This is a genomic window from Desulforamulus putei DSM 12395 (assembly GCF_900129195.1).
Classification (GTDB): Bacteria; Bacillota; Desulfotomaculia; order Desulfotomaculales; family Desulfotomaculaceae; genus Desulfotomaculum; species Desulfotomaculum putei.
Map to the genome: position 1 here is coordinate 67582 of NZ_FQUY01000004.1, position 57671 is coordinate 125252.

At 47.5% G+C, this 57671-nt stretch carries 53 protein-coding genes, 5 pseudogenes and 3 riboswitches (1 of these 61 running past the window's edge); of the genes and pseudogenes, 8 read left to right on the forward strand and 50 right to left on the reverse strand.

Annotation, left to right across the window (positions count from 1 at the left end; genetic code table 11):
* On the forward strand, positions 1-348 hold a 348-nt coding region (locus BUB67_RS04385; protein WP_159431803.1), incomplete at its 5' end, for a hypothetical protein.
* A gap of 46 nt (positions 349-394) precedes the next feature.
* Here the strand turns inward: BUB67_RS04385 and BUB67_RS04390 are convergent.
* The 12 genes and pseudogenes from BUB67_RS04390 to BUB67_RS04430 all read right to left on the reverse strand — a co-directional run bounded on the left by BUB67_RS04390 (position 395) and on the right by BUB67_RS04430 (position 13211).
* Positions 395-964, reverse strand: coding sequence for a hypothetical protein (locus tag BUB67_RS04390; protein ID WP_073236364.1), 570 nt, complete (start codon positions 962-964; stop codon positions 395-397).
* Between the two features lie 254 nt (positions 965-1218).
* Positions 1219-2280, reverse strand: a complete 1062-nt coding sequence (locus tag BUB67_RS04395; RefSeq protein WP_073236367.1) for a hypothetical protein — start codon at positions 2278-2280, stop codon at positions 1219-1221.
* A complete protein-coding gene (locus BUB67_RS04400) occupies positions 2270-3715 on the reverse strand; it encodes a phosphodiester glycosidase family protein (RefSeq protein WP_073236370.1) in 1446 nt (481 codons plus the stop codon). Before BUB67_RS04400 ends, BUB67_RS04395 begins: the two co-directional genes overlap by 11 nt.
* A gap of 113 nt (positions 3716-3828) precedes the next feature.
* Positions 3829-4965: a polysaccharide pyruvyl transferase CsaB gene (csaB, locus tag BUB67_RS04405; RefSeq protein ID WP_073236372.1), complete on the reverse strand. Its 1137-nt coding sequence runs from the start codon at positions 4963-4965 to the stop codon at positions 3829-3831.
* Positions 4958-6889: a DUF5693 family protein gene (locus BUB67_RS04410; protein WP_238456950.1), complete on the reverse strand. Its 1932-nt coding sequence runs from the start codon at positions 6887-6889 to the stop codon at positions 4958-4960. The genes csaB and BUB67_RS04410 overlap by 8 nt, the downstream gene beginning before the upstream one ends.
* Positions 6890-7089: 200 nt before the next feature.
* Complete coding sequence (locus BUB67_RS16330) at positions 7090-7236, reverse strand: hypothetical protein (protein ID WP_159431804.1); 147 nt, start codon at positions 7234-7236, stop codon at positions 7090-7092.
* Positions 7237-7295: 59 nt separating this feature from the next.
* Positions 7296-7415 carry a J domain-containing protein gene (locus BUB67_RS17515; RefSeq protein ID WP_464287312.1) on the reverse strand — a complete coding sequence of 40 codons (120 nt, stop codon included), beginning with the start codon at positions 7413-7415 and terminating at the stop codon, positions 7296-7298.
* Positions 7416-7427: 12 nt separating this feature from the next.
* Positions 7428-8389: pseudogene (locus BUB67_RS16560) on the reverse strand (Hsp70 family protein).
* A gap of 30 nt (positions 8390-8419) precedes the next feature.
* Positions 8420-8863 (reverse strand): Hsp70 family protein, encoded by a 444-nt coding sequence (locus BUB67_RS16565; protein ID WP_200798121.1) that lies wholly within the window; start codon positions 8861-8863, stop codon positions 8420-8422.
* A 264-nt stretch (positions 8864-9127) separates the two neighbouring features.
* Positions 9128-11149 (reverse strand): FAD-dependent oxidoreductase, encoded by a 2022-nt coding sequence (locus BUB67_RS04420; RefSeq protein WP_073236376.1) that lies wholly within the window; start codon positions 11147-11149, stop codon positions 9128-9130.
* A gap of 83 nt (positions 11150-11232) precedes the next feature.
* On the reverse strand, positions 11233-12060 hold the full coding sequence (locus BUB67_RS04425; RefSeq protein WP_073236379.1) for a polysaccharide deacetylase family protein: 828 nt from the start codon (positions 12058-12060) through the stop codon (positions 11233-11235).
* Between the two features lie 62 nt (positions 12061-12122).
* A complete protein-coding gene (locus BUB67_RS04430; RefSeq protein WP_073236383.1) occupies positions 12123-13211 on the reverse strand; it encodes an acyltransferase in 1089 nt (362 codons plus the stop codon).
* A gap of 143 nt (positions 13212-13354) precedes the next feature.
* Between BUB67_RS04430 and BUB67_RS16130 the strand changes: the two are divergent.
* Positions 13355-13523: pseudogene (locus tag BUB67_RS16130) on the forward strand (IS4 family transposase); the annotation flags it as partial.
* A gap of 215 nt (positions 13524-13738) precedes the next feature.
* Here BUB67_RS16130 and BUB67_RS16335 read toward each other — a convergent pair.
* The 20 genes from BUB67_RS16335 to BUB67_RS04530 all read right to left on the reverse strand — a co-directional run bounded on the left by BUB67_RS16335 (position 13739) and on the right by BUB67_RS04530 (position 35371).
* Entirely contained in the window at positions 13739-13903 is a 165-nt protein-coding gene (locus BUB67_RS16335; RefSeq protein WP_159431805.1) for a hypothetical protein, read from the reverse strand.
* Positions 13904-13985: 82 nt separating this feature from the next.
* Entirely contained in the window at positions 13986-14225 is a 240-nt protein-coding gene (locus BUB67_RS04435) for a hypothetical protein (RefSeq protein WP_073236386.1), read from the reverse strand.
* A gap of 46 nt (positions 14226-14271) precedes the next feature.
* On the reverse strand, positions 14272-15486 hold the full coding sequence (locus tag BUB67_RS04440; protein WP_073236389.1) for a Ger(x)C family spore germination protein: 1215 nt from the start codon (positions 15484-15486) through the stop codon (positions 14272-14274).
* Positions 15483-17132, reverse strand: a complete 1650-nt coding sequence (locus tag BUB67_RS04445; RefSeq protein WP_238456951.1) for a spore germination protein — start codon at positions 17130-17132, stop codon at positions 15483-15485. The genes BUB67_RS04440 and BUB67_RS04445 overlap by 4 nt, the downstream gene beginning before the upstream one ends.
* 41 nt (positions 17133-17173) lie before the next feature.
* Positions 17174-18277 (reverse strand): GerAB/ArcD/ProY family transporter, encoded by a 1104-nt coding sequence (locus BUB67_RS04450; protein ID WP_073236395.1) that lies wholly within the window; start codon positions 18275-18277, stop codon positions 17174-17176.
* A 363-nt stretch (positions 18278-18640) separates the two neighbouring features.
* On the reverse strand, positions 18641-19996 hold the full coding sequence (gene bioA / locus BUB67_RS04455; RefSeq protein ID WP_073236398.1) for an adenosylmethionine--8-amino-7-oxononanoate transaminase: 1356 nt from the start codon (positions 19994-19996) through the stop codon (positions 18641-18643).
* Positions 19997-20006: 10 nt separating this feature from the next.
* Positions 20007-20843 carry a malonyl-ACP O-methyltransferase BioC gene (gene bioC / locus BUB67_RS04460; RefSeq protein WP_073236401.1) on the reverse strand — a complete coding sequence of 279 codons (837 nt, stop codon included), beginning with the start codon at positions 20841-20843 and terminating at the stop codon, positions 20007-20009.
* Positions 20840-21589, reverse strand: coding sequence for an alpha/beta fold hydrolase (locus BUB67_RS04465; RefSeq protein ID WP_073236404.1), 750 nt, complete (start codon positions 21587-21589; stop codon positions 20840-20842). Before BUB67_RS04465 ends, bioC begins: the two co-directional genes overlap by 4 nt.
* A 28-nt stretch (positions 21590-21617) precedes the next feature.
* Entirely contained in the window at positions 21618-22781 is a 1164-nt protein-coding gene (bioF, locus tag BUB67_RS04470) for an 8-amino-7-oxononanoate synthase (RefSeq protein WP_073236407.1), read from the reverse strand.
* Positions 22748-23506 (reverse strand): dethiobiotin synthase, encoded by a 759-nt coding sequence (gene bioD / locus BUB67_RS04475; RefSeq protein ID WP_073236409.1) that lies wholly within the window; start codon positions 23504-23506, stop codon positions 22748-22750. Before bioD ends, bioF begins: the two co-directional genes overlap by 34 nt.
* 2 nt (positions 23507-23508) lie before the next feature.
* Complete coding sequence (gene bioB / locus BUB67_RS04480; protein WP_073236413.1) at positions 23509-24474, reverse strand: biotin synthase BioB; 966 nt, start codon at positions 24472-24474, stop codon at positions 23509-23511.
* Positions 24475-24613: 139 nt separating this feature from the next.
* Positions 24614-26875: a GGDEF and EAL domain-containing protein gene (locus BUB67_RS04485; RefSeq protein WP_200798122.1), complete on the reverse strand. Its 2262-nt coding sequence runs from the start codon at positions 26873-26875 to the stop codon at positions 24614-24616.
* 126 nt (positions 26876-27001) lie between these two features.
* Complete coding sequence (locus BUB67_RS04490; RefSeq protein ID WP_200798123.1) at positions 27002-28777, reverse strand: DUF342 domain-containing protein; 1776 nt, start codon at positions 28775-28777, stop codon at positions 27002-27004.
* 712 nt (positions 28778-29489) lie between these two features.
* A riboswitch (cyclic di-GMP riboswitch) is annotated at positions 29490-29577 on the reverse strand.
* Positions 29578-29826: 249 nt separating this feature from the next.
* A complete protein-coding gene (locus BUB67_RS04500) occupies positions 29827-30780 on the reverse strand; it encodes a permease (RefSeq protein ID WP_073236422.1) in 954 nt (317 codons plus the stop codon).
* Between the two features lie 232 nt (positions 30781-31012).
* Positions 31013-31564: a permease gene (locus BUB67_RS04505; protein ID WP_238456952.1), complete on the reverse strand. Its 552-nt coding sequence runs from the start codon at positions 31562-31564 to the stop codon at positions 31013-31015.
* Positions 31561-32037, reverse strand: coding sequence for a permease (locus BUB67_RS04510; protein ID WP_073236425.1), 477 nt, complete (start codon positions 32035-32037; stop codon positions 31561-31563). Before BUB67_RS04510 ends, BUB67_RS04505 begins: the two co-directional genes overlap by 4 nt.
* An 81-nt stretch (positions 32038-32118) precedes the next feature.
* On the reverse strand, positions 32119-32580 hold the full coding sequence (locus BUB67_RS04515; RefSeq protein WP_073236428.1) for an ArsR/SmtB family transcription factor: 462 nt from the start codon (positions 32578-32580) through the stop codon (positions 32119-32121).
* A 275-nt stretch (positions 32581-32855) separates the two neighbouring features.
* Positions 32856-33827 (reverse strand): sulfite exporter TauE/SafE family protein, encoded by a 972-nt coding sequence (locus BUB67_RS04520; RefSeq protein ID WP_073236431.1) that lies wholly within the window; start codon positions 33825-33827, stop codon positions 32856-32858.
* Between the two features lie 288 nt (positions 33828-34115).
* Entirely contained in the window at positions 34116-34820 is a 705-nt protein-coding gene (locus BUB67_RS04525) for an RNA-guided endonuclease InsQ/TnpB family protein (RefSeq protein ID WP_159431806.1), read from the reverse strand.
* A gap of 68 nt (positions 34821-34888) precedes the next feature.
* On the reverse strand, positions 34889-35371 hold the full coding sequence (locus BUB67_RS04530; protein WP_073236437.1) for a Chromate resistance protein ChrB: 483 nt from the start codon (positions 35369-35371) through the stop codon (positions 34889-34891).
* 286 nt (positions 35372-35657) lie between these two features.
* Between BUB67_RS04530 and BUB67_RS04535 the strand changes: the two genes are divergently transcribed.
* From BUB67_RS04535 to hisE, 3 genes are read left to right on the forward strand one after another with little or no spacing between them, the layout of a single operon-like run.
* Entirely contained in the window at positions 35658-36398 is a 741-nt protein-coding gene (locus tag BUB67_RS04535; protein WP_073236440.1) for a COG4280 domain-containing protein, read from the forward strand.
* Positions 36398-36640, forward strand: coding sequence for a hypothetical protein (locus BUB67_RS04540; RefSeq protein ID WP_073236443.1), 243 nt, complete (start codon positions 36398-36400; stop codon positions 36638-36640). The genes BUB67_RS04535 and BUB67_RS04540 overlap by 1 nt, the downstream gene beginning before the upstream one ends.
* Positions 36627-36962 (forward strand): phosphoribosyl-ATP diphosphatase, encoded by a 336-nt coding sequence (gene hisE / locus BUB67_RS04545; RefSeq protein ID WP_084127638.1) that lies wholly within the window; start codon positions 36627-36629, stop codon positions 36960-36962. Before BUB67_RS04540 ends, hisE begins: the two co-directional genes overlap by 14 nt.
* A gap of 83 nt (positions 36963-37045) precedes the next feature.
* Here the strand turns inward: hisE and BUB67_RS04550 are convergent, their stop codons facing one another.
* The 5 genes and pseudogenes from BUB67_RS04550 to eno form a co-directional block, all read right to left on the reverse strand.
* A complete protein-coding gene (locus BUB67_RS04550; RefSeq protein ID WP_073236446.1) occupies positions 37046-37744 on the reverse strand; it encodes a phosphatase PAP2 family protein in 699 nt (232 codons plus the stop codon).
* 66 nt (positions 37745-37810) lie between these two features.
* A pseudogene (locus BUB67_RS16810) lies at positions 37811-37908 on the reverse strand (ABC transporter permease); the annotation flags it as partial.
* Positions 37883-37994, reverse strand: a riboswitch (molybdenum cofactor riboswitch). Its footprint overlaps the pseudogene before it by 26 nt.
* Positions 37995-38007: 13 nt before the next feature.
* A complete protein-coding gene (locus BUB67_RS04555; protein ID WP_073236449.1) occupies positions 38008-39189 on the reverse strand; it encodes an SAM-dependent methyltransferase in 1182 nt (393 codons plus the stop codon).
* Between the two features lie 303 nt (positions 39190-39492).
* Positions 39493-40659: an MFS transporter gene (locus BUB67_RS04560; protein ID WP_073236452.1), complete on the reverse strand. Its 1167-nt coding sequence runs from the start codon at positions 40657-40659 to the stop codon at positions 39493-39495.
* A gap of 37 nt (positions 40660-40696) precedes the next feature.
* A pseudogene (gene eno / locus BUB67_RS04565) lies at positions 40697-41086 on the reverse strand (phosphopyruvate hydratase); the annotation flags it as partial.
* 35 nt (positions 41087-41121) lie between these two features.
* Positions 41122-41179, reverse strand: a riboswitch (Fluoride riboswitch).
* Positions 41180-41322: 143 nt separating this feature from the next.
* On the opposite strand from eno, the gene BUB67_RS16815 reads away from it, so the two are divergent.
* A complete protein-coding gene (locus BUB67_RS16815) occupies positions 41323-41460 on the forward strand; it encodes a hypothetical protein (RefSeq protein WP_238456953.1) in 138 nt (45 codons plus the stop codon).
* A gap of 196 nt (positions 41461-41656) precedes the next feature.
* On the opposite strand, the gene BUB67_RS04570 is transcribed toward BUB67_RS16815, so the two are convergent.
* The 3 genes from BUB67_RS04570 to BUB67_RS04580 form a co-directional block, all read right to left on the reverse strand.
* Positions 41657-42256, reverse strand: coding sequence for a copper amine oxidase N-terminal domain-containing protein (locus tag BUB67_RS04570; protein WP_073236455.1), 600 nt, complete (start codon positions 42254-42256; stop codon positions 41657-41659).
* A gap of 111 nt (positions 42257-42367) precedes the next feature.
* Positions 42368-43663, reverse strand: a complete 1296-nt coding sequence (locus BUB67_RS04575; protein WP_073236458.1) for an LCP family protein — start codon at positions 43661-43663, stop codon at positions 42368-42370.
* 269 nt (positions 43664-43932) lie between these two features.
* Positions 43933-44661, reverse strand: coding sequence for a WecB/TagA/CpsF family glycosyltransferase (locus BUB67_RS04580; protein ID WP_073236461.1), 729 nt, complete (start codon positions 44659-44661; stop codon positions 43933-43935).
* Between the two features lie 182 nt (positions 44662-44843).
* On the opposite strand from BUB67_RS04580, the gene BUB67_RS04585 reads away from it, so the two are divergent.
* Complete coding sequence (locus BUB67_RS04585) at positions 44844-45182, forward strand: hypothetical protein (RefSeq protein WP_073236465.1); 339 nt, start codon at positions 44844-44846, stop codon at positions 45180-45182.
* 129 nt (positions 45183-45311) lie between these two features.
* On the opposite strand, the gene BUB67_RS04590 is transcribed toward BUB67_RS04585, so the two are convergent.
* A complete protein-coding gene (locus BUB67_RS04590) occupies positions 45312-46211 on the reverse strand; it encodes an RpnC/YadD family protein (protein WP_073236468.1) in 900 nt (299 codons plus the stop codon).
* A 780-nt stretch (positions 46212-46991) separates the two neighbouring features.
* Here BUB67_RS04590 and BUB67_RS16820 point away from each other — a divergent pair.
* Positions 46992-47222 (forward strand): annotated as a pseudogene (locus tag BUB67_RS16820) (integrase core domain-containing protein); the annotation flags it as partial.
* A gap of 566 nt (positions 47223-47788) precedes the next feature.
* Here the strand turns inward: BUB67_RS16820 and BUB67_RS04605 are convergent.
* The 9 genes from BUB67_RS04605 to BUB67_RS04645 form a co-directional block, all read right to left on the reverse strand.
* A complete protein-coding gene (locus BUB67_RS04605; protein ID WP_073236474.1) occupies positions 47789-49072 on the reverse strand; it encodes a UDP-glucose dehydrogenase family protein in 1284 nt (427 codons plus the stop codon).
* A gap of 17 nt (positions 49073-49089) precedes the next feature.
* Positions 49090-50028, reverse strand: a complete 939-nt coding sequence (locus tag BUB67_RS04610) for a lysylphosphatidylglycerol synthase domain-containing protein (protein WP_073236476.1) — start codon at positions 50026-50028, stop codon at positions 49090-49092.
* A 2-nt stretch (positions 50029-50030) separates the two neighbouring features.
* On the reverse strand, positions 50031-50648 hold the full coding sequence (locus tag BUB67_RS04615; RefSeq protein WP_073236479.1) for a class I SAM-dependent methyltransferase: 618 nt from the start codon (positions 50646-50648) through the stop codon (positions 50031-50033).
* 31 nt (positions 50649-50679) lie between these two features.
* Positions 50680-51666: a glycosyltransferase family 2 protein gene (locus tag BUB67_RS04620; RefSeq protein ID WP_073236482.1), complete on the reverse strand. Its 987-nt coding sequence runs from the start codon at positions 51664-51666 to the stop codon at positions 50680-50682.
* Positions 51667-51750: 84 nt separating this feature from the next.
* Entirely contained in the window at positions 51751-51915 is a 165-nt protein-coding gene (locus tag BUB67_RS16345; RefSeq protein WP_159431807.1) for a hypothetical protein, read from the reverse strand.
* Positions 51916-52637: 722 nt separating this feature from the next.
* Entirely contained in the window at positions 52638-53921 is a 1284-nt protein-coding gene (locus BUB67_RS04630) for an IS110 family RNA-guided transposase (protein ID WP_073236488.1), read from the reverse strand.
* An 84-nt stretch (positions 53922-54005) separates the two neighbouring features.
* Positions 54006-55973, reverse strand: coding sequence for an ArnT family glycosyltransferase (locus BUB67_RS04635; protein ID WP_073236490.1), 1968 nt, complete (start codon positions 55971-55973; stop codon positions 54006-54008).
* Positions 55974-56268: 295 nt separating this feature from the next.
* On the reverse strand, positions 56269-57369 hold the full coding sequence (locus tag BUB67_RS04640) for a glycosyltransferase family protein (protein ID WP_073236493.1): 1101 nt from the start codon (positions 57367-57369) through the stop codon (positions 56269-56271).
* Between the two features lie 237 nt (positions 57370-57606).
* Positions 57607-57671, reverse strand: the 3' portion of a protein-coding gene (locus tag BUB67_RS04645; protein ID WP_084127639.1) for a glycosyltransferase. 2968 nt of this gene lie beyond the right edge of the window; the window shows 65 of its 3033 coding nt (coding positions 2969-3033); its start codon lies beyond the right edge, outside the window; its stop codon occupies positions 57607-57609.

The following is a 57671-nucleotide window of genomic DNA, read 5'->3' on the forward strand; positions in this document are numbered from 1 at the left end:
CTGGAGGCCCGTCAGGAGGCCCTCGAAAAGGGGCAGAAGGCCTTGGAAAGTGGGCAGAAGGAATTGTATGCTTTGACCAAAGCTTTGGAACATCGTACGGAAGAGAATACCGCCCAGTTGATATCGTTAAATGAAAAAATGAACTATTTCGAGGGTTCCGTTAACTCACTTAAAAATTCTCTCAGCTCGTTAGAAAATAGATTTGATGACTTTGTTAAGGAACAAAGGGCCTTTAATGAGCATATTCTAAGCAAACTGGCCGACATGGAAGATAATGTTCTATATGCTGTAAAAATGGTGGACTACCATAACAAAGACATCGTCCTGCTAAAAGCAAAGGGCAGATAATCTATAGCAAAAGCCAGGCGGGGTTACACCTGCCTGGCTTTCAATACTATTTTTTTCCCTTCTCCAGGGCAGCCTCCAGCTTGGTCCTGTACTCATCATATTTCTCCACCATGTAATTCTTATACAAATCCTTGATTTGATCATCAGTCAGCTTTTTCAGCTTGTTGGTCTGGGCATCCATGATGCCCTCGGTGGCCATGAAGATAAAATTATTCACGGTTGTCCTGAGTTTATCCCCATAGGCCAATCCATCTTTATAAATATCTTCGTTTTTCTTATCCTCCGGGAAGTAATTAACTTCCATGTGTAAATCGTATTCCTTGATTAAACCTCTAACGGCAGCTTTGGATGTAGATAACTGCTTCAGAAATTCTTCTTTGGTCGCTTTACCCTGCTCCCAGGCCGTAAAGGATCGGCTAATTTCTCCGCGCACTGCATCAAGACGACCCAGCCATTCCTTTTCTTTGATGGCCAGGTTTTGTACGGGATCCCCTTCCATCCTGGCTGCCTCTTCAGGGGTTTTGACCTCTATTTTCGTTTTTGATTGGCTGCACCCCATGACCAGCAAGCCAATAGACATAACTAAAGCCAGCAATAGCAATATTCTTTTCCTCAAGAGACATTCCCTCCCTAGGTTGTACATGCTAAGGATTCAACATATTCCCTGATAATCCTTCAAGAAGATACTTTCAACCCTGGTAGCATTTGGTATCAACACAACCGAAACCGGGGAAAATCCCCGGTCCAGACTGTTGATAAAGGGCCTTGAATGTACAAGGTTGGTTCTATTATCCTTATTGGGCGGCTTGCTACAGCGCCGGTAACAGCACTTGATGAGCTCAAAACGTTAACAACTTAAGTGCCTGGTACCTAACTATCACTCTTCTCCCATACAACTTTCATACTGTCGCCAATAATCTCGGCCGCCCGGGTGCGTCCGGTGACCATGGTGGCGGAGATGAGGACGTTGCCGTCTTCCCCGGGCTCGGCAAACCAGAGGTCGGTGACCGGGGCGGTTTTATACAACCCTGCCCAGGTCCTGGCCTGCAGCGCCTGTCCCCGGGCATCCACCAGGAAGACCATGTCCTGCTTCTTATCGGTCACCAGAGTAGACCCGTCCGCCAGCCGTAAGGCATCCAGCGGCTCCACCAAGCCCGGCGGTTTCTGTTCCTGGCTGCCGGTGGAAGTGACAGAAGATGTTTCAGTAGCAGCAAACTGCCAGACCACTTTTTTACCCGGGGTCACTTCCAGTACCCGCCCATTCCCGGCATAACCCCTGTCCACAATCAAGGTATTGCCATTGGCCAGGCGGTGCGCCCGTGACGGGCGGGCCAGGTAATCGGGAGTGCCGGGCTTAGCGGGCTTGCCCGGGCCGTACTGCCAGACCACCTTCTTTTGAGGGGTCACTTCCCGTACCTCAAAGGGAAGCACCACCAGGGTGTTGCCGCTGGGCAGCCGCTCTGCATAACGGGGCGCATAGGCCAGGGAAGGCAGCGTATATTCCCAGGCTTTTTTACCGTCCCGGGTCAGTTCCACCACCCTAGGTACATAGGGCGCACCGGGAGCCCCGGCATCCGCAATCAACGTGTTGCCATTGGCCAGCCGCTGGGCGCTGTTGGCCTGAATGCCGTAATAATTCCATACCTCATTCCCCTGCCGGTCCACCTCGACGATGCCGGGCATCCAGGCGCCCACCCGGCAGAGCAGCAAATTGCCGTTGGGCAGTTTCTGAACGTACCGCACCAGGTTATGGGTAATATCGGCGATATAATCTACAGACAGCCGGGGCGGCAGTTCGGTAATCACCTGCCGGGTCTGGTCGTTCATCATTTGTTCCAGTTCAGGAGGCGTCACCGGTTCCGCCCAGGCAGGCAGAGCCGTCAAGGTAAAGCAAAGCAGGGTCACCACCAAGACTCTAAGCTTATCTCGCATTGCCGGACCCTCCCTCCGCGCTCTCGATATAAACGGCCTGCATGGGGCTGGTAACGTAATTCACCTTTGCCCCCAGGGTTTCTCCCACAAAACGCATGGGTACCAAGGTACGTCCGTTGATCACCTTAGCCGGCACATCCAACTTAACTTTCTTACCATTTACCAGCACAGTGGTCTTTCCTGCAGTAAGTTTGATTTCCAGATCCCCTTTAACCGCTGTCACTGTCTTTGTCCCTTCATCCCAGCCGATCTCCGCGCCCAATCGCTCAAAGATCTTCCGCATGGGCACCAGGGTCCGGCCTTGATCAATGACCGGGGCCACGTCTAAATACAGCCGCTGGTGGTCAATGTACACGGGCATCTGCTGGATAATCATCAACCCGTTGCCCAGGGGTCGCTCCTTCTTGTCGGAGGGGTTGTTAACAATTTTGCCCTTTACCCACATCTCACTGGAACCGCCGCCGTCCAGGGCCACCGCCCGTACCGCGCCCAGATCCATCATGAGATAGGACAACTCTTCCAGAGTGAGACCGGCGCTGCCGTCCTGTCGTCCGTCCACCACCACCAGCAGCACTTTCCCCTGGGCGGTGACGCCCAGGGCGGTCCTAGGCGCCGGTTTTAATACTGTGCCCCACAGCCCTTCATTCACCGCCTGGTCCACCGGCAGACCCCCTTCTACCAACAAAGGCCCGGCCGATAAAACATGGCGCAGGTTGCTCCAATCCTGGGGCAGTTCGGTGATCACCTTCACCCTGGCGCCGGTCGGAAGCGACATCAACTGGTTAATTGAGTTACCCCAGCCGCTCAAAATATAGCCTCCGGCGGGAATCTGAGCGCTGCCGGAAACAGGCTCCACCTGAAAAGCGCCACCCTCGGCCGGCTTTAACAAAAGTTGCGTTCCTGCCGGCACAGCCTTGCCCCAGGCCCGGGAGTACAATACCAACCCGTCGCTGACCGCCGGTATATTGATCCCCTTAACCGCCAGCTGGCCCACGCCGGGCGCCTCCATCTTTATTTTAGGGGCCAGGTAGCCGATCTTGACGTCGCCGCCGTAGGTAAAGCCAAAGGAGGTTCTCAAAATATCGGAAACATACTCGGCTTTGCCGTCGATAAAAACATTGCCCACCGGCATGCCGGTAACGGTGTCAAAAAAACCGCCGTTGACGGCAGCCACTGCCCCGGTGCGCTCCGCCATACTGCTGAGGGTTTCCTTGCTGCCGAGGATTTCATTCCCCATCACCGCACGGATCTCTGTATTCTTCTGCTTGGGATCCACCTCCAGCACATAACCCTTGATGGCCTTCCCTTCCCAATTGGTCCTCTCAAAGGACCACTGACGGACCCCCGGAGCAACCTGCTCCGCCGCCCAGGCGGGAAAGACCCAAAGAATACTTAGACAGAAACACAATAAAAGGGGCCACTTTCCTAACTTCATGATCAACCTCCATTCTATTGAGGGGGTCAGACCCCTTTTGGGACTTTCTGGAATTCAAGCGAAGAACCGTCCCCAACTTGAATTCGACAATTTTTTGGGGGGTCAGACCCCTTTTACAAGTATTTGGCAGTTTGGGGGGCTTTGGATAGGGTGCGGTCCAGGAGTTCCAGGGCCAGGGAGGCAGTCAGTTGGGCTCTCTGGCGGAGGGGTTCTACTTCCTGGATGAGTTCCTCCCGGGCCAGCCAGGGCTCGCAGAGGATTTCTTCCACGGCGCACCAGAGGTCGTCAAAATTGGGGTTGTCCGCCGGGGTGGCGGCGGTTCGACCCAGCAGGCCCATGAAGCGGTCAATCTTGGGGTCGTAGGAAACGGCCACCGGCGGCACGTGCATGACCGCTGCCAGGATAAGGGCGTGCAGCCGCATGCCGATGAGCAGGTCCATATTAGCAATGAGACTGGCCATTTCCACCACGGAATACCGCTCGGACAGCGCCGCGGCGGGCTGTTCCATCAACCCCACCACTTCTTGCGATGTCTTTAAATCATCGGGGTAGTGCATGGGCAGGAACACCACCTGGTAACCCAACCTGGTCAGCTTGTCACAAACTTCCGCCACCACTTTTTTGTAATCCGTCAGGCCCTGCCACTCCCGGACAGACACGCCCACCAGTTTCCTTTCGATGGATAAATCCAGTCCTGCCTCCTCCAAAATGGCGCGGCCGATGGTTTTATCCACAAATTTTTCTTCCAGGCCCAGCACCGGGTCCGCCGTAACCTGAATACAGGGCCGGTTGATGCCCATCTCCTCCAAATCCCGGCGGGAGGATTCATCCCTTACCGTAATAAAGTTAACCTTGTTTACCACCAGCCGCATGGCCAGCCTGCCCAGCCAGGACCTTACCGGCCCGATGCCCTGGGCATAAAAGAAGACAGGCTTGCCCAGCCGCCGGGCCAACCAGATAACCCCCAGGTAATACAGCAGACTCTTGATGCCGGTAACGTCCTGCAGCAGGCTGCCCCCGCCGCTGATTAACAAATCGGAATCCTTCAGGGCCCGGTAGACATCCCCCAATTTCCAACGGTTGGAGGCGGTTACTTTGTAAATCTCCGCCGTTTTCGCCGGGGCATTGGACAGCACCTCAATCCGCAACCCAATGCGGAGTTCCCGCAGGGTTTTCAAAATACTGAAAAGAACCGCCTCGTCCCCCAGGTTATCAAAGCCGTAATAACCGGATATCACCACTTTAGCCATTGAGAACCCCTCTTCCGTAACGGTAGACCAGCTTGCTGAAGAAATACACAGCCAGTCCCAGCAAAATTCCCAACCAGATCCCGTGGCAGGCCCGTATCAGGGACACCAGGAGGGGTGTGTGAATATGGGCAAAGGTATTGACCAGGGAGGCCTGTCCGATGGCCCCCAGCAGCAGTAACGGTAAAAAGCGGTTGTCCCGGTAACCGTACAGCAAGACCAGCAGCAAAGCCGGGTGCCCCAGCAGGAATTCCTTGGTGCGGGGCCGCACTCCTAAAATTTGATCCAGCAGGCTGCGGAACTGCAGTTCCAGACCGCTTACCTCCAAACCCGCATCGTTGCCGGTCCTGGCCACATAAATGAGCACTGCCAACGCCATAAATGCCCCGGCCAGGGCCACCCCCAGCAGCACCGGCTGCCCCAACAGACCCTTTACCTTCTCCGCCATATTGACGCCCCTGGCCGCATGGAGTGAGAAATAGGCCAGCACAATCAACAGGGGCGCCAGGTGGGCCAGCTTAACGCCGGCAAACTGATCCAGCTTGAGCATAAACCCTGCATCTGCCAGCAACCCCACCATGAACAGCGCCCCCAGCAGGGAAAACAGGGAAATGCGGATAAAGTTCCATACCGCCGCCCCCGGCGTAAGCCCTTCCTTTTTCACAAACAGCAGCAGGGACAGGGTGGGGAAAACAATCACCGCGGCCAGGGCCATGAACTTGCGGGCCGTCACAAAGTCAACATAAAGCAGGGCCGCCCAGAGAAGCACAGCCACCGGACCCAGAGCCGCCTTTAACCGGCCCAGCCCCAGGCGTTCCAGCAGCAACAGGCCCCCGGCAATAACACCCAGCCCGATTAAGAAGGCCAAACTGCGATAAACGGGAACCGGCGGCAGGAGACCGGCCGCCCCCACCTGCAGTCCTTCCCTCTCCAGCCGGTCCCTGATTTTATCGATAAAATGTAAGTTTTCCTGCATCAGGTCGCCGCTTATGATAACAGGACGATAATACAGGATGCGGTGATTGCGTTCTGCCGCGGCCAGGGTATAGCGATCCAATACCTGGGAGGGCGTTAAATTCTTCAGCTCACTCTGTGGTACGGTATGCAGGCGCAGGACCCTTTTGTCCACCAGGATACCCAGCTTATTGATGCCAGGCTGCACTAAAAATTCAACCTGCACCAGGGGCACATCCAATTGCCGGATTTGCTCCGCCAGCTCCGGGAGCATGGATGGATACCCGGGAATGTCATCATTAAACATGACGGCAGAAACGTTGGAAATGTTACGGTAAGATTGAAAAACTTTGGCGATACTTTCCCGGGTGGCCTTGTCCCAGTCCCGGATCTGCAGAATGGCCCGCATGCCCGCATTCTGCACATCTGCCAGGGCTGTGCCGGAAAATCCCACCCCCAGCCCCTTTATGGATAGATACGATCCCAGGGTTTCAATTACATAGGTACCGTCCGCAATTTGATAGGACTTCACACCCGCCAGTTTGGCCGCCAGCTGGTAAGATACCTGGTTAAACAAATCCCGGTTGTAGATCACCAAGTAGGTCTTGTCCGGCGCGACGGAAGTTTTGGCCGCCAGGCCCGCCAGCCAGCCTGGCGCGTCCTTCTTACCTTGCTGGCTCAATAATCTTTGCCCGGGGTATCTCTCCACATCCCCGTTGACCACCAGGTCGTCCAGGGTTGGTTCCCGCAAAACCACCGCAGTAACTGCATGTTTTTTAAATTCCTTTAAACCTTCAAGGGACGTCAGCCCTGCCTCGCCGGCCAGAGCGCTGATTTCATCATAATTGACCGCCAGCTCCACCTGACGGTAGTCTCTTTCTACCATATAACGCTGCCAGAAGGCCAGATGGGCCGCCGTTAACACCGCCGCTGCCAGCATGGTCCAGAGACCGTACCTCCACCACTTGTTCAAAACTCTCTCCTCCCATGATAAAATCCTCCATATATTATACCTTGCCCGGCTAATGGGCACAAATAAAGCCGCACCCGGGCGCGGCAATATTTTCAGTTTGATGTAATATACTTCACGAAGTTCACAAGCGACAGTCAGAACCCGGCGCCGTATCTTTTTTGCCTTACCAGAGGCTTAATTGCTCAGTTTGCTCAGTTTGTTCAGTACGGGCGCCCAATTTGTCCCAACGGTCCTAATCGCTTGTAAATAAGGGGATATTTCTGGCGGAGTTTCACAATGCTGCCAGCCAACTCATCCTTCATTTTTTCCATAGCCTTCAGCAGCGAGGGGGGGATGCGTTCCCGCAAAAAATCAAGTCCTGCGGGTATATAATCCTCGTAAAACCAGTCAAAGGCGTAAACACTGATTAAATGTATTTTGCTTTAATGGTCTGCGGGCTTGCATTGGATCGGGTGCCCAGAATTTTGTAGTAATTTTCCACCTTCGGCTTGGATGCCCTGCGGCCGGACGGTTTTCTGGTTGCCAAAGCAATCCCTCCTTAAATCTCCAGATCAATCAGTGCATCCGTTGCCTCGTCAAGAACAGACCGCAGCCGTTCAATATCATCCGCCGCCACGGCCTCGTCCAGCCGGCGGATCATCTCTTCCACCTTTGACCGGTCCGCCCCGCTGAGGGTCGCCAGCAATTTCTCGGCGCGGCGCCGCAAAGAGGAGGCCTCCTCATGTAATACTGCGGCCGAAAACTCTTCATCATCACCCACACCGTCGTCATCTTCCTGATCCGGCCCTTCGTCAAAGAGTTCCCAGCCCTCATCGAACAGTTCGTCTGCCGATTCATCCCCGGCGGCGCCGACAAAAAGTGCCTCCAACCTCTTTACACTTTCCTGAAAGGCCTCCTGTGAATGGCGCTCCAAAGCATCCTGCACCGTAACCGTCATTTCTTTGCCGGTTGACACACACCTGGCCGTCACTTCAAGAATGCCGTTTAAATTGTAGCGGTACGTCACTTCAACAGCTTCCGCCCCTGCTTTGTTGGGGGGAATGCCGTCCAACAGAAATTTGCCCAGCCGGTGATTGTGTTTTACCCACTCATGCTCTCCCTGGTAAATTTCAATGGAGGCGGCTGTTTGCCCGTCTGCCGTGGTGTAAAATTGTTCTGTTCGGGTCACCGGTATGGTGGTGTTGCGCGGAATAATGGCATGGAAGCCGCCCGGCCGCATGGCCACGCCCTTCCATTCCTTTAAGACTGCAATGCCCATGGAAAAAGGAGCCACATCGGTGGCCACCATGCCGCTGTCGGATAACGCGCCGGACTTAAGGCCCGCCTGGACAGCAGCGCCCAGCGCCACTGCTCGTCGGGATGCACATCCGTGCGGGGTTCCTTCCCGAAAAAATCTCGGTTTAACTGGCGCACCCGGGGAATCCTTGTCGATCCTCCCACCAACAGGATTTCATCGATGTCCTGCGGTTTAAGGGCTGCATCCTCCAACACCCGCTGCACAGGCCATTGTTTCAAGCAAGAAACTGTCTATCAGGTCAACCAACTGGCGGCGGTGGGTTCATTAATGATCCGTTCCACCACAAAACCTGCCAGTTCCCCTGCTTGTTTGGTGGCACGGCGCTGTTCGTCGGTAAAATAAGCCGGCACTGTGATAACCGCCTCTTTTTCCCCCTCGCCAAACCTGGCGTCAACATAACTTTTCAGTTCCTTTAAAATCAAGGCGGATATTTCCTGGGGCAGTAAAGCTTGCCCTCCAATGGGGATGGGTTCCTGGGAACCCATTTTCCTCTTCACGGCCGCAACCGTGCGGTCAGGCATGGCAATCAAGGCAGCCCGGGCCTCTTCCCCCACAACAACCTTGCCTGCCGGATCGAGTAGCACAACTGACGGAATAATGCGCTTGCCCTGCGGGGACGGAATGATCTCAGGCTTACCGCGGTGTATGCAGGCCACCGCCGAATTGGTTGTCCCCAAATCGATCCCGACAACCGGGCGAAAGATTGCCGGTCAGCGTCATTTTTCCTGTTACTCATCTCAAATATCCTCCTGATATGTAACCGAGCCTTGTTATTTGTTCGCGCAATTGCTCCAGAAGGGCCTCATTGTTTTCCTTTTTCTCTTTTACCCAAAACTTCCAATTTCATCCCGGTCTCTCCCTTGACAAACCCTTTTCCCGCAAAAAACTGAGTTTGCATATATTGTAACACATATTTTTCAGGACAGCGCCCTACCCGCCGGTTACCGCTTTTCTGCCGGGGGACGGGCCGCCAGCCAGCGGGTGAAATCCTTTAACAGCATGTAACCCGCCCCAACGGTCACAACCCCCCTGTTTTCTCTTACATGCTCCACCACCCTGGGGTCCCAGAAGCCCAGCTTCGCAAAGTGATCATAGGCCTGCTTCTTGTTGTAGTCATAGCCTGCGTAACGGGCAAACATGTACGCCACATCCTCCAGGGTCAGCTGGTTTCCCTCGGCATAGAGAACCGGCCGCTCCTTCACCTCCAGGCCGGCCAGTTTCAGTACATTGAACCCGTTGATGAATTGGGCTTCCGGCATGTCTTCATCCAACCGATAGTTGTTGCTGTAACCGCCGGCAGCCAGGCCGTAGCGGCGCATAAATTTCAGTCCCTCATAGGCCCAGTGACGGGTTTCGGGGGGAGGCGGCACACGGATAGGCTGCAAGTCAACCCCCTGGCCCGCCAGCCGCCGCTGCAGTTGCCCCATCAACCCGGCATCCTGCGCCATGGCACGGAAAGACGTGCCGGTCTCCAGACTCAGGGCCGCTGCCACGCCGGCGGCCTGCCCGGTGGCCATCCCCACGGGAATCACCCTGGCGCTGCCGTGGGCCAGGGAATCAAAACCGGCGGAACGCCCCACCACCAGCAGGTTTTCCACCCGCTGGGGCACGATGCACCTGAAGGGGACGGCATACTGGGCAGGCGCACCGACGACGGTTCCTCTGAAATGAGGGTCGGTGGCCTGGATATCAATGGGATAGGAGCCGAAGGCAATGCGGTCGGGAAAATCCCTGTTTTCCAGAACATCATCCACCGTTAACCGGTACAGCCCCTGCATATGCCGGGTTTCCCGCACGTACAGCTCCGGCGCGGCGCCGGCCAACCTGGCGTTGCGGAACCCCGGGACATGTTCTTTGATATACCGGACGATATGCGGCAACTCCTGCCGGGCCAGTTCCGCGGCCTGCCGCCTGTCTTGATATTTCAGCCCGTCAATGCCGTAGACCTGCAGGGCATTAATTAAAACACTGTCGTCCCGCTGCCGCCCCACATTGAGTCCCCGCATGGCCACTTGCGGGATGCGGGATTTATAATCCTTCATGATATAGTCAAAACCCCAGGCGCTGCGCCAATTGGCGCCGCTGTGGCGTTCCCCGCTGTCCCCGGAGCCAACCGCTGCCTTCAGCCGGTTAACATTCAAGTAAAGCATCATCTTCGCCCAGTCGGCTTTGCTGATGCCTTCCAACTTGAAAACCAGCGTGACGGCCATCACCCGGCCCCGGTTGCCGAAATCTTCCTGCCCGTAGGTAAAAGGCACCCCGGCAGCCGCCGCGATGTCCGCATCCTGGGTGGCATCGATGACCCGTCCGGCCAAAATATTTCTTACGCCCTGTCCTTGCAGGACCACCTGAACGCCGTTGACGGCGGGTTGACGGATTCCCTTTCCGGTATCTCTTTCTTGTTTCACCGTAACCGGTTTTTGGTCCGGCGGCATTATATAATCCCCGGCCATTTCATCTGTAACCGCCGACTGGCCCGGCTGTATCAAGGGTTTCACAGTGCCGTTGACAATGGGAAAAACAGCTTCAACAGAAGATAAGACATCTAAATCCTCTTCTTGATTGACCATACGGTGGAATACATTGGCGGCGGTTGCCACATCAAAGGAATCTCCTTCAATTTCCTGAAAAAACTCCTGGAATATTCCCTTGTTCAGAATTTCTTTCCCCGGCCCGTAGTTCATGTCAATACTATTCAGCCAGCCCCGGGTCATCAATCCCCCGAGGACCGGGCGGGTGTCCACCAGCAGGGTTTTTTGGCCGCTGCGGGCGGCGGCAACAGCCGCCGCAATTCCCTCGGGATCTCCCCCCACCACCACGATGTCGTAAGCGTCCTTTAACTTGCTTTGTTTAAGGGGGACCGGCTTGTCAGTTGTTTTAACGCTGTCCGGAAGAAATAACCAGAAAAGTCCTGCCAGAAGAATAGCGGCGCCTAACCAACAGTAGCGCTTAAACCGAATCATGGAGTATTAACACACCCTCTTTTAGGCAGCAAAATAATCACTCACCCTGAACCTGAGAGACTCAAGAGAACCGTCCCCCTGATTCACTGGGCCAAATAACGGAGCAGCGTTTTCTCAAATTCCGCCACAGTGAACTTCTCATCGCCCACCGCCACCCTGGGGAGCTGCATCGGGTTCATCCCCTTTTGCACCGCGCCCTGGTTCAGGGTAAACCCTAATTTAAAGCCCTCCTGCCTGGCAATATGAATGAGAGAAGGGTTATAGTGGCCAAAGGGGTACGCAATGGCATCCACAAAACGCCCGGTGTGAAAGGACAGCACATCCCGGGACATGTGTAAATCCTTTTGTACCTTCTGGGGATGTTCCGCAATCAAAGCGGATTTTTTACCCACCAGGTAGTGCATGTCATAGGTATGGGATTGAAAATCCACCAGACCCGTGGCCGCCAGTTCCTTCACCTGCTGCCAGGTCAATTTGGGAATCTCGTTGGGAGAATTGCTCACCTTGCCCACGATGGTAAACATGGTGGAAGGAAAGCCGTATTCCTTCAGTACCGGGTAGGCATACTCGTAAAAGGAGGCATACCCGTCGTCAAAGGTAATGACCACCGCCCGGTCCGGCAAGGCGATGTTTCCATGATGCCCGTTTCCCGCTCCTTTTGTCCGGGGAGCCAGCAAATAATTTTTTAACTGCTGCAGGCTGATCACATGGTAGCCGTGATCCTTTAAATACTTCATGTGCTCCGCAAACAAGCGGGGTGAAATGGTGGAACTGGTTCTGGGATTGGGGTCCAGGTGGTGGTAGTTAAGAATCAGCGCCTTGTTTGCCGCTTCCGCCAGGGTGGCGGGCATACTGACCAGCCAGAAAAATAATACCAAGGCGGTCATTTTCTTGAGGATAACACTTTTCATGCTCTCTGACTCCTGTTCTGTTTTTGAGTTTCAAACAAACCTGCTCATGCATCATTATACAACTATTTTTTAGGAGTTACACCAAAAAGCGGTCTGGCCAGAACAGTCCTCTCCAAAAGGTACGTTGTTAAACAGGAGAGCCCCAGGATGATGAAAAAGCCTCCCCAGACCGACAGGTGCATGGCCGTTGTGCTTTCCGCAACAAAAATCTTCTGCCACACCAGCAGGAAAAAGGGGTGGATTAAATAAATGCCATAGGAGAACTGCCCGGTTTTCAAAAAGAATCCCGCTAGCAAAGCGCCCGGCGAACCCTGTCTGGCCGCCAGCCACCTGGCCAGGAAAATCACGCAAATTCCCAGCGCGGTGACATAAAGGGTCCAGGCCATTTGGAAGTAAAAGGTGCTGATCTTGATCTTGTCCAGGATGGCAAAATGACGGTTAAGATAAAATATACCCGCTGCCGCCGCCAAGGCAACAAAAACGGTCCTATATTTCTTCCACCAGGGAACCCAGTACCCGGTGTTGTATCCCATCCACAGCCCGATGCCAATGGGAAAAATATAGCTGAAAACGAGAGAACCAGTGTAATTGAAGTGCTGATATATGTACAGCCGGTTCACCCAGTAAAAGGCCGCCTGGGCGGTCCCGAAGAGCAAAACAGCCGTTATAAAACCAGGCCGGCAGATCCTCCACCACTTGTGAATCACCGGGAACAGCAGGTAAAACTGTATGACCACCGATAAAAAATACAGGTGGAAGAAGCCCTTGCCAAACCCGTACCACAACAACCCCTGCTTCAGGGAGATATAAGGGATATCATGGAGGATCAAGAAACGCAGGGCCAGGTAAAGGGTGGTCCAGACAAGAAAGGGGACTACCGCCCGCCGCCACCGCTTGCGGTAAAACTCAGGCAGGTTGATCTCTGCCGCCAAACCGGTGCGGTAGGCCAGCACCAGCGCGCTGATCATCAGGAACAAAGGCACGGCAAACTGCATGCCCCGGTTTACCAACGTATAAAATATGTAGGAAGATATCCCCGGTTCCAGCGCCCGCACCGGCAGCCCGGTAATATGGATGAACAGAACGGCAAGAATGGCCATTCCCCGGGTGATCTCTATTTCTTCCAGTGATTGCTTGTTGACAGCGCTCATTATTGTTTCTCCGGCTTAAAATTTCATTAATTCAAGGAGTAAGACGAAACCCGGCCAATTTTGTGACAATACTGCCGAACATTGATAAATCATCTATAAATGAGCAAAAACGCTTACAGTTTATACCAAGTTAAATAAACACTGGTTTAAGCCAACAGGCTGTGGAAAACCAATTGTTGATAGCACTGATTACCTACTGTTTGATGATGTTGCTTAGAAATAAAAACAGGTTATGAAGGCCCATTACTAAAAATTAAAATGTTGCTTCACACATGTCTTTATGTAGAATTCACCGAGTTTGTACGAAAACTCCAGCCTTTTCCCGAAGCTCATACAACCTGCGCTCTTTCTGGTTCACATTATACCAGATTCTCAATCATTACTTAATATCCTACCCGATACAGGCATGCACAAAGCCCCGGAAAGAGATTATTTTCTTCCGAGGCTTCTAAGGTATCTAATATTATTATATTTTCTTACGGCAGCGTTTGTTTCGGTTTTTGTCTCCACTGTACGGCAACTGGCGATCAGGGCAGTTCTGCGCCCTGCAGCCTAATTCGTAGCGGTAGCAACTGGCCGCAGAATTTAGATTCTTCAGCGAGTTCCGGGAGGGTGACTATGCCGGAATCCCTGCCGCCGCTGATTTCTTGATAGGGCCAGAGTAATGCCGATTCGTGGAGCGCAAGACTCAAGAGAACCGTCCCCTTGATTCCCGTGGAGCGCAAGACTCAAGAGAACCGTCCCCTTGATTCCAAGAGAACCGTCCCCTTGATTCTAAGGCGAAAGAATTCTTTCTATAGTCTTAAATATTGGGCGGGTAACGGTTTCAATGCCCTTTGTAACATTCGGTATGGGCAGTTGCAAAACTTGACCCAGACTTAAAGTGATTCCAAGGGCAATCAAAACAAAGAAAATTACCATTTCGCGGTAAATTTTTTGTTTAATTAACCTGGGTAGCTCTATGGCGACGATAACCGCAAAGCCGGTTAAAATCAGCAAAACATTTAACAGCATACTCAACCATCCTGTCTCAAAGGGTTTGAGTTTTAATTGCAATTATTTAATGAACCAAAAGCGGTGGTGGGCCGATCATCCCGATGCGTCGAATGTGGGCAGCTACCTGGACGCGTACCTTAATGCCCGGAAAAATTTCCGGCCAATCTTTCTTAATTTTCTTCCATTCCCGGGGGAATTTACGTCGGAACGCTTCTCCGAAACCAAAGGCGTCGGAGCCCAATTCCTGTGCTTTATACACGGCAGCCATTACTTCATTGCCGATAGCTGCAGCGTGCAAACGGTCCAGTTCTTTAATTACCTCCGGTTTAGAGACATCAAGGGGTCCTTCCACTTCAACAAGGTTACCTTCTTCCCGGATTTTTACCGTCATAATAATTCCATCTTCTGTAATTTCCGGTTCAATCTTAGCATTGGCATGCATAATTTCTACGGTAACCTTTTTCCCCTCCTGGCCGGGGCAAGGGAAAACAATTTGCCCTCCTCTCACCTCGTTGAGTACCCATAAAAGTCCGCGAGTTTCGGTTTCATCAAGAAACCCCGCCATACGGTCATTGCGGAAGAGGGCGGCCCCGGTAAGCCGGATGGTTGAGGACGGTTCGGGAGCTGCCTTTTCACCCTCCTTGACTTGTGCCGTAGGGTTAGAAACCACTTCAATTACACCTGCATAAGGTTCCTGTCCTTCCATGCTCAAAGCTTCCAAAAACCGGGATAGAGGAACAGGTGCAAACCTGGAAGTTTGTCCCCGCCAGCGCACGATGTCATCTATACGGAGCGCCGGTAAAATATCATGGGGGTTAGGAGTATCGAGTATTTTGGCCGGTTCTCCGCGGGCAACGAAGACCATTGTTAAACCACGCCGGATCTCTACACTGCGTTTTAAAAAGTCCAGTACATCATTTATACCTTTTTCAGCCATTGCTTCACTGAAGATAAGGGTACGATTCTGGGCAAAAAACAGCCGCCGGGATGATTCATGGGAAATCTCCCGCAGCGCGTCAAAAACGGTGGGGCCGGTTCCCTCATAGTTGCGGTAAGGCTTGGCAGCAATACTGGCCCCGGGTGTAACTCCTCCCCGCTCTCCACCTCCGAGCACACGCGGATTGGGCACCTGAGCAATGATCCGAATTTGCTCCTGAGGATCCCTATCGATGGCCATAGCCATAACATAACCGAGAACCTCTACTTCCCGCATGTCCCAGCAGCCGGCGATTAAGCAAATAAGTAAAACCAGTATAATCAACCTGATGCGGCGTTTCAAGATCTTCCCCCCTGAGGGCGCCGGTCTGGCGGTTCCGGCTTTAGACCGGGCGCCTGCCGTTTCCGGTTGCTTTTGGAAAGTTCTGCGGGACGCCTGCGCATCATCCATATCGGCGCTCTGATAAAAACATCTTTCCAGTCGTCAGAGTAAAAAGGGGTTAATCCGGCCAGGTACGGCACTCCAAAGGAACGCATACCGGCGAGATGGATCAAGATGGCAAGCACTCCTGCAGCCACGCCGAAAAGGCCCAGCAAACCGGCCAGGATCATCATTGTAAAGCGCAAAATGCGGATGGAAATGGCCAGATCAAAGGAAGGTGAGAGAAAGGAGGAAATCCCCGTTAAGGCCACCACAATTACCATCAGCGGCGATACTACACCTGCCATTACCGCTGCTTCACCGATTACCAGCGCCCCGACAATGCTTACTGCTTGACCTACCGTCCGGGGCAGACGCACACCGGCCTCCCTTAAAATCTCGAAGGCAATTTCCATTAATAATGCTTCCACCACGGCAGGGAAAGGTACTCCCTCACGTGCGGCAACGATGCTTAAAAGAAGCCTGGTGGGAATCATTTCCTGATGGAAGGTGGTCACAGCCACATAAATGGACGGGAGGAGAAGGGAAACTGCGAAAGCGCTCCAGCGCAAAAGGCGAATGAAAACGCCCAAGACAAAGTGGTGGTAAAAATCCTCCGGGCTCTGCATGTGGGCTACAAATTCACCTGGTAAAATGAGGGCATGAGGTGTGTTTTCAGTGAGTATGGCTACCCGTCCTTCAAGCAGGTTGGCTGCCACCCGGTCCGGCCGTTCGGTAGTAATGGCCTGCGGGAAAAAGGAAAGTGGATGATCCCGCAGCATTTCCTCCAGGTAGTTTGATTCGAGAATACCGTCGATATCGATACGCTGAAGCCTCTCCCTGACTTCGGCAACCAGTTCCGGCGCAGCCAGGCCCCTAACGTATCCCACCACAACCTGCGTGTGGCTGATCCGGCCGAGGACCATTCTTTCCAGTACCAGGTTTGGCGTCTTGAGCCGCCGTCGCAGAAGGGTAATATTGATATGTAAAGCTTCGGTAAATCCCTCCCGGGCCCCCCGTACCACCGCTTCTGTTATCGGTTCTTCCGGAGCACGGGTTTTAAACCCGGCGGCCTCCAGCGCCAGGCCCCTTGGTTCGCCGTCCACCAAAAGAACAACAGAGCCTTCCATAACATGATCGATTACGTCGTGCAGGTTAACGCACTTTCTGACCACGTCCACGGGAAGGACCACACGTAAAATTTGCTCCAGGAAGGAACCCTGCACCGGTTTAAGTGGCCTGTAATGGATCATTAACGGTTTGAGCAGGTTTTCGCTTAAAAGTACCCGTTCTACCATACCCTCCAGGAAAATTACCGCCGCTTTCGTGATGCCGCCTCCTATTTCAAACTGTCGGATAATGAAATCCGGACAAACACCGTATATTCCCTTCAGACGCTTAATATTGGCCGCCAGGTCCGCCTCGATGGGAATACGCTCCAGATCGTACTTTTCCACAGTAGTTTGCTGAACCCAGTCCATGTCATCCGGGCAGATGTTTTTTCCTGCGGTCTTACATGCATAATTCCGGATCAAATGGTGCAGCTTTTTTACAATACGCTTTCGCACAGAAAGAACACCTTCCTTTTTTATAGCGCCGCAAGTAATGGTCATGTATTCCCGGTGGAAATATTGCGAATACCGGCGATGATTAAAAGAAAACCGGTAATTATAAAATTGACAAAAATAATGGTTAAGGGGAATACTTCTCCGGAAAAAGCAAATAACTCGGTAATATTCTTCCAGGCCTGTACCGCCAGCGCTATCATTATGGCCATGGAGGGTAAAATTAACGGGCGATAGTCTTTGACGTTGAGCCACTGCGACAGGGCAAGCACCCCGGCAAAAAAGAAAGTGGTTAACTTAATCAGCATAGCCGCCACCCAGACCATCATGAAAAAAGCATCCAGCCGTTCCAAAAACGGCAGCGCCTCTAATTTAATTCGACGGGCCATATTGAAGGTGGGAAAAAGAAAAGAGGCTGTTTCCGTCGGGCCGAGTAATCCAATTGCTCCGGTAACTACCACCTCCATGGTTATAAAAAGGATTAGGATGGCCAGGAAGCTGGTCTTAACCACTTTTTCTTTATTATTTATAAACGGGTAGAGCATCAGGATCACGGCGGTTTCTCCAAACCATCCGCCGGGCGAAATTGCTCCCAGCAATACTGGGTTAAACCCGTTCTCCAGAACAGGTAGGAAGCGCCATATTTTAATGTCTTTGACAATTAAGGCAGCTGTTAATACCAGCGTTGCCACTACAACCGTCAAAACAATAGAGCTCGTCCGGCAGATCACCTCAAGCCCGCCATAAGCCGCGTAAGCAGCAAGCAGAGAAAGAACAAGCATAAAAACAACAGAAGGCGTACGCAGCATATAGGAGGAGCACATCAGGGCGGCAAATTCCTGCAATATGAAATAACCAACGTAGAAGAAATAGAAGAGATAAACAAATCCCACCACCTTGCCCGGCACCTTACCGAGAATGAGTGGTGCATACTGCACAACCGACGCATTCGGGAAGCGCCGGGCCAGGCTGACGGCTGTACAAACCTGAAGACAGCCAAAAATACAGGCAATGATTACGGATAGCCAGGCATCCTGCTTTGCATGCTTTGTTGTAATAGCCGGGACGAATAAGATGGCTGTGGCCAAAACAATGCTCACTTGATAAACCATAGCCTGGTAGGCCGAAATTTTTCCTTCCTCCCGCATTGGTTCCACTTCCCCTGAGCCTGACCTGGATTTTCTTCAGCCACCATTATGCCGGCTGCGAATATCCAGCGGATTTTAGAAAACCGCCTTTACAGAGAGCAGCGGCGATAATGTATCTGGTCTAAAAGTTTCGTATCGCCTTTGCTGAATATTTATTCTTACTCTTATACTGCCATTTATGCATGCCGGAGCAAAAAAGTATATGGGCATGCTGAAGGGCCGGTAAACAAGAACCGGCCCTTCAGGATATTTAAGGAATGATTCTACTGTAAAAACCACCGACTTCTGAAAACCTAACCCCAAATTGAGGTTAATTCACTGCAGTCAGCCTATGATCCAGACGCAGCCTAAAAAAATAACACCTTAATCTATTCCGAAATATTTGTTAATTGCTTTAAAAGCCGTTGTCACCATCCATTCAATATCTTTTTCTTCGACAATATAAGGAGGCATAAAGTATAAAACATTGCCTAAGGGTCTTAAAAGCAAACCCTCTTTTAAAGCTAATTTGTAGATATTGTACCCCACCCGTTTTTCCCAAGCAAAGGCTTGCTTGGTGGCTTTATTTTCAACAAGCTCCAAAGCGCCTATCATACCTATCTGTCTGAACTCTCCGATATATGGATGTTTGTTCGCCAAGCTTTTTGTTATCTTGTTAATTTTTTCAGCCTTTGATTTATTTCGCTCTAAAACATTGTCTTCTTTGAAAATGTTTAAAGATTCCAGAGCCGCAGAACATGCCAAAGGGTTTCCGGTATAGCTGTGGCTGTGCAGAAAGGCTTTTTGTTCCGTGTACTCACTATAAAAGGCATTATAAATATTATCAGTTACAACCACCAGCGAAAGGGGAAGGTAGCCTGCTGTAAGTCCTTTTGACAGGCAGATGATGTCAGGAGAAATGTTTGCATGCTCACAGGCAAACATCTTTCCGGTTCGGCCGAACCCCACAGCGATTTCATCCGCGATAAGATGGATATTATATTGAGAACAGATTTCTCTCAATTTTGTCAGGTATTGTGCAGGGTACATTTTCATTCCTGCTGCCGCCTGTACCATTGGCTCAATAATTACTGCACAGACCTCATCATGCTTTTTCTCGATAACATTTTCCATCTGATTAAAACATTCGGTCTGGCAGTATTGACGTTCTTTGCCATAGATACAACGGTAACAGTCGGGACCGGGTACTTTGATTGTATCCAATAGCAAGGGCTTATATATTTTGCTGTAAAGGTCTATGTCTCCAACAGATAAAGCTCCGAGCGTTTCACCATGGTAGGCGTCTGAAACAGCAATAAATCTTTTCTTTTGGCAGCTTCCTGTTTGCTGGTGGTATTGGAAACTCAGCTTTAAGGCAACTTCAACCGCCGAAGAACCGTTATCGGCAAAAAATACTTTGTTCAATCCATCGGGAGTTATTTCAACAATTTTCTCCGCAAGTTCGATGGCCGGTCTGTGGGAAAAATTCGCAAATATAACGTGCTCCAATTGATCAAGCTGCTTTTTGACGGCATTGTTAATCCTGTTATTACAATGGCCGAAGAGATTTACCCACCATGAAGAAATTGCGTCCAGATATCGGTTACCTGAAACATCAAAGAGATAGGCACCCTCTCCTCTCTCCACAACAATGGGCGGCAAATCTTCATAGTCTTTCATCTGGGAACATGGGTGCCAGATGTAGTTTAAATCTTTCTTTTGCAAATCATGTAAATTCATTGGCTTCTCCTTATACCGGAGTTGTTTTCCGTTTTTCTACCTTCAAAAAAATGCAATGGTAAGTCACTTTAATCCTGTTGCCCTCTGTAAATGCGGTTTCGTATATCTTTATCATTTCTTTTATCAGCGCTGGATTGGTTCTACGGTCACAGTTGCTGTTGTTTGCGCCGATTTTTTTGACAGATATTAAAAAATCCCTTACTGTATCGAAGTATTCATATTCGTGTTTTTCTAAACTGGCAACCTTATACGACGAAGGGCTTGTGTCTACCAGGTTCTTCCGGCAAATACCCAAAAGTTCTTCGCAGCTAAGAAATTTCTGTACCGGCAATGGCCCGGTCTCAAAATTTAGTTTGTCTCCGGCCATTTTATAGGATCGGTGCAGCTCACAAAAGGTCATAGGTCCGAAGGTTGAGAAGGCAAGCATTCCATTGTTCTTCAACATAGCGTCAAGCTTTATGATGGTCTGTTCCAATTGGTTGAACCATTGAAAAGTGGCATTGGAAACAATCAGGTCATATTTCCTGTTCATTTCTGCTTCTTCAATATCAGCGCATAAAAATTCAATTTTTTTACTTTTAAACTTTTTCCTGGCGTATTCAATCATCCCCGGTGCAATATCCACAGCCGTTATGTTGGCATTTGGATAGCAACGTACCAGTTGTTCTGTGAAGTATCCTGTACCACATCCAATATCCAGAATGTCAATGCTGTCATGAATGTCCTTGCGTTCAAGAGAAATTGTCTTTAACAACTCATGGGCCATCTTCCTTTGAACGGTTGCGTATGTGTCATAGTTGACAGCATTCCTGCTGAAGTTTTTTTTAAGGATGTTCTTGTCTATCATGTTTTTCCTCTTGTAATAAACCCCTTTAAAAGACCATTAAATTCTTCCATTCCCGTATGGAAAGGAATATGTCCAACCCCTTTCATGATCTTGAGGAAGACATCCCCCTTCAATTGGGACGAAATATATTCTGATGCGGAAACAGGACAGATGGTGTCTTTTTCGCCATGGATCATCAGCACAGGCGCTTCGATTTCATTCAGCTTTTCCCTGTAGTCAGCTTGAATTAAAAAATCCAGCCCTGCCAACAGTTCCTGTGTTTCATACGTTCCTCTGTTCCGGTCAGGTTTTCCCGCGAACGTCTCAGGCCACCCCTGTTGTATTTCTTCTTCTGAAAACATGGAAACACAGAAGGAATCGAGTGTTTTTTGTTGATCATGGAGCAGCGCAGATTTCATCTTTTCAACAACATTCTGCGGCCAACCGCACCTATAGCCGCTTTTTTTATCCCTGGTAAACCGGCTGGTTCCACTGACCAGTATTAACTGATTTATCCTATCCTTGTACAGGCAGGCGGCTTCAATGGCCAATAGACTGCCTAAAGACCACCCAAGCAGTGAAAAACACCCGTCAACGTTTTTATCGATTACACTGGAAACCCGCGCGTTATACTCTTCAACTGACTTCACCCGGTACCAGTCACAATAAATAAGAACAAAATATTCCGATAAAACCTCTGTGACCGGGCTCCACACCTTTGCATCCATACCCCATCCGGGTAGCAGGATTAATTTTTGTTTTTCCAATTTTATAGTCTACTCCCACGCTAAAAATTCAAATCAAACCCAGTTCTTTTCCAATAACGATACTCTTTTGGAGTGCCATCGCCAAATCCTCATCGGTATGAGTCGCCATGATGGAAAAACGCAGCCGGCTGGATCCATTGGGAACCGTCGGCGGCCTGATCGCAGGAACATAGACTCCCTCATCATATAGGATCCTGCTGAATGTAACCGCCTTGTCTGCTTCTCCAACCATTAACGGTATAATCGGTGTGTTGTTCATTGGTACATCAAAACCATTTTTAACCAATTCGCCTCTGAACCAGCGAGATTTCTCGAGCAGGCTTTTTCTTCTTTCAGGCTCTTTTTGAATGAGCTCCAGTGCTTTTAACGAAACGGCTATATTATGCGGCGCCAGGGCCGTCGAGTAGATAAAACTTTTTGCCTTGTGTCTCAGGTAGTCTATCAAGATCTGCTTCCCGGCGATATATCCTCCTTCGCTTGCGAAAGCCTTGCTCAAGGTACCCATTTGAATATCTACTTCGTCTTCTAAGCCAAAATAATCGACGGTGCCTCCCCCGTTCGGTCCTAAAACACCTGTAGCGTGGGCATCGTCAACCATGGTCATTAGCGAGTATTTTTTCGCCAGTTTTACAATTTCAGCAAGGGGCGCTATATCTCCGTCCATGCTGAACACCCCGTCGCTCACGATCAAGCCTTTACCTGTGTGATACCTTTTAATCTTATTCTCAAGATCGCTCATGTCACAATGCTTGTATATTACAAGCTTTGCTCCGCTTAAGCGGCAGCCGTCAATGATGCTTGCATGGTTCAGCCGGTCGCAAAAGACGACCCATTCCTTGTCCGTAAGACCCGCAATTGTTCCTAAATTTGCTGCATATCCAGTGCTGAAAACCAGACAGGCTTCCGTTCCCTTAAATCGGGCAAGCCTTTCTTCCAGTTCTCTATGCAGCTTGTAGCTTCCTGTGGTAAGTCTTGAGCCGCCCGCTCCCACTCCGAACTCTCTTATGGTTGCAATGGCCGCTTCCTTAAGCCGATCATCGTTACATAAACCCAAATAGTTGTTCGATGACAGCAGAAGCATCTTTTTGCCATCAACCAGCGTATGCGGTCCCTGCGCAGCATCAAGATAAAACATTTCTCGATAAAGACCTTTTTTCTTTATCGATTCCAAAGCTTCCGCAAAATTGTACATTTGCTTTCAATCCTCGTTCCGGCAATTAAATCCTCAATACATGTTGATTCCTCAAAAGCAGCTTTCAAATTGCCTGTTTGCAGGTTTTCAACATTAATTCCTACTATTCTGGGTATGACGCCGAGGACAGGAATATCCGCCAGCTTCCCTATTGTTTTGATATTGTCGTCCTCCATGCGGCTTCCATTGTAGCCGTTAAAAAGTATGCCTTCGATCTTTATGCCAATGTTTTCAGCAAACTTCAGTGTCAAAAGTGTATGGTTGATGGTGCCCAGAGTCGTCTTCGAAACCAAAACACACCCCAGGCCAAGCTCCTTGATCAGCTGGTACTGCATGTATCCTTCATCTGTCAAGGGGACGGCAAGCCCTCCACATCCTTCTACCAGGATGAAATCGTATTTCTTTTTTAATTCTTTGTACGTATCCAATATTACGTTGATGTTTATTTTCTTGTTTTCAAGAGATGACGCCAGGTGAGGTGAAACCGGCGTTTTAAATCGAAAAGGATTTATCCTGTCTTCCACTTCATGGAATCCCGAAACGTTTTTGACAAAGGATACATCATAGGAATAGAAGTCTCTCCCAATGTCTGCTCCACCACTGGAAACAGGCTTGAAATAGCAGGCCTTATACCCTTTTAACAGAAGCCTGTACATAATGCCTGCCGATATCACGGTCTTGCCGACATCTGTATCTGTCCCTAGTACAAATATTTCCCTTGCCAAGGCTATACCTCCAAACCAATTTCCTGTATCATTTTCACGTCATCTGCAATTGTATTCCCTACCGTTGTCAGGTAGTTCCCAACCATCACCGCATTGATGCCGGCCATAAAACCCTTTTGCTGGAGTTCTCCCAATGCGTTTCTCCCACCGGCATACCTGATGGAAGCATAGGGTATAATTAACCGGAACATTGAAATAGTCTTTATTATTTCCAGCGGTTCAATTTTCTCGACCTGTTCCAGGGGTGTCCCTTTAATGGGATTCAGGATATTGATGGGAATCGATGTAATACCCAGCTCCCTGATTTCAAAGGCCATTTTGATCCTTTGTTCCATACTTTCGCCCATTCCGATGATACCGCCGCAGCACACTTCAAGCCCTGCCTTTTTTGCATTTTTAATGGTATGTATTCTGTCATCATAGGTATGGGTGTCGCAGATGTTTGCATAGTATTCCTTGCAGGTTTCAATATTGTGGTGGTATAATGAAAGACCTGCTTCTTTTAGACGTAATGCCCGGTCAAAGGAGATACTGCCAAGAGACGCACACAGCTTTAAAGTTGTCTCCGCCCGCAAGGCTTCAATCATTTCTAGAACTTTTTCAAAATCATTGTTGGTCAGGCTTCCTCCACTGGTTACAATTGAAAACCTGTGAACGCCGTTTTTTTCGTTCTCTTTTGCTAAGGCCAACACTTCCTGGATATCGATGAGCGGATAACTGGGAACCCCGGTGTTGTAATGCCCGGACTGGGCACAGTATTTGCAGTTCTCAGAACATTTTCCCGACTTTGCATTGATGATGGAGCACAGGTCAACCTTATTCCCCATATATTTTTTGCATATCTCATCTGCCAGGTTAAATAATTCCTCATTTTCAAGCCTATCCTCAGACAGTTCCAGCGCTTCTTCAAAGTCAATCAACTTCCCATTTAGCAGTTTATTCTTGATATGTTGCAAAATTTTGCTCATATACCCTTCCCTTTTTTTGTCGATCTTAATTAACTATAATATCCACAGAAAAAAATATTGTCAACCTTTTTAGTTAATCAGGTTTACATTGCAGGAGCTATGAGGCCATGCCTATAAGGCACAACCAATAATGAAAGGGTCAGACCGATTTCTGAACCATTCGAATAGCTTCGTCCGGAGGCAACGGTTTGCTGAAATAATAACCTTGAACTTTATCGCACCCACACTTTACAAGACAATCAAGCTGCTCTTTTGTTTCCACACCTTCAGCAGTTACGCCGAGTTCCATCCTGTGTCCCAATAAAATAATCGCATCAACAATAGCCTTATTTACATCTACCTTTATCTCACTCACAAACGACTTGTCAATTTTTAAACCATCAAAGTTAAATTTTTGCATGTATCTGAAAGAACTGTTTTCCGTTCCGAAATCATCTATTATTATTTTGACCCCAATTTCCTTCAAGTGATAAAGATTTCTAACCACCGTGTCCATTGCTTTTATAAGGACGGTTTCAGTAATCTCCAGTTCCAGGTGTCTCGGGTCAAGTTCAATTTCGTTTAGTATTTCACACACAACCTTCGCGAAATCAGGTTGCTGCAGCTGATGCACTGAAACATTCACCGAAACACTGAAACCAGAATACCCCATATTAAGCCATTCTTTCTTTTGCCTGCAAGCTGTCCTTAACACCCATTCACCTATAGATATTATCTGTCGTGTCTCTTCAGCAATAGGAATAAAGTGAAAAGGGCTAATTATCCCTTTTTTAGGATGCTGCCACCTCAATAGTGCCTCCATGCTCGCTACTTTACCAGTCCTTACATCAACAAGAGGCTGATAGCACAGAAAAAACTGATTTTTTTCCAAAGCCAACCCTAAATCTCTTTTTATTGTGTTGGCAAATTCTACCTCGCTCCTCATAATGCTGTCAAAATATTGAAAACCATTTTTCCCCTTTCCTTTGGCCTTGTACATAGCTATATCCGCATTTTTGAGTATAGCTCTCTCACTTTTTCCATGATCAGGATATAGGGCAATACCTATGCTACCGGTGACATACAATTCATAATTATTGATCTTTATTGGTTGGTTGAACAGTTCCAATATTCTGTTTGCAACCTTATCCGTATCGTCAATACTAATTATGTCAGACAGTAAAATGACAAACTCATCACCGCCCACTCTGGATACCGTATCTGATTCACGCAGACACGCTGTCAGCTTCCTGGCAATCTTCTTCAACAGCTTGTCACCCGTATGATGTCCTAAGGAGTCATTGATAGTTTTGAAATTATCAAGGTCGACAAAAAGCACTGCAAGTTTCTTCCCATTCCTTCTTGCATCTGCCATGGCAGCTTTGAACCTATCCATAAAAACATCCCGACGCGGCAGGTTGGTTAAAGGGTCATAGAAGGCCATGTATTTTAACTTGCTTTCCATTTGCTTCCGTCCGGTAATATCCGTGTGCGACCCTGCTATTCTTATGGCTCTGCCCTCTTCATCCCATAATGCCTTCCCCCTGCTTAAAATCCATATATATCTACCGTCCTTTGTTTTGATCCTGTATTCGCATAAGTAAAATGGTGTCTTTTTCTCAAGATGACTATGTAGATTATTGATAACTGTTTTAACATCCCTGGGATGGATAAATTCAGTCCATGTTTCACAGTAGTTATTTACTACTTCTTTATCAAAACCAATGACATCCTTCCATCTCTCGGATATGTATGCCGTATCCGTTATCAAATCCCAGTCCCATAGTCCATCGCTTGCTCCTTCAACTACCAGTCTGTAGCGTTCTTCACTTCTTTTCAATGCATCCTGCTGCCTTTGTATTTCAATTAAGTTCTGTCTCAACTGTTCTTCTTGGGCCATAAGTTCTTCATTCATTTCAGATAGCTCTTCCTGTTGAACCATCAATTCCTCGTTTAAAGCAAGAAGGTTACTATTTGCTTCTTCAAGCCTCCTTTCGGCATTCTTCAGGTCTGTAATGTCTATACCAGTGGAAACAACATACTTGTTCCCTTCATCATCGCACATATTACTGTTATACCACATAATATAAATTTGTCTGCCGTCCTTCAAAACCATCGGATTTTCACATTTGTAAAGAATGTCTCTATCTTCAATATCGTCCAAATGTTCTTTTATACGGCTTATTATGTCTTTGGGAATTATTGAACTTACATATATCCTCTCGGTTTGTTCCTCGACCGCTATACCAATTACAGCCTGGGTATATCTGTTGAACCAAACAACTTTACCATCCAGCGCCCAGACTACTATAAGCATCTGCTTGTTTTCAAAAATTCTACTTAAGAACTCTTCTTTCTTCTTAAGATAAGTAATTGATTTCTTGGATTCTTCAATAAAACTCATATTCTTCTCAATACGCAACTTCTTGTTATCCATCTTTTGCCATTAATTTCTCCTTTCTGGGTATCGTGAATTTATCAAGCTGGAATTCCACAGGATCTCAGATTCCCTTCTTTATCCAACCACAATCGGACATCTTTTTCCTTCCTAATCAAAACGATAAACCCGCCCGCCCACCAATACCAGAGCGTTCTCAAAGGCGTATTTTACGGTAACAATAGCTCTCGGCCCAGCCACCACCTTAGTAATAGCCCCGCCTCTGGATCCTAGTTCCCCCAGATGCACATCTTCCCCAGCCTGAATCTCACCCCCGCGAAATACGCCGTGTACAGTAACCTTTTTACCAGCCTGAATTCGCGAATTATAACAACCGCTACCCACTACCCTGACATCGCCGGTTGCCATAACTGTGGAGTTGAGGATATTTGAAGCCACCACATCACTTTCCACAGAGGGCGGAGACGCAAAGGCTTGTTCCCATTTCAAAGCTCGTTGAGCCAATTTTTCTACCTCCTGGATGTCACGTATCGCCAAAGGGGAGTGAACCACTACCCGTTCGACTTCCTGAATAAACTCATCCAAGCCTTCACCGACTAATCCCGATGGAAGAGTTTTAACTTGTTTCTTGAAAGCTTCTGCAGCAGCAGGAAGATGGCGAAACTTCCCCTCCAACAGTAACTTCAACAGAGGACCGATACCGCCTTTAAGATCGCCTTGCTTGAACGCCGGGTGACCAAGCAGCTGATAGATAGCCATGATCATTTCTCGTAAGCCGGTGGCTAAAACATGAACCTGTGGAAGGACTTCTTGCATAAAGGCAGGAGTTCCCCCTGCGGTTACTACCGATGCCAGGATATTTCCCCTGATCAGGATGGATTCCGTTGCTTGAATTTTCGCCCCAGAGACCAACCCATCTACCCTAACATTTCCACCCGCTTCTACCGCCATCCCTTCTTCCACATTACCGGCAATTACCACATCACCTCTAAAGGCAATGTTTCCGGAAGCAAGATCCACGTCGCCCGTATGCACTAGTTCAGGTAATACACTTACCCTCACCAAGTTACGGCTACGGTAGGCTACAGGACGTCCAGCCCGGGCCGCTACCACCCGTTCACCATCCCTGGTGAGCACCGCTCCTTCACCTGCAGAAAGGGCAAAATCCCGGGGCGCCGGCGATACAATTACGTCTCCTTTCACGCTGGTACCAGGACGACCCAGCCCCGGCAAGTGTTTGACAGCTAAGATTTCCCCCTCCACTACCGAAGTAAAAACATACCGTTTGCGGAAATCTACCGTTTCCTTTTCCTCCGCCAGTACAGGAACCTTGGAATTGTAAGGAAAAAGCAATTCCACCCAGCCGTCTTTTCCTGGTTCCGCAGGGATTCCCCGGGCAATAACCACCTCTTCTTCAGTGCAGGATGTAACACCGCGAGAGCATGCTTCCCAATCTACCCCATAATTAATACCCAGTCGGGACAACTCCTGCAACAATTCGTTCCATGTAAGGGATGGAAGACGTTCTTCCCGTTCCACTACCGCCAGTTGTAGTTTACTGGCAGCCGGGAGTTCCGCCACCTCCCGGTGAATTATCACCGTAGGGCTAATCCGCAATATTGCTTGTAAACCATCAGAAGAAATGGTTAAAGACCATTCCCCTTCCCTTCGTTCATTCACCGCCTCTAGTAACACCGTATCTTGCATAGACACGGGGGTGGGTTGAGTGCACTCCTGGCCGTTCACAATCAGTCTTGCCCCCGGGCAAGGAATCACCACCGGGTAGGGTCCCTCCGGCTTGTGATGGACAACAAGGTACCCATTTTTTACAAAAACATAGGGACTATCCATTTCTCCATCCAGATAAGCATTATCTGCTTTACTGGCTGTCGCAGCCAGGAAGTTATGGGTAATTTCCTTTTTCATCAGGACATCACCTCCTACTAAGCGTTTGGTTTTGTCTCTCTAGAACTTCAAGCACAGGGTATCATTTGTCCCCTCAGCCCCTCGTATCCCTTCCCATTCCACCGTTCGTGGTGATAGCGGATTATTCCCACAATAAATTTTAATAGTTAAAAGTTAAAGGGCTGATTTAACACTGCTGGAACATACATTTTTTTCCAGCTAGTGAAAAGTTCAGCCCTTTAATGATCTTTGTTTATGGGAAAGGCTGGTGGGAGTATACCAGGGAAACAAGCGTGTAGAAAAAAATATTTATGAGGCCCTTCGCAAGCACCCGAAAAGAGCGAAGGGAAAACCTAGATATGCAATTTAGGTAGCTAAGCAAACAATGGAAGTTTTCGCGAAAACTAAAACCACTGTAATAGGGAATATGAATTAATACCAAATTTTGGTAGTAATTACATATAATGCCCCCCCCCCCCCCGAAGGAACGTATGTTCTATTTGCGTATTTCAATGTTTTCATCTCTTGATCATTCCTTCCCAGTTCCTTATACTACCCTTAAGAAAAACATTACCATTTCCCTGACGGGCGACCAAAGCCGTTTCTGCTAAAAGGTTAACGTCCGGAATCCAGCGTTTTCTTTATACTGATGTTTACTTTAACGCATTTTCTAAAGCCTTCATGACCTCATCGGGCCGAATCGGTACAGATAGAATAGAAAAAAAGCATCTCCTTCGGCAACCGGCTACCATAGCTCCATATAAAGCCTTAGGCCCCTGGCTTTGTGCCCCTACCTTTCGATAGGTTTACCTTTATCGGTCTATGCTTTAAAAGACACGGAATTAAATGTCTGTCAAATCGTTTTTTACCATTTCCTGGATTAGTCCAATAAAATACATGACCTATGCACTTATCCTGTCTAAATATAAGTATATCCCAAAAACTTTCAAATTTCCATACTTGCATATTTGCACAGGTTATCCTCACAAAGCAAAAACCGGGATATTCCCGGTTCATTTATGCTCTGCCCGTCCGAATGATTTCCGCAAACTCCGCAAATCAGCCGCATGTTAAATGATAGCGTTAAACAGATAACCCACCATGATGATGGCCACCGCCATAATGCCCGCAAAGATGGCAATGAGCTTCACCTTCAGCACCTGTTTAAGAATAATCATCTCCGGCAGGGACAGGGCGGTGACCGCCATCATAAAGGCCAGGGCGGTGCCGATACCCATGCCCTTGCTCATCAGGGCCTGCACAATGGGGATGGTGCCGGCGGCGTTAGAATAAAGGGGCACCCCGATCAGTACCGCCAGGGGAACCGCAAAGGGATTATCCTTACCGGCGTACTGCAGCAGGAAGTTTTCTGGTGCATAGCCGTGGATACCGGCCCCCACCGCAATACCAATAACCACATAAATCCACACTTTTTTCAGGATTTGTTTGGTGTAGTTCAAAGCATAAGTGGCCCGCTCCTGCCAGGACATTTTGCCGTCCGCCGCCCCGGTGTCGCCGATTTTAATTTCATAGACATAGGGCTGTACCAGGTGTTCCAGTTTCAGCTTGCCGATGACAATCCCCGCAATGATGGCCACCGTAAGGCCGGTGGCGATATAAATCATGGCAATCTTCCAGCCAAAGAGGCCCCAGAGCATGATCAGGGCCACCTCATTGACCATTGGCGAGGAAATAAGGAAGGAAAAGGTTACCCCCAGGGGCACGCCGGCCTCAATAAAGCCGATAAAGAGCGGCACCGCCGAGCATGAGCAAAAGGGGGTTACAATGCCCAAAAGGGCCGCCATGATGTTGCCCAGAAAGGTTCGCTTATGGCTTAAAATTTTCTTGGTCTTTTCCGGCGGGAAGAAACTGCGGATAATGGACACCACAAAGATAATGGTGGCCAGCAGCAGCATGACCTTAATGGTGTCGTAAATAAAGAAGTTCAGGGAATCCGCCAGGTGGGTCTTGGGCTTTAACCCCAGCCAGTTGTACACTACCAAATCCGCAAAGGACTGCAACATGGTTATCACTCTCCCGTAATTGTTGTTCTGCCAATCTATATTATTATATTTGAATATAGTTTAATACTGACTCGTCCGGGTGTCAATACAGGAACCAGGTAATTTCAAAATAAAAGCCATCCCCGGTTGGGAGGATGACTTGTCCTGGAACGGGCACGCCGTTCGTCTTATGCTTTTCAGCCCCTTAAACAACGCAAATTTAATGGCTGCGGTGGCTATTAGCCTGGGCGTGTCAGACTGTTTCCCAAGCCTTTGCCGAAATTTGTTGTCCCGTGCGGTTCGGTGGGTTAGAATTTTCCACAAATTTTTCCACCACAAAGCCGGTGGTGATAATGGCAGGAAGCGTCAGGGCAAGTCGCACCAGGGCAAACTTCCAGCCCACAAACCGCACTTCCATCATAATCATGGGGATTTTAATGGTGGCCCAGGTGCCGAGGAAGATGACCGCATTGGCCAAACGGCAGCCCTTTTTCAGCATAGCATCGGCCACCGGGAAACCGGCATAAAGAGGCCCCGCTGCCGCCGACCCAACCAGTATAGAAATGAGAATTCCCTTTAGCCCCGACCCCTGGCCCACATTTTTCTCCACCATGTGGCGGGGCACCCAGACATCCAGCAGACCCACCAAAACCATGATGGGTGGGATAAAGAGGAGCATTTCTATCAGATAGTCAAAGCCCGTTTGGGCCGCCACCGCCCCTTTGCCGCTACCGGACAGATGAAGTCCCAGATCCAGCAGGACTACCAGTAAAAACAGGGCATATTTTCTAACCCGCATTATCATACCAGCACTCCCATCAAAAGCCCGATGACCAGAGCAAAACCAAAGCCCAGAACGTTCCGGCTAAGGGTAAAGGGCTTGCCGAAATATTTGATTTCTGCCGGAGCGGTGATGATTCCCACCATCATCAGGGTGGTAATAAAGCAGGCCACAGCGGTGACACCGGCCCCGGCCTTCAAAAGCGACCCCGCCAGGGGGAAGGCCACAAAGGCAGGCATGAGGGTAATGGAACCCACCAGGGAAACCAGGATGAGACCCGGGATGCTCCGGTCGCTGAAGATGGTTTTGATAACCTCCGGCGGCAGAACCGCCAGCACCAATCCCATCATGCCGACAATACCCAGCATGGTAGGCAGCAGGTTGCTGAAGGACTTCCAGGCAATTTTCAGGGCCTTTTTGGTTTTCTGCTTATCTCTGCTCCAAGAAAGGGCCAGCAAAAGGAAGGTGACAATAAACAAAACCGTGGTAAAACTCACAATTAATCACCTCTTTATCGGTGCTATGTATTATGAAAGTACGAAAGGGCAGGAAAAAGCGCCTGCCCTCTGACTTTTGCCTTATTCTTTATCCTTGTTCTCGCAGGAATGATTTTCCTGGTCGCCGTGACATTCTTTAATTTGTTGCTGGCTGCATTGTCCGGATTTTCCCTGAAGTTTTTCCGGGTGTTCACATTTGCATTTACACATCTTCTTTATCTCCTCTCCTCGATTAATTCCTGATAACGACTCCCGCTGGCAGACATATTCCGAGGCCGCCGGTCTGGCTGCCAGATCCCGCAGGGCCTCAGCCGTCTGGACTAAAACGCCCCTTTCCACGGAGTAATGGGTCCAGTAACCCCTCTTTTCCCCCTTAAGCAGGCCTCCTTTCCTTAAAACCTGAATATGCTGGGAAACAGCCGCTTCGGATATTCCCAGACGGTAGGCCAGGGCCCCCACGCAAAAATCGTTGGTTAAGAGCAGTTGCAGTATTTTAAAGCGTGTTTCATCTCCGAGAATTTTTAGTATGGATAAAAGCTCCACCGTTTTTACCCCGCCTAACTAATTAAGTATTAACTTAATTATATCAGAAAAAACTTAATTTGCAAGATTTTTTAATTGTTTACCCAATCGCCAATTCAATTCTCTAATCATAACTAGTCTCATTTTTTGAGTGGCGATGGCAAAGATATAATATTTGTCCACCAACTCCGGCACCAGTAACTCATCAAAGAGCATGGGGTCTGCCAGGGCCGGCTCTGGAAAAGGAAATCCCTTCTGCGGAGAGGAACTGTACCACAGTCGGGATTTGCGTGTGCCTATTTAAAGAAATACTGCCCGATATAGCTGAAGGCCAGGAAGAGAATTAAACAGGTGAGAATTACCTTGATGATTTTATCCGGCAGGAACTTCTGGATGCGGGCACCCACATAGGTTCCCAAAAGACCACCGATACCAAAGAGGGCACCCAGCAGCCAGTCCGGAGCCACAGCAGCACCGCCCGCTACGTTGCTCACAGCCAGGATGTGGTAGTAAACAACCCCGGCAATGGAAGTTATGAAGGTCCCGGCCAGGGCCGCCCCGGCCACGGTATAGACCGGCAGGCCCAGCACCGCTACGCAGAAGGGGGAGATAATGGCCCCGCCGCCGATGCCGTAAATGCCGCCGATTAAGCCCACCACCAGGGCCAGGGAGAGGATGGCCAGGGTGCTAAAGGAGTAGGTATCGCCCCAGAATTCGTATTCAATCTTCTTCCAGGAGATGGATTTGGTCTTTACAACAGCTTCCGCCGGAAGACCGGCAGCCATACGGCCGGAGTTTTCTTCCTTCAGTTTTGCCACCTGCTCGGCAAACTTTTTCTGCATGATTTTGTTCTGCTCTTTCACCTGCTTGTTCCAACCCATCACTTCCGACAGCAGGCGGTAACCCAGGTACAGCAGCACCAGACCCACAAAGAGCTTGAAGGCTTTGGGATTGGGCAGGTACAAAATGCGAATCCAAGCCCCGAAGAATACGCCGGGCAGCGTGCCGATGACCACTGCCCAGGTCAAAGGCCAGGCCATGCGGCCCTCTTTAATGTAACGGTATAGCCCGCCGGGGATGGCGATAATGTTATAAATGAGATTGGTGGGGCTAACCGAGGGGCTGGTGTAGTGCAGCACGCTCACCTGGAAGGGCAGCAGCAAGAAAGCACCGGATACCCCGGCTGAAGCCGTTAAAGAGGAAACCAGGAACGCCACCAGCGGCGGAATAAAGGGCAGAACATCCACCCCGGACACAGGGAAATGCATAAAGTCCGCTCCTTTCAAAATGATATTTTGCTTAAAGCCTGATTAACCGGTTAGTAAAATCATCGCCTCGCTCTTATATTTGCATGGTGTATATAGTATTATAACAATCGTAGATGTTGTTCAAAAAGATGTCAACGGGGTTTGTAAATAATTTCACAATAGCGCCGTGTTCTTATGTATGCAAAGTGACGACTCCCCACGTTGAAACGTGAGGCTTCTCGGTTCATCCGGGCTGCTGCCGCACCCCGTCCCCGAAGGCCCCGTCCGGGCCCTTAATTTTTACGGTAGTTATACTGCTCGTTTCAAAATGTTAATGGCAGCATTTACATCCCGGTCTATAGATAGTCCACAAACCGGGCAGTGGTGCCACCTTTGGGATAGCTTTTTCTTCACTTCGGCACCACACCGGGAGCATAGTTGTGATGTTTGCTTGGGATCAACTTCCACTACCTTACGGCCGGCACTCTCAGCCTTGCTCGTCAGGATTAGCCTGAAGTTCCCCCAGCCGGCATCAGCAATACTCTTGGCCAGGTGGTGATTCTGGGTCATATTCTTAACCTGCAAATCTTCAATGGCTATCAAATCGTACCGATTTACCAGGGAACGGGCAACTTTATGGTGCAGATCCCGGCGCTGGTTAGCCACCTTTTCGTGGCACCGGGCCAGTTCCCGGACAGCCTTCTTCCGGCGGTTGGAACCTTTTTTCCTGCGGGATACCCGGCGTTGGTGCTGTTTTAGTTTCTTTTCTGCCTGGCGCAGCTGCCGGGGATTATCAAACATTTCTCCGTCTGAGGTAGTGGCAAACTTTTCTAACCCAACGTCTATTCCGCAGGATTCACCGGTAGGCGGTAGTGGTACTGCATCTATCTCCACTGAAAAGCAAGCGTACCATTTGCCGTTCTGCCGCCGGATGGTTAGTGTCTTAACCTTACCATCCATGGGACGGTGCAGTTTTATTTTCACCGGGCCTATCTTCAATACTTTAAAAACCAAGCCGCCTTTCATCCCCGGACTGCGGTCCAGAGTTTTCCCGGCGGCTAAAGTATAAACGAGGAATATAGCTAATTTTTTTTTCGACCATGTTGATCCTCATACTGAAATACCCTGTCACTAAATTCCTCTAGTTTCTCCTGGCATTGCTGAATGAGTTCTCCAGCCTTTTGGCTAAGGCTGACTTTAAAATAATCCCTGGCCAGCACTTTTTCGTACCACTTTTTCAACTTTTCCAGGTCTTCTTCGTTTTCTTCCAGCTCCGCATAGGTAAAATGCTTATCGTTTATCTCACACTCTATCTCTTTAAAAAAGTCGTCACATTTATCAATGATTTCCGTATACTCCTCGTTCCTGGCCTCATTAATCTGCTCAACCAGCCTTTCCTCCGCCCCCACTAAGGTGCTCTTAAAAAGGTAGCCTTCTCCACCCATTTCTTCGATTTCTTTTCGCAACTGGCGGAAGTGCCTTTCAGACTCTTTATTACTGGGTAAAATACACACCGAGTTTTGTAGGGCTTTGATGGAAACGATGGCAAGAGATTTAATGCTCAGATTGAGCTAATTAACGAGATCAAACCAAATGTATTATTGATTCAGGAGGCCAAAAATTTTACCCAAAATGGTATGAAGCTAATGTACGAAATGGAAAACCAAATTAAGAGGTCATTAAAAATCCCATAACGGATTTCGCATCGGATCATTACCCCATTATGGCGGTTTTCAAAAAATAATGGCTTAAACAGCCTTTCTCCGGGTAGGAGGGGCAATTCTCTCCTACCCATCCTACACCCAAGGATATTTAATTCGATTAAACTACCACCTAAGGAGTGTGAATAGGATGAACTTTTATACTGTCACAGCCAGCTTTCTCGGGACAGCCGTAGAATTTGTTGAAGCCCTTACGATTTTTTTAGCTGTGGGGTTCACCAAGGGCTGGAAGACAGCCATCTATGGTGCGGTTACGGCAATTGTAATTCTCGCATTACTAGTTGGTCTCTTAGGCTACCCCTTGGTGAAACTCGTACCCTTTCATACCATCCAGTTAGTAATCGGTCTTGCTTTGTTACTCTTCGGGGTCCGCTGGCTCAGGAAGGCAATTGCCCGGTATGCGGGTTTAAAAGAGATGCACGATGAGGAGAAGGCCTATTTGGAAGAAGTAGAAAAACAAAAAACTCATGTAGAAAAAGGTAAAAGTATTGATATTTTTGGTTTTACCACTGTTTTTAACGGGGTATTCCTGGAGGGGCTTGAGGCGGCCTTTATTGTACTTACCTTCGGGGTCGCGGCCAATTCCATGCCCTCCGCCGTCGCCGGTGCCTTAATCGCAATTGCTTTAGTTTGTTTACTGGGTTTCCTTCTCAAAAAGCCCTTATCCATGATCCCGGAAAACATGCTAAAGTTTGCGATAGGAATCATGCTAACTTGCTTCGGGGTAATCTGGGTAGGAGAAGCAATTGGAATTGAATGGTGGCAGGGTGACTTGTCCATCCTTGTTGTACTCACTGTTTTGCTTATTGTCTCTTTATTCCAGATTAAATACTTTAGCCTTTGTGCCACTGTTAAAGGGAGGGATCAGTAATGAAAAAGGCGTTTTTAGTAATATGGGGACTCCTGATTGATGACCTCCGACTGGCTCTGGGAACAATTCTATCCGTAATTGCTTGCTACTTGCTAAATTTAAAATATGATCTAGGTGAATATGGCGGCTGGTTGCTCTTGTCTCTGATCATCCTCTCGGTTTTCTGGAGTCTATCTGCAGAATCAAGAAAGTATAAGAAACGCAATAAAATAGAGAGGGGGACTCCCGGTGTCCATTCGTGAACAAAATCAAAAACAACATGACATTGGACCATCCATTATTGACATATTGTATGAGATCATCCTAACCCGTAAGGAAGAAGATATTGAAGGTTCTTATACTAGATACCTGTTTGATCAGGGGATTGATAAGATTTGTAAGAAAGTCGGTGAGGAATCGGCAGAAGTCATCATTGCCTCCAAAAACGGTAGTCCCCGGGAAATCTCTTGCGAGATAGCAGACTTACTTTATCACCTGCTGGTTCTAATGGCCGAGCGGAAAATTCCAGCCCAGGAAGTTTATCTGGAACTGGCCAAAAGGCTAAACAAAACCCTTGGGATTTAATTATAAATCGTTGCAACACCCCTCATTGTTGCAACCCCTTTACTATGGCACCTAAAAGGGTGCTTTTTTTTGAAAGTTACCATTCAATTATTATTTTTTCTATATCCCCCTCCGGGCCGGATGTTCTGCTGCCGTACTTCTACAATGATTTTCAACCCTGTTAAACAGATAATCAGCCAGACCCCACCGGCGGCGTAGGCCGCCAACACATCGCTGGGATAATGAACCCCCAGGTAAATACGGCTTAAGCCCACGAGAAGAATGATTCCGGTCGCTCCCATTACGCTGAGACGTTGCAGAAACTTTGATTCAAAAAACAAACAAAGAAAGTATCCTAACATCCCGTAAAAAATGATTGCCTCCATCGAATGGCCGCTGGGAAAACTGTATCCTGTTTCTTTAATCAAGGGATGAATACTTGGCCTGATTCGATGAAAGTACCATTTAAGCAGCAGATTAAAAAGGGCACCACCTGATGCTGCGGTTAATAAAAAAATGGCTTCCCAATTTTTCTTCCGGCGAACCATTAGGAACATCGATATAATAAGCAAGACCACAATGGCTTTGCCCGAACCGATAAAAGTAAAAAACTTCATCACACCAGTTAACTGCGGGGCGATATACGATTGAACCAGCTGAATAATTGGATAGTCAAACCGGTATAAATCCTGTTCCCTCAACTCATCGGCAAGCTTTATAAATATCCCGGTAAACACAGAGAGAAAAACCACAGAAGACGCAACAAACCTTACTAAGGGTTTCGATAATTTATCTATACTCATGGCTAAAGCACCTTCTACTACTGGAAATTATGTAACTCATTGCTGGGTCACCAAAACAGCTACCATAACCAGGTTGCCCCCTACCATCATGGAGGCCCCACCTCTGAGATAGCCCCTCCGAAACCAGCCATAACAGCAGCCAGGAGACCCAGTCTTGCTTCCCGGAGGCCTGTCCGTTTCCAAACAAACCCTAACGGCTTATGGGCCAGACCACTCACACCAGGTCCATAAGCTCGGAGATTTTATCAAGTTTTTAGAGGTTCTTAGTCCCTATAGATAAAGCTATATTCCATGGGCAGGCTGTTATTTAACCCCTTGCTGAACAACAGCTGGTAGATATCCAGCCCGGAGACCCGGAAGGAAGCGGCGCAGCCCCTTAGATAAAGGCCCCACATGCGGACAAACCGCTCGTCGAACTTTTCCCGCACCTTGTCGCAGCACCGGGTGAAATTGGTATACCAGTGATCCAGCGTTTTGGCATAGTGCAGCCGCAGGCTTTCAGCGTGCAGCAGGTGAAACCGGTATTCCGGCAGCAGCCCGATAATCTCCCGCAGGGAAGGAATATAACCACCGGGGAAAATGTATTTTTCGATCCAGGCGTTGACCGGTTCCTCGGTCATGCCCGTAATGGTGTGCAGCAGTGACAGCCCACCGGGCACCAGCAGATTGTTAACCCGGTCCATATAACTCGGTATGTTGTCTTTCCCCACATGTTCAAACATGCCCACACTGACAATTTTGTCAAATTGGTAATCCCGCTCAGAAAGATCCAGGTAGTTAGCCAGTTGAATATCTACCTGACCCTCCAGCCCTAATTCCCGTACCCTCTGCCGGGCACCTTCGTATTGCTGGTCACTTAGCGTAATGCCCAGGGCACGGACACCATACTGTTGGGCTGCCCGGATCACCAGCCAACCCCAGCCGCAGCCGATATCCAGCAGGCGCTCGCCAGGCTTTAGCTGAAGTTTTTTAAGAATGTGGTCAATCTTATTGATTTGAGCCTGGTACAGAGAATCGTCAGGTTGTTTAAAATAGGCGCAGGAATAACTCAGGGTTTCGTCCAGCCACAGGCTGAAAAAGTCATTACCCAAATCGTAATGGTGCTCAATGTTTTGCTTTTGCTTTCGCTTACCGGCCACCGTCTGAAACAAGCCGGTAAGTTTTCCGGTGATTCCGGCGGGCTTTAACCGGTCCTTGTTTTCCTCAATGATACGGATAATCTCTTCAAATTCCCCTGTGAAGTCCCAGTCCCCTTCCATGTAGGCTTCACCCAGGGACAGCAGCGGGTTGTCCGGGTTAAAGGTTGAGGAAAGGGGTTTTTTAAAGATGATGTTGACAACCGGCGGTGACTGCCCGTACCGGCAGACCTCACCGTCCCAAAAAGTTACTGTGAAATTTCCCACCTTAAACCGTTCAAACAGGTCTTTCATCATGTCCTTTGTCATGCTTTTGACCCCCTTACTCTGGTTGTTGGGATTTTCTTCAGCGTTCTTTTTGTTCTGTTGGGCTAACCGTTGGCAGGTCCGCCCCTTGCTCGTTTGCTTTACTTTGCAGGCTTTCCAGGCAGAGTTCTACGATGTCAAGACACTTAAAACAGCTCGGGCAGAATGCTTGCCCGTCTTTATACAGGGCTCTTTTCTTCCGGCACCGGTCTCCCACAAGACTGGCATAAAAATTCTGCCTTGCTTCTGTTTTTACCTTTCACCGTACTCACCTTACTTGCTGGTATGCCTGTTTATAATCCCACCTTACATACCCTTCACCTTCCGATTAGCAGGCTGCTGCCCCAGCACCGCCAGCAGCCCGGCGGCAGCCAGTATACCGGTGACGGCACCAAAATAAAAGGTTACCGAGGGACCGAACCACTTCCACAATGCCCCGGCCAGCAGGGAAGCGGGTAACAGGCCGATACCCACCAGAGTGGCGTGCAGCCCCATCATGGTGGCCTTTTGGTCTGTCGGGGCAATGTCCGCCACCAGGGCCTTTTCCACCCCTTCGGTGACCCCGGTATACAGGCCGTAGGTGGCAAACAAATACCATAACATCTGTTTTTCGGTCACCAGGGCAAAGCCCAGGTAAACTAGGGCGTAAAAGAGATAGCCCATTACCAGCAGGGTTCTCCGACCAAGAATGTCCGACAGCCGCCCCGCCGGGTAGGACACCGCGGCGTAAACCAGGTTATAGACCAGGTAAAGCAAAATCACATCTGCCGCCGAGTAACCCAGGTCGTGGGCCCGCAGCAAAAGGAACTGGTTGGAGGAATTACCCAAGGCAAAGAGGAAAACCACCACCAGGAAACCCTTTAACCGCCGGTCCAGGGACGACCATTTGAGAGACAGGACTTTCTTGGGCAGGCCCTTGGGCTCCTTTTCCCGCACCCCGAATAAAATGCCCACCCCGATGATGGCCGGTACCAGGGACCAGAAAAAGACGGTCCGGTAGTCGCCGTGGTAGGAGGTGAAAAACAGGTAGGCCAGGGCCACCCCGATCACCGCCCCCAGTGTGTCTAAAGCACGGTGCAGGCCAAAGGCCCGACCCCGCTGCCCTTCCTCCGCCGCATCGGCGATGATGGCGTCCCGGGGGGCGGTGCGGACGCCTTTGCCGAAGCGGTCCGCCACTCGCCCAAACAGCACCCAGGCCCAGGAAGCAGCAAAAATGATAGGAATCTTAGCCGCTGCCGACAGGCTGTAACCGGCGATGGCCAGGTTTTTGCGCCGGCCCAGCTTGTCGGAATAGTACCCGGAAAATACCTTTAACAGGCTGGCCAGGCTTTCGGCAAACCCCTCAATCACCCCCACAATGGCCGGGGTGGCCCCCAGCTGGCTGACCAGGTAGAGGGGGATTAAGGGATAAATCATTTCGCTGCCGATATCGGTAAACAGGCTGGTTAAGCCAGTCAGGATGATGTTAAACACAAAATCACCACACTTATTAAACTCGCTTTAATTCTCGGTATTGATAAAGGGGCAGCCCCAGAAAATCCGCCGCGGCCCGGGCCACCGCCAGGGGAAACCCCCAGGATGGCATTGGCTCCCAGGCGTTCCTTGTTTTCGGTGCCGTCCAGTTTAATCATCAGTTGATCCAGTCCCCGCTGATCCAGGGCATCCAGACCGATGACCTCCGGGGCGATTTCCCGGTTGACGTTTCCCACCGCGGTGAGAACCCCTTTGCCGCGGAAGCGGTCTTTATCCCCGTCCCGCAGTTCCAAAGCCTCCCGGGTGCCGGTGGAGGCACCGCCGCCCGGCCCCAGGCTCCGCTTTCCAGTACCACCTCCACTTCCACCGTGGGGTTTCCCCGGGAATCAAGAATTTCTCTGGCTATGACTTGCTGAATTTTTGACATCCTACCGAAAATAAAAAACTCCTACCCATGTACATACAAGGGTAGGAGTCATCAGCTTGGCAGCGTTAGGCGAACTCCATCGCCGTTCAATTTTCCCTTATTATATCACAAACCGTTTATTAGGCAAGAAACTTTTGTCATGTTTTTTATCGTTTTTATCGAAACGTCCTTTGCTAAATCAGAAAAACCGTGGTATGGTAATACAAAAACAGAACCCTTTGTAAAGAGGTGTTTGTATGAAAATTTTACTGGCCGTGGACAATTCGGAAAACGCCCTGCGGGCCGGGCAATATGTGGTTAAACTGGCATCGGCGCTCTGGCCCACAAACTCAGTGTGTCAATATTCCCCTATGGTAATTGGCTGTTTTTCTTAGAAAATGGAAGCCAATTGACTTATTATGTGATTTGGGGCAGCGGTGCAATTCAAGTCAAGAACCGTCCCCGACTTGAATTTATGCCATGGATGCCCTCCAACGGGGCGGCAGACTCAAGAGAACCGTCCCCTTGATTCTCCATTAATCCAAGGAGTAAGACGAAACCCGGCCAATTTTGTGACAATACTGCCGAACTTTAATAAATCATAAAGGTATATAATGCAAATATGGTGGAAAGCAGCCCTTTAACCAGAGACGGGTCCGGCTTCACCGCTCCCGTCTCCTGTCCGGGGGCATCCGGAACCGGCCTTTGGTCCCCGGAAGGATAAAGCTGCACCGCATTGGCGGCTGTGTCAAAGTTCACCCGGTAGCCGAACACCTCTGCCACATACCTAGCCGGCAGATACAGCCGGTTGTCCCTGAACACAGGCGCCGCATCCATTTGCGCAACAGTGACATGGTTGCCCCGGATAACGGTATACTCCTTCCTGTCCAGGCGGAAAACCACACCATTGCCGCCCTTCGTTAAAATAAGCAGCCCGTGATCTCCCCCGTCACTGACCCACTTCACTGCAGCCCCCAGGGCTTCGCCCAGATAACGCAGGGGCACGTAGGTCCTGCCGTTGCTGATAAAGGTTTGGGCCTCCATGGCCTGTTCCTGCCCGTTGACGGCGTAGACCTTCTTTCCTACCGGAAAGGCAATTTGGCTTTCACTGGCCATGGCCGGCAGGCAGAAAGCAGACACCATCAATAAAACAAACATGATTAAAGCAGTTCTCAAAATTGTCTGTCTCACCCCGGAGCGCTCCCTTAAACTTCAAAATTTTAAGTAATAAATCAAGAAACCAGGGAGAAAACCCCTTACTCCCTGGCTCCTGTTCATTACAAGACTGGGGAAAACCATCCGCTATAAAGGCGCTGAAGGAAGCCAGCTGCTGATCCCGGAACCGGCCCCGCCTTCCTGGGCGCTGTTGTGAACCGGGTTTTGCTGAGTACCGGCAGCGCCGCCGTTGTTTTGCTCATTGCCGGATTCCCCGGAAGGATTCACTATGATCTGGACATTGCTCCCTCTGGGAACCCCGGACTGCGGCTTCTGCCGGCTCGATTTAATATCAACACTGTTATTGTCGTCCGGATTTGTTTTGGTATCAGGAACAGATTCCGCTTCCTTGACCGGAGTCAGGTTCACCGTCCGGGATTCCCCGGTCTTTGTCTTCGGAGTCGTTTCCTTCGCCATATTCCTGGTATTTACGTTTTCCTCACCCAGCACCACATTATAGACCTTGCCGTCCCGGATCAGGGACTCCGCCACCATCCTGGCCTGTTCAGGGTCCACGCTCCAGTAGCTGACGCCGTTCATATTCAGGAACTTGCCCGGCATGGTCTGGGTAACAATCTCTACATTGCTCAAATTCTGGGCCGCCCTAGCCAATGTAATCATCTGGGTCAGGCCCAGGTTGGTCTCCAGGTATTTATTAATGGTAGGCACCAGTTTGGGGAGCTTGGTGATGGTGGAAGGCTGCATCATTTCCTTGGCCAGGGCCTTGAGAAACTTCTGCTGCCGCTCGGTCCGGGACACGTCCCCCAGGGCGTCGCTTCTAAAGCGCACGTACTGCAGGGCCTTGTTGCCGTCCAGCCTCTGTACCCCCGGGTATAAATCAATCTTTTGCAGGTCCGGTACGTCATAGGGGTCGTAATGATACATCCGTTTTTCCACATCAATGGTCACGCCGCCCAGTGCGTCCACAATATCCCGGAAGCCGCGGACATTGGTCATCAAATAATGATCAATTTTTACTCCTGTCAGATCAGAAACGGTCTCCATCACCAGCTCGGGCCCGCCGTACACATTGGCCGAGTTAATTTTGTCAAAGCCATGGCCGGGAATATTCACCCGGGTATCCCTGGGGATGGAAATCATGGCAATGCGGTTGTGCTCCTTATCCACACTCACCAGGATAAGGCTGTCGGTACGGGTTTTCGTTTCCCCCTCCCGGGCATCAATACCCATGAGGAGGAAGTTCATGCGTTTTTTCAGAATATCCTCTTCCCCGGGTTCATCCCCGCCCATTCCCAGAGGACCCTTTCCGTCAAAAAGGAACTGATTGGCTAAAACATAGCCAACGCCCAAAACCAATACTAAGAAGGAACAAAAGAGCATAAAGGGCAATATCTTCAGCTTTCTGCGTTTTCTGCGTTCCATGTTCGCACCTCTTTCCAATACAAAGTGGCATACAAAAGTATTGTAACATTGTTCAGCGGTAGGATTCAACGCCAATAACAGGCACTTACCGAAGAGGCCCGCCGCCGCTGCACATAACGCGGAGTAAACGTTGCAAAAGCCATCGATCCGATGTTGGAAAATTATTGTTCTATTTCGACGTTAAAGTTTATCCACCTGCAAATATCCTGTTAATATAGACGAAAACAGGCGCAAAAAATAACACTCTTTTTGCAATTCCGCCAAGAGTGTTACAGCTTCAGCACATATTTTTTGATGACCAGCCAGGCAAACTTGGGCAGCACCAGCTGCCTCCTCCAGCGGCGGGGCTCTTTAATCAACCGCCCCAGCCATTCCAACTGCAGCTTCCGCAGCCAGGGAGAGACCCGCTGCATCCGGCCGGCGATCACATCCAGACTGCCGCCTACGCCCATGGAGACAGGCACTCCCAGGCGGTCTTTATATTTATAAATCCACTGCTCCTGCTTTGGCATGCCCAGGGCCACAAAGAGCAAATGCGGTTGGGCGGCTTTAATTTGGCTAACAATGTCTTCTTCCTCTACCTCCTTAAAATAGCCGTGGCAGGTACCCACAATGTTCAGGGAAGGATATTGTTTCCTCAGGTTCTCTGCCGCTGCCTCAGCCACCCCGGGGGCCGCCCCCAGCAAAAATATTCCCCAGCCCTCTTTTTCTGCCATCGGCATCAGGTGCAGCATCAGGTCAATGCCCGTTACCCTTTCCGGCACCGGCGTCCCCGCCATCCGGGACGCCCAAACAATGCCGGCCCCGTCGGGGGTTACCAGGTCCGCCCGGTTCACCGGTTCCATTAATTCGGGCTGAAGCTGGGCCCGGTAGAGATATTCCGGGTTAAGGGTAATAATTTGGCAGGACTTACCGCACTTCACCAGTTGGGCTACCCGCTGCACTGTCTCCTGCATGGTAAGGCTGTCTATGGCTGCACCTAAAAGATTGACACGCATATACGCTCTCCTCCTGTGGTTGTCCAGGTTCATTATACCCTTATCTTATGCAACAGCCAACCACCGATATAAGAAAATCAGACAGCCCGGCCGGGAGTTTTGTGCCGACAGCCGCCCTTTCGAATTAGGACAGGTTGAATAATGCTGCGGGTATTATAATACAGATTAAGGGAGGGGGTTCTATGGAATACCAGGTTAAGGCCTTGGCCGCGAGAATGGATAGTCTGGAAAATACCATGAACCAGGTTAATGAAAACGCAGCTCAATTAGTCAGAATGGTGGCTAAAGTATTGGAAGAACAAAACTTGATGAAGGCAGAAATGGTGGAATTGAAATCAGAGATGGCAGGAATGAAGACAGAAATAACAGAATTGAAATCTGAAATGACAGAGATAAATGACAGGCTTGACAATATGAACGGTAAACTGAACTTTTTGGTCTCGGATGCAGAATTCCTGAGCCGTGAGACTTTCCAAGATAAGTTAGAGATAAACCGAATTAAAAAGCAAATAGAGGCGTAATATCACAGACTCAAGAAAACCGTCCCCTTGATTCTGTTGTTTAGTGAAGTGCCAAGCACCTTTTGGAAATCCCTGGCAGCGGTTTTCTGCCAGGGATTTCCTCGAGCAGAGATTTTAGCTTTGTTTTTTTCAGTTTCTTGTTCCCAGTACTACCGCCTGAGCCTCTTCAATTGTTCCTGCTGTGTAAATGCTGTTTATTATCCGGTTCAGCTCGTCCAGGCTGGAAATACCTCTCACCTGTTGCTGCAGCCCCAGTGATGCTGTGCCAAACCTGACTCCGAGGTATTTGCAGATGGCTTCCTGGGCCATTTCTGCCTTGCCCCTGGCCTCAGCCTCCGCCCTCTCTTCCTTGACCCACTCCTGGAATATGGGTGATTCCATGACCATTTCCCTCCTTATCATCGAAAGCACCAGATCCGGCGGAAACTTGCCGCCGGCCAGTATCGCCATCACCGCCAACAGGTCCAGCTGCAGCACTTCGTCCTCTATCTCCTGCACCGCGGCCATGCTTTCCCTCATCGCCTGCTCCGGGGTCTCGTCGTCGTCCTCGCCCCGCATCAGCGGCAGCAGGGGGTACAGTCCCACCAGTCGGCTTGCTATGACCGGCTGCCTGCGCTCGTCCCACACCCGTATCACCGTGTAGGAGTACTCCAGCAGCCCTCCGTCCCACCTATCCCGCAGCCTGTGCAGGCCGTTATCGTCATCCTGGAAGAAGAACACGACCACTTGCCTTATCGGCGGCGTCCCCCTTCCGTCCGTCAGGGTGGCTTCCCATATGTCGCTCCTGTAGCGGAGCATCCTGGCGGGGAGCGCGTTGTCCCGGTAACCCATCGGCTCGAAGTTGAGCAGGTACTGCCCGCCGGGGTCGGTTATCTCCAGCACGCTGTCCAGCCTCGATTCTTTCTTCGGGGTGTAGTTCGTCTTGAATTTCGTCACCCACTCTTCCCTGCAGCCCGGCTGCACGTACCTGGCCCAGTCCGCCGGCCTGAGTTCGATGAGTTTCTTTATCGGTATGTCGATCTTGGGCATCTTGCTGTTTGCTCACCCTTCCTGTTTACATTTTACCACATTGTCTCCTTTTTTCTAATCACCGGATCTTTTTTCCTGCTCGCTCACCCCTGTTTTTTTATTTCCTGGCCGAGATGGAATAGGCCGCTTCACTGACCGCCTAATTTAGATTAGGCAGCGAGTCTCCGACCGCCCGGTTGCCCGCCTCCCGATGGCCGCCGTGGCACCCGCAATCTCCCCGCCCCGGGGCAATTCTTTTGCAGCGAGCCGGGCCGCCGCCGCGAACAAGGAGGGGGCCAACTGCTTACAACGGCGGTTGGCCCCCTCCTTCTCGAATTGCCAGAATTGTGCCCGAATTGTGCGGCGGTACGACCCCTTCGGGAGGGAAAGGCGACCCCCGGGGGATTTCCCCGGAGGCCTTTTCCGACCCGAGCACGACCCCTTCAAATTGTCTTCTTGCGCCACAAGAGAACCGTCCCCTTGTGTTGATAGTGCCTTCACTTTAGTTTAGTGAAGTGCCAGGCACCTTTTGGAAATCTCTGGCAGCGGTTTTTCTGCCAGGGATTTCCTCGAGCACGGCTCTACACCGACAAGACAGCTGAATCCGCTGCTGATTTTCTGGACTATGTCCATCGCGACTATCAGTCTATGGACGTTAAGTTACAGCGGGTTCTGACGGATAACGGCAAGGAATACGGCTCGTCCGAACCCACCTATGATCATTATTATGGTGCTACATGCCTTATCCTAGGTGTTAAGCACAAGACCACCAAGGTAAAGCACCCCTGAACCAACGGTTATGCTGAACGATTTATTCAGACTCTATACCAGGAATTTTTCCAGGTAGCATTAAGGCGCAAAAGATATTTCTCTGTAGAAGAACTCCAGTCTGACCTGAACAAATTTTTGCTCTATTATAACTGGGAACGCCCTCACCAAGGACGTCGTACCAGGGGCAGAACACCGGCACAGGCATTCTTTGTACCATATACTAATCAACTACTCCTGCCAGCCCCGAAGCTCGCTGCTTAAGATGCAAAAAACAGTGGAACAAAGTGGCGGTCTTGACTACCACCCCACGTGTGGTCAGCTTTGACTACCGACGGGGCGGCTCCGGGGACATTGCTTTAACAGATTGCGCCCCGCCAGTTACTCGATTGTACCACACGCGGGGACCCCGGCCGTCAAGACTTCCCTTCGGCGCCACTTTGATTTAAGTTAACCTCTTGGGCTCACCAAGAACATTTTAGGATAACAAGGGGAGCTGTTATTTATTTCCAAAGTGTCAATACCTTGACAACTTAATTCATCAATATGTTCATTATATCCCTCAACTTCTGAACAGGCAATCCCGTCTGCTTTCGGGCTTTTTTCCTTCAACAGTTACAATATCCTAGAAACCCAAACATAAAACTATGTGGGCGCACAGTTTGACGCTTCTTTGCTGTTTACAGTTCCGCCATCTTCAAGGGGGGCCTTATACCTGTGGCCCGGAAGGCATCGAAAGCTGAATCTACCAGTTCAGGGTCCGCAGAGGTAGTCTGTATCTAGTATGGTTATCTGCCACCTTGACTTTTATCTTGCCAACATACCCTTTTCTACCTACCAATACCCAAGTATTTAAATCCTAGTTCAACAAGCAAGGACTTAGATAAGCAATTCCTACCATCTAATATGACTTTAGGATCACGCATGTGTCCAGCAACTTCTTCCCAATCAATATTAAGTATTTCAGGCCATTCGGTACATATTACTAAAGCATGAGCATGCTTTGTAGCAACTTCATAGTTATTTGTAAGTGTTATTTCTTCCGGCAATGGACATTGCTCCGAACCCACAACTGGGTCATAAGCGACTACATCTGCTCCCTCGTCAACCAACATTTTTATAATATCAATAGCTGGGGATTCTCTTGTGTCATCCGTGTTGGGCTTAAAAGCGATACCCAGTACTCCAACCTTTTTGCCATTGATAGTTCCTAAATGATTGATAAGTTTGCGAACTGCATAAATACGCTGTTTGAAATTTACTTCAATCACTGACTTTAACAGATTGAATGTATGTCCATTTATTGTAGAAACAAAATCTAATCCCCTCGTGTCCTTAGGAAAACATGACCCTCCATACCCTAAACCCGCTTTTAAGAATTGACCGCCGATGCGCTTATCTAAACCAACAGCTTTAGCGACTGGTAGAATATCTGCACCTACTAACTCACATAAATTAGCAATTTCATTTATGAAAGAAATTTTAGTTGCTAAAAATGCATTAGACGCATATTTAACCATTTCAGCACTTGTTATATCCATAATGCATCTAGGTGCATCAATATCAGAATATAACTTGAGCACTTTTTTGATAGACTCTCTGTCATCCCCTCCAATTACAATTCGGTCTGGGTTATACCAATCCCAAACCGCTTGTCCTTCCCTAAGAAACTCTGGATTTGATATGTAAGAGATAGGAACTTTTGATTTATTAAGAAATACTTTCTTCACTTTTTCCCCAACCCCGGGAGGTACAGTACTCTTCATTACAACAATAATAGGATGATCTACAACATTTACTATCTCTCGAAACACATTATAAACTTGACTGAGATCTACTCTACCGTCCGGTAGGGTAGGGGTTCCAACAGCAATTATTATCATATCTATATCGCTAGAAACAAAAATTTTTGATGAAAATTGTAAATTATTGTTCCCTAATGATTCACGTACAATACTTTCAAGGTTCTCTTCATAAATTGGAATTATGCCGTTGTTCAATGCTTCTATTTTTTTAATATTCTTATCCACACAGACCACTTGATGCCCTGATTGACTAAGACAAGCTGCGGCTACCAATCCGACATATCCAGCACCTACAACAATAACTTTCATCTTACACTCCTTCTTTATTAACCAGTGGATTTGACTTTACATTTATTTAATGTAAAATAAGTACTCATGAATAACATCACATCTCCTGCTATTGAAACTAATCTAAATATAATTGCTAGTTCTAATGCTGCCGACTCTGGTATCACTTTACCCAATGCGGCAACCATAACAGTCTCACGCACCCCTAGCCCCCCAGGTGATCCAGGGGTTATAAAACCGATTAACCAAGACAATGATAATATACTGATAAAATTAATTATATTTACATGATAATTATAATCTGTGTATTTTGCCCAATAGATTAGATATATTAACAACCCATTAAATACGAAAAATGAAAGATACAAAACAAACGGCAACGTTAAGATTACTATCCATTCACCATGGGATCTTTGAGAGTAAAAATCCAAAAAATGCGAAAAAGTCTTAGATTTTTTCCCAAAAACAAAAACAGCTATTACACCTAGGAGAATACCTAATGGGATTATCAAAAAGTTACTATTGTATAAGTAAGTACTAAAATCAAATTGAGTAACTCCGGTAACAATAAGAAATACTGACGAAATAATAAGGCCACTTGTTTCTAAAAATAATGCCATTGTCATTGCGCCAGAGTCCCACTTCTGCATCCGACCAAGAACATGTCTACCAGCATAATGAAATATGTTACCAGGTAGGTATTTTGCAATTTGCGATCTAGCATATATCCAATAACATTTTAGAAAAGCACCATCCCGGATACCAAAATTTTTAATTAAGTGGCTCCAGGCCGCAATAAGAAAAAGCAATGAAGCCGAGTATAATAGACTTCCAAAGAAAACAATACATAACTCTTTTGGAGTCCATGCTAAAAAGTTACCCTTCATATACTTTGTGATAGTTTTGACAAGATATATAACAGACAGCATAACTATCACATAGCCAAAAATTTTTAAAACATATTTGTAATTTCCCAAGATTAATTACCCCTTTTTTTACATAAAACAACTGTCCAAGGTAGGGGTGTCCTTACTTCAACAATTTCAAAGTAGTTTCTTACCATACGTATAAATGAACCTTTCGTCCAAAACTGAATATGCCCGGGTGTATTCCCAAAATTCTTTAAATATCTCCCACGCGCCATATTTAATAATCTCCAAATGGGTTCCCTTGGAACACTTAGCAAGCAATACTTCCTTGTTATTTTACTTAATACTACCAAAGCCTCTTCAGGCCGTTCTAAGTGTTCAAGAACCTCACAACATACAACCAACTCTGCACTATCAATATTTTCCTCTAAGCTATAGATACTTGCAACTTTAAAATTTATGTCCCTATAGTTTTCTTGTGCTTTTGCAATTATTGATTCAGAAAAGTCACTTCCTCTAATTTTTGTCTTAACTAACTTATTAATAAAAGATGTTAAATGGCCTTCCCCACAACCAACTTCATGTACATCCTGACTTACTCCACTAAGCAATACTAGATCTGAAATAGCATTATAGAAACCTTTCATTAGATATTTAGTAATAGGATTCTTACTATGATATTTATCATAAAAGTTTCCTGCTATAGTTTTACCTTGTACCAAAAGCATTTTCAATCCTCTCTTATTTAATCAGAAAAACCTAAACAACCTTAGTATTTTTAATTCTAACAAATTCGGGGTCTTCTATATAGGTATATTCAAGTTTCTTTATTCTATATAGTATATCATCGTTTATTTTTCTATTCGCGTTGATAGCATCGGCAAGAATGCCAAAAATTACAGTTTGAAACCCTAAAATAATCAAGATGGCTGCTAGTATTAGCGATTGAATATGACCATTTCCACTACCTGAGAAATAGAAGTATAAAAATCTTAGGCCTGTACAAATTCCAAGAATTATTGATATTCCACCTAGTATTAAGAAAGTTTTTAATCCTCTATACATGCAATACGTTCTAACAATTGTCCCACCTGAACGATTAATATAAGAAAGCATTCCTTTAAAAAGTCTTGACTCTCTAAGCCTTTCGTTCGTGTTAATAGGTACATCTATGATATTTAGTTTCTTTCTCCCTAGGGCAATTAACGTTTCCATAGTATAAGAGAAATCAGAGATAACATTTAAGTGCAATGCCGCTTCCCTTGAAAAAGCACGGAAACCGCTGGCAGCATCTCTAACATTAGTCCTAGAGGCTTTTCTAACAATGAAACTACCAAGTTTTTGTAATTTCTTTTTTAAAAAAGAAAAATGTTTAATTGTATCAGTCTGGCGATCCCCAATCACTACATCAGCTTTACCCTCAAGAATTGGTGTTATTAGCTTAGGAATATCTCTTCCATTATATTGATTATCTCCGTCAGTGTTTACTATAATGTCAGCGCCAAGTTTCAAACATGCATCTATTCCAATGCTAAAAGTCTTCGCTAAACCTTTGTTTATACCGTTTGAAATTATATGATCTACCCCCAGTTTTTTAGCAACTTCTATAGTCCGGTCGGTACTACCATCATCAATAATTAGTATCTCTACTTTGTCAATGCCTGGAATTTTTCTAGGAATATCGCGAATTGTAAAAGGAAGAGTTTTCTCCTCATTGAAACAAGGTATTTGAACTATTAATTTCATGTATCCCCCATCCTTTTGTGAGCAGTCAATACTTTTGATAAAAAATGACCAACATTTTTGGACGTTTTTCCCAGTTGCATAATATTACTTGCCTGTGGATAACTCTACAGCTTTTATTGTGGTTTGCTGAAGATTGTTAATCACTCCTTCAAACCACGGCCCCATAATATTAATCAGATTGTGAATGACTAAATAAGGCGCTTGTAAACGCTTGCCAGTATCGCTGTTTACGTTTGGCTTTTTAATCATCCTCCAGCCATTGATTGATGTCGGGCTTGTAAGGTCAATTTAGGGAACAATTTTGAAGCTTTCTGAACATTAGCATCATGTTCCAGTCATCTTTAATAATGTACTTGCGTAGGTTTTCGTCTTTGTTGAACTGACGAGCTATTTCACTGATGCTTAGCCCTTTCGCAAAAAAGCATTTCTGATATCATCTATTTGGGTCACTGTAAGCATCCTCCATCCTCCCTTGCAGTCAACAACAAGGGTATAGTTTTTACTGGGTGCCTGCAATGACCTTTGCAATTTTGGATTTTCGAGTTGCAGAAGTGGGGATCTTTACTTATCAAAGGAATCTCAGTGGGATAAGATCAATTATTTTGCCTCCCTCTATAATCTTTCATTTTCTTTAAATTGCTCATGTATTCTTAGATTTTCACATTCTTCAAAACCAACCATTTGGGCAATATGCCTATTTATGCATATATCTGGATGAACAAGGTTGACCTTAATAAGCCTATATGTTTTTTTGCTTATTTGGGCCGATGGTGTCCACTTGTTCTCCGGCGGCAACCCTCCCATGTCTCACTGGGTCTTTGCCCTAAATTCCTTCGTTCTGCCTGCCCATGAGGTGGATGTCAGTCATGCTCCTAAACTGGGTCTTATGCCCTTATGGATTTTATTCAACCTGACTAATCCCGGTTCGTTTTGTCAATGTGCAACCTTGGTTTTTTAGTTATCGTTTTGTCTTAAGCAACTTCCTGTAATAACGGTCTTTTGATGTCATTCAGCATCTTCTGGGGGTCATAAGCTGTACCTTTTTTTAGCAATGCGAAAAATATTCGGATTAGCTTGCAACTCAGCAATATCAAAGACTGCTTCTTCTTTAGCGGGTTCTTATCCCTGGTGGTATAGTGGCTGTGCAGCTCACGGAACTCGGGGTTATTAGCTGTCACCGGCATGATTCCCTGGAACAGCAATGCCCTTAACCGCCGTCGCCCCCGTTTGCTGATAGTTGTCTGGCCTTTGTGTTTACCGGAACTGTTCTCTTTTAAACTTAGACCAGCCAGTTTCTGTATCTGTTTAGGATGTTCAAACCTACTGATATCGCCAACTTCTGCTATGAAACCTGCTGCGGTAACAAGGCCAATGCCCTTTATTTTAAGCATTTCAGGCAAGCCCGGTATCTGGTACGCAAGTTGCTCAATAATAACCATTGTCCGCTCATAATGCCGCATTCTCATTTCGTAGTCTTCAATCAATATTGCAAGGTCATTCTCTGCAGCAACCAGCCCTTCACTCACTCCGACTGATTTCCTGGCAGCCTCTATCAGCGCACTTGCTCGCTTCCTTCCTACTGCTCTCAGCTTATCCTGCTTCCATCGGGCAATAATTCCATCCACACCTGTTTCAAGTACTCTGGCCGGCGTTGGAAATTCTTTTAACGCTATCAGTGCGGCTTTTCCTTCCCAGTCACCAAATACTTTGTTGAATTCAGGGAAGTATATGCTAATCCACCGCTTTACGCGGTTTCGTATTGCGTTTAATTGCTTCACTATCTGCCAGCGTGTTTCCATAGCCGTCCTCAATTCGCTGTATATGCCTTCCGGTATATATGGCTCCATGTATCTGCCATCCTTTACAAGCATCGCTATGGTCTTCGGGTCCTTCCGGTCATTTTTGGTCGGATTGTTGTCATCCACTTCCTTGCTCCGTTTTACATGAAACGGATTCACCAGTACTATTCTCATCTTGTGATCCTTAAGATACGGAGCTATGTTGAACCAGTAATGACCTGTCGGCTCCATGCCGACCATTACATCGTGCTTGTTACACCTGGCTTTGATTTCTTCTACCCATAATGCGAATTTCTTGAAGCCTTCTGCATCATTGCTAAACCTAATCAGTTTGCTAAGTTCAACGCCTCTCTGGTCAAAGGCTCTGGCATAATGAGTTTCGCTGGCAATGTCCACGCCGACAATTAAAGTTTTTTCTGTGACTTGCAGAATCTTTTCATTCTGGGTATACTTCATAGTGAGTACCTCCTCTGTTATTTAAGGGTCGCTTCGCGAAGCTGACACCTCGTATGTTAACAGGAGGTACTCTTTTTTCAAACCTTATTTTGTTTCATTACAGGAATGCTCCTTAATCGTTATTGGTAAAGTAATCTCTTTAGATTCTGTAAAAATATCTTTTATTTGAATTTTTATATATCCTTTCTTATCGTAATACTTATCCGGTATAAGTACTGATAAACTATTAGTCCCCCCGAATGATGTTGGTAATAGGTCTCCATTGATCATTATTTTTGAAAAGGGGGTAAAGTTTTTACCTTCTATAGCCATCGCAGATACGCCATTTGGTTGTTTATTAAATTTATGCCCAACATATATTATTGAAGGGTACGTCTTTGTTATTTCTGGTGATTTCAACAATTGGTAGATAAAATAAGAATCCTTATTTACTTTGTAACTACCAATAAATCTATGGCCTAATAATTTCACTCCGGAAAGCACATATATATTTCCAATTTTTCCCTTTGTTTTATAAATTTCGTCTTGACTAAGTTTAACAATCTTTATTTTTTTATCTTCTAATTCCCAAAACTTCAGTGCATATTGTAAATTTTCTTTCATACTATAATTTATATCAGCATATAAAAATTCATCTCCTTTTAAATTCTTTAATAATTTGGATATTTCTTTGGCATGTACGGCCTCTTTGTGTAACACAACAGGATTGTTATACATAAATAAAGCCCCAGGTAGATATGCTAGTAGAACCAGATATATTAACTTTAATTTAGTTATCCTTTTAGTAAATAATGACATCATTACAATTAAATACATAGTACAAATTAAAATCAAATTATATTCTTTAGTAAACCAAAAAACGTCAACAGCGTTAAAATAAATCAAAAAATAATCAGATATTTTCCAAAAATAGCCCTTTACTATATTTAAGTAAGATATTACCGTAAGAACAAAGGAAAGTGAACACGCAATTGCAAGTTCTTTCTTGCAATTTTTTATACTTATTCTATCGATAAATATAAAAGCAGAGATTAACCACGGAACATGTAAATATAAGATATATCTTCCTAGAATATAATTATAAGTAGGGTAGTTATAAGGAGCTAACCAAGAATGTCGTATTGATGCAGATATGTATAGAATGGTAATTATTATATTAATTAAAATAAATTTAAGTTCATTTTTTTTAAATTCTTTAAATTTGTTTATACCAATTATAATAAATGGCAATATTGAGCTAATCATTAGAATAAAATATGATAAATAAAGAGTTGTCCACTTAACCAAATCAATAACAGTTATTAGTGAATTGTTTTGAAAATTGGTAACTTGAAATCCGAATATCTCTCTAAAAGGTATACCAATTTTAATAGCAAATATAACCCATGGTAAATAAATTATCAAAAATCCCAACACACCAAGATGGATTCTTCTTATCACCAGGCCTCTATTAGTACCCGTAATAAATAATACTACTATTGGCAATATAAATATATATACCAAGGTAATATATTTAGTAATGTATCCAAGACCAGCTGCTATGCCAATAAAAAAAATATTTTTCTCGGTTGGTCTAACATATATTAAAATAGTAAGATAGACTAACAAAAGAAATAATGGTACCATCAAATTCTCACTCATAATTAATTGTGGGTATACGTAGTTAAATGGAATGAGAATGCTTATAATGCACAATATATAACTTTTCTTTTCATCAAGAAACATGCGAGATATTAACCACACCGGGAAAATTATTAGAGAACTAACGAGAGAATTAATTACTTTCATAACTAAATAGAAATCATTAAAAAAAAAGCTTATTGACAAGATAATAGGATATAAAGGAGGATATTGGGTTACATAGTTCTGTCCATAGACGCCTTCAAAAAACTGCTTAGCCAAATCCTTGTAAATATACTCATCGCCAAAGACAACTGGCCCAGGAACTTTAATTATTATAAAAATCTTTAAAATGCATGAAAATAAATACAACCCTAATAAAATTAATTTATAATTAACTTGTTTCAATTTACTAAATAAATTTTTATGCATTTTGTAGCCTCCCCTATATCTTAGCTAACTTCTTAGGCGTCGTGCAGCAGCTTAATTAAGTTGAGGAACCCTCTAACGTACATAGTCGAGCACGCCACATTACCTCCAACAGGAATTGTTGGGAGGTGAGACCTTAGGGAGTAAGGTTCGCCAGAAGGCGAGACTTCCTTGCCAGCAAGCAGCAGTTCGAATCTGCTACCAGCATTTAGTATTGGGATAACTCGTAAAAAATTAATACTAGGCATTCAATACCCCTTCACCTTTTGAAACCTATCAAAAAACGCTATCTTCTCAGTCACGATAGGATTCCTGTTGCCTTAAAACGCGCTGGCCATGAGTTGTTTGCTCTAAATTTCTGAATTTCCTCCATATCCGGCCAGTATATCAGTGCCTCGCTTATCAGGTCATTGATACTCTGGTATTCATAACTTAGGTATGTTCCTTTTTCAGCAGCCCTTAAAGTCATTTCGCCAAAGGCTGTAGATACAACAGGTAAGCCCAGTGCACGGTATTCGTAATACTTGATTGGATCAACCGAAGCGGTAAGCTCGTTCAACTTAAACGGAATTAAGCCCACATCGAAATCTAGCATTGCCTGCAATGCCACCGTATGCTCAAGGGCGGGCAGAAATTCTATATTGCTTGGTAAGTGACAGGGAGGAGGCATAAGAACCGGTCCAATTAATCGCACTGTATCCTTTGGACGAACCCTAGCCAAAGTAATCACCCAGTCCCAATCAAACCAATTTCCTACCGTCCCCACATATCCCAGCACTTTTTTACTCCTCTGGCTTACCTTAAACTTTGGAGTAGGCAAGACATTAATATCTAACCCATTACGTACAAGGCGCACATCACCTCGAATTTCGAGCCACCGTTTCTGTAAAGTAGTTGAGGATGCGAAAAGGTGAGTTACCCTTCCCGCGAGCGACTTCTCCCTTGCTGCCATGGCCAAGCGAGAAATACCAGAGTAAAAGGCTGGAAAGTTATCCATCGCATCGTAAAGGAACGGAATACCATTCATACTCTTCAGCATCTCAAGCGCAAGAACCGAGGGCTTTCCAATAGCAACCATGGTCGGTGCTTTAAGGGCAAAGCAAATAATATCCTTTAAAAGACCCCTCCAGAAAATTCCATTCACCCACCCAGAGGCAGGCATCGGTTCGATCGGCAAAGCACGCGGACGAACTACTGTTAGCCAATGAGGGATACGGTAACTAACTATATCTTTTCTAACACCAATCCGCCTCCAATCACCCCATGCAGGGAATCTGGTCGGGTATGGATCAACCCACAAAACATTGCCACCCGAATACTCATGAAACCACTCTACAAACTTATGTGGGCGCTGGGAGAAACTGAACCATGGAACTGGCGACAAATACACCAGTTGCATCTGGAAAACCCTCCTTATACATTGACGATCTGCCAAGCGAAAAGCCACTATCAATCAATAATACCTTGGGCCATCTACCTGTAGGCATACCCTTCGTTGAACATCTTTGGTTCTTTTAGCTCATATATTAACAAAGAGTCTTACAACCCCCAACAAAACGGCTTCAAGGCACTCGGTTTTATCCCAACAAGGGTGAGAGATGAGCAAAATGCTGAAATCCAATGTGAATTGTCTCTTTTACTGACGATACTGATGTGGGATCCAAGCCCCCCATTTTTTTTCGTATATCATCTTATTTTTTT

Excerpts from the sequence above, each read along its gene's own strand:
- BUB67_RS04505 (WP_238456952.1), bottom strand. The coding sequence starts at position 31,564 with ATGATAATGCGGGTTAGAAAATATGCCCTGTTTTTACTGGTAGTCCTG.
- BUB67_RS04425 (WP_073236379.1), bottom strand. The coding sequence starts at position 12,060 with ATGAAAAGTGTTATCCTCAAGAAAATGACCGCCTTGGTATTATTTTTC.
- BUB67_RS04630 (WP_073236488.1), bottom strand. The coding sequence starts at position 53,921 with ATGAAGTATACCCAGAATGAAAAGATTCTGCAAGTCACAGAAAAAACT.
- BUB67_RS04555 (WP_073236449.1), bottom strand. The coding sequence starts at position 39,189 with ATGACAAAGGACATGATGAAAGACCTGTTTGAACGGTTTAAGGTGGGA.
- BUB67_RS04620 (WP_073236482.1), bottom strand. The coding sequence starts at position 51,666 with ATGAAATTAATAGTTCAAATACCTTGTTTCAATGAGGAGAAAACTCTT.
- bioA (WP_073236398.1), bottom strand. The coding sequence starts at position 19,996 with ATGAATTTACATGATTTGCAAAAGAAAGATTTAAACTACATCTGGCAC.
- BUB67_RS04575 (WP_073236458.1), bottom strand. The coding sequence starts at position 43,663 with ATGGAACGCAGAAAACGCAGAAAGCTGAAGATATTGCCCTTTATGCTC.
- BUB67_RS04590 (WP_073236468.1), bottom strand. The coding sequence starts at position 46,211 with ATGCCCAAGATCGACATACCGATAAAGAAACTCATCGAACTCAGGCCG.
- BUB67_RS04635 (WP_073236490.1), bottom strand. The coding sequence starts at position 55,973 with ATGCATAAAAATTTATTTAGTAAATTGAAACAAGTTAATTATAAATTA.
- BUB67_RS04420 (WP_073236376.1), bottom strand. The coding sequence starts at position 11,149 with ATGATTCGGTTTAAGCGCTACTGTTGGTTAGGCGCCGCTATTCTTCTG.
- BUB67_RS04580 (WP_073236461.1), bottom strand. The coding sequence starts at position 44,661 with ATGCGTGTCAATCTTTTAGGTGCAGCCATAGACAGCCTTACCATGCAG.
- bioB (WP_073236413.1), bottom strand. The coding sequence starts at position 24,474 with ATGAGCAAAATTTTGCAACATATCAAGAATAAACTGCTAAATGGGAAG.
- BUB67_RS04615 (WP_073236479.1), bottom strand. The coding sequence starts at position 50,648 with ATGCTTTTGGTACAAGGTAAAACTATAGCAGGAAACTTTTATGATAAA.
- BUB67_RS04450 (WP_073236395.1), bottom strand. The coding sequence starts at position 18,277 with ATGCGGGAGGAAGGAAAAATTTCGGCCTACCAGGCTATGGTTTATCAA.
- BUB67_RS04605 (WP_073236474.1), bottom strand. The coding sequence starts at position 49,072 with ATGAAAGTTATTGTTGTAGGTGCTGGATATGTCGGATTGGTAGCCGCA.
- BUB67_RS16345 (WP_159431807.1), bottom strand. The coding sequence starts at position 51,915 with ATGATTAAAAAGCCAAACGTAAACAGCGATACTGGCAAGCGTTTACAA.
- BUB67_RS04520 (WP_073236431.1), bottom strand. The coding sequence starts at position 33,827 with ATGCATTTCCCTGTGTCCGGGGTGGATGTTCTGCCCTTTATTCCGCCG.
- BUB67_RS04540 (WP_073236443.1), top strand. The coding sequence starts at position 36,398 with ATGAAAAAGGCGTTTTTAGTAATATGGGGACTCCTGATTGATGACCTC.
- BUB67_RS04400 (WP_073236370.1), bottom strand. The coding sequence starts at position 3,715 with ATGAAGTTAGGAAAGTGGCCCCTTTTATTGTGTTTCTGTCTAAGTATT.
- BUB67_RS04395 (WP_073236367.1), bottom strand. The coding sequence starts at position 2,280 with ATGCGAGATAAGCTTAGAGTCTTGGTGGTGACCCTGCTTTGCTTTACC.
- bioF (WP_073236407.1), bottom strand. The coding sequence starts at position 22,781 with ATGTACAATTTTGCGGAAGCTTTGGAATCGATAAAGAAAAAAGGTCTT.
- BUB67_RS04500 (WP_073236422.1), bottom strand. The coding sequence starts at position 30,780 with ATGTTGCAGTCCTTTGCGGATTTGGTAGTGTACAACTGGCTGGGGTTA.
- BUB67_RS04435 (WP_073236386.1), bottom strand. The coding sequence starts at position 14,225 with ATGCTGTTAAATGTTTTGCTGATTTTAACCGGCTTTGCGGTTATCGTC.
- csaB (WP_073236372.1), bottom strand. The coding sequence starts at position 4,965 with ATGGCTAAAGTGGTGATATCCGGTTATTACGGCTTTGATAACCTGGGG.
- BUB67_RS16815 (WP_238456953.1), top strand. The coding sequence starts at position 41,323 with ATGAAAATTTTACTGGCCGTGGACAATTCGGAAAACGCCCTGCGGGCC.
- BUB67_RS04640 (WP_073236493.1), bottom strand. The coding sequence starts at position 57,369 with ATGCAACTGGTGTATTTGTCGCCAGTTCCATGGTTCAGTTTCTCCCAG.
- bioC (WP_073236401.1), bottom strand. The coding sequence starts at position 20,843 with ATGATAGACAAGAACATCCTTAAAAAAAACTTCAGCAGGAATGCTGTC.
- BUB67_RS04550 (WP_073236446.1), bottom strand. The coding sequence starts at position 37,744 with ATGAGTATAGATAAATTATCGAAACCCTTAGTAAGGTTTGTTGCGTCT.
- BUB67_RS04490 (WP_200798123.1), bottom strand. The coding sequence starts at position 28,777 with ATGAAAAAGGAAATTACCCATAACTTCCTGGCTGCGACAGCCAGTAAA.
- BUB67_RS04535 (WP_073236440.1), top strand. The coding sequence starts at position 35,658 with ATGAACTTTTATACTGTCACAGCCAGCTTTCTCGGGACAGCCGTAGAA.
- BUB67_RS04585 (WP_073236465.1), top strand. The coding sequence starts at position 44,844 with ATGGAATACCAGGTTAAGGCCTTGGCCGCGAGAATGGATAGTCTGGAA.
- BUB67_RS04430 (WP_073236383.1), bottom strand. The coding sequence starts at position 13,211 with ATGAGCGCTGTCAACAAGCAATCACTGGAAGAAATAGAGATCACCCGG.